At 71.6% G+C, this 56,889-nt stretch carries 46 protein-coding genes and 1 riboswitch; of the genes, 22 read left to right on the top strand and 24 right to left on the bottom strand.

Going from position 1 to position 56,889, the window contains the following annotated elements:
• Positions 1–133: 133 nt before the first annotated feature.
• On the bottom strand, positions 134–2,263 hold the full coding sequence (locus tag ACIBBD_RS19875) for an alpha-1,4-glucan--maltose-1-phosphate maltosyltransferase (RefSeq protein WP_399420745.1): 2,130 nt from the start codon (positions 2,261–2,263) through the stop codon (positions 134–136).
• Between the two features lie 275 nt (positions 2,264–2,538).
• On the bottom strand, positions 2,539–3,756 hold the full coding sequence (locus tag ACIBBD_RS19870) for a S8 family peptidase (protein WP_399420743.1): 1,218 nt from the start codon (positions 3,754–3,756) through the stop codon (positions 2,539–2,541).
• Between the two features lie 346 nt (positions 3,757–4,102).
• Between ACIBBD_RS19870 and ACIBBD_RS19865 the strand changes: the two genes are divergently transcribed.
• The gene (locus tag ACIBBD_RS19865; protein WP_399420742.1) at positions 4,103–6,727 is read left to right on the top strand and encodes a glycosyltransferase family 1 protein; all 2,625 of its coding nucleotides are present in this window, start codon (positions 4,103–4,105) and stop codon (positions 6,725–6,727) included.
• Positions 6,728–6,999: 272 nt separating this feature from the next.
• Positions 7,000–9,060, top strand: coding sequence for a restriction endonuclease (locus tag ACIBBD_RS19860; RefSeq protein ID WP_399420741.1), 2,061 nt, complete (start codon positions 7,000–7,002; stop codon positions 9,058–9,060).
• Positions 9,061–9,099: 39 nt separating this feature from the next.
• Here ACIBBD_RS19860 and ACIBBD_RS19855 read toward each other — a convergent pair whose 3' ends face one another.
• The 13 genes from ACIBBD_RS19855 to ACIBBD_RS19795 form a co-directional block, all read right to left on the bottom strand.
• Complete coding sequence (locus ACIBBD_RS19855) at positions 9,100–12,675, bottom strand: trypsin-like peptidase domain-containing protein (RefSeq protein WP_399420740.1); 3,576 nt, start codon at positions 12,673–12,675, stop codon at positions 9,100–9,102.
• Positions 12,672–13,013, bottom strand: coding sequence for a trypco2 family protein (locus ACIBBD_RS19850; protein ID WP_399420739.1), 342 nt, complete (start codon positions 13,011–13,013; stop codon positions 12,672–12,674). The genes ACIBBD_RS19855 and ACIBBD_RS19850 overlap by 4 nt, the downstream gene beginning before the upstream one ends.
• A 108-nt stretch (positions 13,014–13,121) precedes the next feature.
• Positions 13,122–13,643: a DUF1990 family protein gene (locus ACIBBD_RS19845; RefSeq protein WP_399420738.1), complete on the bottom strand. Its 522-nt coding sequence runs from the start codon at positions 13,641–13,643 to the stop codon at positions 13,122–13,124.
• A 73-nt stretch (positions 13,644–13,716) separates the two neighbouring features.
• Positions 13,717–15,378 carry a M4 family metallopeptidase gene (locus ACIBBD_RS19840; RefSeq protein ID WP_399420737.1) on the bottom strand — a complete coding sequence of 554 codons (1,662 nt, stop codon included), beginning with the start codon at positions 15,376–15,378 and terminating at the stop codon, positions 13,717–13,719.
• A 313-nt stretch (positions 15,379–15,691) separates the two neighbouring features.
• The gene (locus ACIBBD_RS19835; protein WP_399420736.1) at positions 15,692–17,737 is read right to left on the bottom strand and encodes a M4 family metallopeptidase; all 2,046 of its coding nucleotides are present in this window, start codon (positions 17,735–17,737) and stop codon (positions 15,692–15,694) included.
• Positions 17,738–18,174: 437 nt separating this feature from the next.
• Entirely contained in the window at positions 18,175–20,031 is a 1,857-nt protein-coding gene (locus ACIBBD_RS19830; protein WP_399420735.1) for an ABC transporter ATP-binding protein, read from the bottom strand.
• Positions 20,028–21,869, bottom strand: a complete 1,842-nt coding sequence (locus ACIBBD_RS19825; protein ID WP_399420734.1) for an ABC transporter ATP-binding protein — start codon at positions 21,867–21,869, stop codon at positions 20,028–20,030. Before ACIBBD_RS19825 ends, ACIBBD_RS19830 begins: the two co-directional genes overlap by 4 nt.
• A gap of 234 nt (positions 21,870–22,103) precedes the next feature.
• A complete protein-coding gene (locus ACIBBD_RS19820; RefSeq protein WP_399420733.1) occupies positions 22,104–23,516 on the bottom strand; it encodes a sulfatase in 1,413 nt (470 codons plus the stop codon).
• 89 nt (positions 23,517–23,605) lie between these two features.
• Positions 23,606–23,701, bottom strand: a complete 96-nt coding sequence (locus ACIBBD_RS19815; RefSeq protein ID WP_399420732.1) for a putative leader peptide — start codon at positions 23,699–23,701, stop codon at positions 23,606–23,608.
• 142 nt (positions 23,702–23,843) lie between these two features.
• A complete protein-coding gene (locus tag ACIBBD_RS19810) occupies positions 23,844–24,347 on the bottom strand; it encodes an ATP-binding protein (protein ID WP_399420731.1) in 504 nt (167 codons plus the stop codon).
• Positions 24,348–24,670: 323 nt separating this feature from the next.
• Entirely contained in the window at positions 24,671–25,438 is a 768-nt protein-coding gene (locus ACIBBD_RS19805; RefSeq protein WP_399420730.1) for an enoyl-CoA hydratase/isomerase family protein, read from the bottom strand.
• Positions 25,439–25,597: 159 nt separating this feature from the next.
• The gene (locus tag ACIBBD_RS19800; RefSeq protein ID WP_399420729.1) at positions 25,598–26,845 is read right to left on the bottom strand and encodes an Ig-like domain-containing protein; all 1,248 of its coding nucleotides are present in this window, start codon (positions 26,843–26,845) and stop codon (positions 25,598–25,600) included.
• A gap of 144 nt (positions 26,846–26,989) precedes the next feature.
• Positions 26,990–28,234 (bottom strand): Ig-like domain-containing protein, encoded by a 1,245-nt coding sequence (locus ACIBBD_RS19795; protein WP_399420728.1) that lies wholly within the window; start codon positions 28,232–28,234, stop codon positions 26,990–26,992.
• A gap of 152 nt (positions 28,235–28,386) precedes the next feature.
• On the opposite strand from ACIBBD_RS19795, the gene glgX reads away from it, so the two are divergent.
• Positions 28,387–30,621, top strand: a complete 2,235-nt coding sequence (gene glgX, locus ACIBBD_RS19790) for a glycogen debranching protein GlgX (protein ID WP_399420727.1) — start codon at positions 28,387–28,389, stop codon at positions 30,619–30,621.
• On the opposite strand, the gene ACIBBD_RS19785 is transcribed toward glgX, so the two are convergent.
• Positions 30,551–31,117: a hypothetical protein gene (locus ACIBBD_RS19785; protein WP_399420726.1), complete on the bottom strand. Its 567-nt coding sequence runs from the start codon at positions 31,115–31,117 to the stop codon at positions 30,551–30,553. The genes glgX and ACIBBD_RS19785 overlap by 71 nt on opposite strands.
• Before the next feature lie 102 nt (positions 31,118–31,219).
• Here ACIBBD_RS19785 and ACIBBD_RS19780 point away from each other — a divergent pair, with 102 nt between their 5' ends.
• From ACIBBD_RS19780 to ACIBBD_RS19770, 3 genes are all read left to right on the top strand, one after another.
• Positions 31,220–32,032, top strand: a complete 813-nt coding sequence (locus tag ACIBBD_RS19780) for a polysaccharide deacetylase family protein (RefSeq protein ID WP_399420725.1) — start codon at positions 31,220–31,222, stop codon at positions 32,030–32,032.
• Positions 32,032–33,225 (top strand): YncE family protein, encoded by a 1,194-nt coding sequence (locus ACIBBD_RS19775; RefSeq protein WP_399420724.1) that lies wholly within the window; start codon positions 32,032–32,034, stop codon positions 33,223–33,225. The genes ACIBBD_RS19780 and ACIBBD_RS19775 overlap by 1 nt, the downstream gene beginning before the upstream one ends.
• 117 nt (positions 33,226–33,342) lie before the next feature.
• On the top strand, positions 33,343–33,966 hold the full coding sequence (locus ACIBBD_RS19770) for an ADP-ribosyltransferase (protein ID WP_399420723.1): 624 nt from the start codon (positions 33,343–33,345) through the stop codon (positions 33,964–33,966).
• A gap of 6 nt (positions 33,967–33,972) precedes the next feature.
• Here ACIBBD_RS19770 and ACIBBD_RS19765 read toward each other — a convergent pair whose 3' ends face one another.
• Entirely contained in the window at positions 33,973–34,608 is a 636-nt protein-coding gene (locus tag ACIBBD_RS19765) for a GNAT family N-acetyltransferase (protein ID WP_399420722.1), read from the bottom strand.
• Between the two features lie 46 nt (positions 34,609–34,654).
• On the opposite strand from ACIBBD_RS19765, the gene ACIBBD_RS19760 reads away from it, so the two are divergent.
• The 3 genes from ACIBBD_RS19760 to ACIBBD_RS19750 all read left to right on the top strand — a co-directional run bounded on the left by ACIBBD_RS19760 (position 34,655) and on the right by ACIBBD_RS19750 (position 36,812).
• A complete protein-coding gene (locus ACIBBD_RS19760) occupies positions 34,655–35,566 on the top strand; it encodes a MerR family transcriptional regulator (RefSeq protein ID WP_399420721.1) in 912 nt (303 codons plus the stop codon).
• Between the two features lie 58 nt (positions 35,567–35,624).
• On the top strand, positions 35,625–35,837 hold the full coding sequence (locus tag ACIBBD_RS19755; RefSeq protein ID WP_399420755.1) for an EF-hand domain-containing protein: 213 nt from the start codon (positions 35,625–35,627) through the stop codon (positions 35,835–35,837).
• A 312-nt stretch (positions 35,838–36,149) separates the two neighbouring features.
• Complete coding sequence (locus tag ACIBBD_RS19750) at positions 36,150–36,812, top strand: NADPH-dependent F420 reductase (protein ID WP_399420720.1); 663 nt, start codon at positions 36,150–36,152, stop codon at positions 36,810–36,812.
• A gap of 95 nt (positions 36,813–36,907) precedes the next feature.
• Here the strand turns inward: ACIBBD_RS19750 and ACIBBD_RS19745 are convergent, their stop codons facing one another.
• The 5 genes from ACIBBD_RS19745 to gcvT all read right to left on the bottom strand — a co-directional run bounded on the left by ACIBBD_RS19745 (position 36,908) and on the right by gcvT (position 41,903).
• The gene (locus ACIBBD_RS19745) at positions 36,908–37,429 is read right to left on the bottom strand and encodes an MOSC domain-containing protein (RefSeq protein ID WP_399420719.1); all 522 of its coding nucleotides are present in this window, start codon (positions 37,427–37,429) and stop codon (positions 36,908–36,910) included.
• Between the two features lie 140 nt (positions 37,430–37,569).
• Positions 37,570–38,937, bottom strand: a complete 1,368-nt coding sequence (locus tag ACIBBD_RS19740; protein ID WP_399420718.1) for an L-serine ammonia-lyase — start codon at positions 38,935–38,937, stop codon at positions 37,570–37,572.
• Between the two features lie 59 nt (positions 38,938–38,996).
• Entirely contained in the window at positions 38,997–40,262 is a 1,266-nt protein-coding gene (gene glyA / locus ACIBBD_RS19735; protein ID WP_399420717.1) for a serine hydroxymethyltransferase, read from the bottom strand.
• Positions 40,263–40,276: 14 nt separating this feature from the next.
• Entirely contained in the window at positions 40,277–40,654 is a 378-nt protein-coding gene (gene gcvH / locus ACIBBD_RS19730; RefSeq protein WP_365460164.1) for a glycine cleavage system protein GcvH, read from the bottom strand.
• 121 nt (positions 40,655–40,775) lie between these two features.
• The gene (gcvT, locus tag ACIBBD_RS19725; RefSeq protein WP_399420716.1) at positions 40,776–41,903 is read right to left on the bottom strand and encodes a glycine cleavage system aminomethyltransferase GcvT; all 1,128 of its coding nucleotides are present in this window, start codon (positions 41,901–41,903) and stop codon (positions 40,776–40,778) included.
• Between the two features lie 189 nt (positions 41,904–42,092).
• A riboswitch (glycine riboswitch) is annotated at positions 42,093–42,200 on the bottom strand.
• Positions 42,201–42,376: 176 nt separating this feature from the next.
• Here gcvT and ACIBBD_RS19720 point away from each other — a divergent pair.
• The 9 genes from ACIBBD_RS19720 to ACIBBD_RS19680 all read left to right on the top strand — a co-directional run bounded on the left by ACIBBD_RS19720 (position 42,377) and on the right by ACIBBD_RS19680 (position 52,654).
• Positions 42,377–43,054, top strand: coding sequence for an AAA family ATPase (locus ACIBBD_RS19720; protein ID WP_399420715.1), 678 nt, complete (start codon positions 42,377–42,379; stop codon positions 43,052–43,054).
• Between the two features lie 241 nt (positions 43,055–43,295).
• Complete coding sequence (locus ACIBBD_RS19715; protein ID WP_399420714.1) at positions 43,296–44,105, top strand: enhanced serine sensitivity protein SseB; 810 nt, start codon at positions 43,296–43,298, stop codon at positions 44,103–44,105.
• A 219-nt stretch (positions 44,106–44,324) separates the two neighbouring features.
• Positions 44,325–45,122: an enhanced serine sensitivity protein SseB C-terminal domain-containing protein gene (locus ACIBBD_RS19710; protein WP_399420713.1), complete on the top strand. Its 798-nt coding sequence runs from the start codon at positions 44,325–44,327 to the stop codon at positions 45,120–45,122.
• Positions 45,123–45,456: 334 nt separating this feature from the next.
• A complete protein-coding gene (locus ACIBBD_RS19705; RefSeq protein WP_399420712.1) occupies positions 45,457–46,464 on the top strand; it encodes an ABC transporter permease in 1,008 nt (335 codons plus the stop codon).
• A 67-nt stretch (positions 46,465–46,531) separates the two neighbouring features.
• A complete protein-coding gene (locus ACIBBD_RS19700; RefSeq protein WP_399420710.1) occupies positions 46,532–48,328 on the top strand; it encodes an ABC transporter substrate-binding protein in 1,797 nt (598 codons plus the stop codon).
• Positions 48,329–48,471: 143 nt separating this feature from the next.
• A complete protein-coding gene (locus ACIBBD_RS19695) occupies positions 48,472–49,470 on the top strand; it encodes an ABC transporter permease (RefSeq protein ID WP_399420709.1) in 999 nt (332 codons plus the stop codon).
• Positions 49,467–50,564, top strand: coding sequence for an ABC transporter ATP-binding protein (locus ACIBBD_RS19690; RefSeq protein WP_399420708.1), 1,098 nt, complete (start codon positions 49,467–49,469; stop codon positions 50,562–50,564). Before ACIBBD_RS19695 ends, ACIBBD_RS19690 begins: the two co-directional genes overlap by 4 nt.
• Entirely contained in the window at positions 50,561–51,934 is a 1,374-nt protein-coding gene (locus tag ACIBBD_RS19685; protein WP_399420707.1) for a dipeptide ABC transporter ATP-binding protein, read from the top strand. The genes ACIBBD_RS19690 and ACIBBD_RS19685 overlap by 4 nt, the downstream gene beginning before the upstream one ends.
• Positions 51,935–51,997: 63 nt before the next feature.
• Complete coding sequence (locus ACIBBD_RS19680) at positions 51,998–52,654, top strand: trimeric intracellular cation channel family protein (RefSeq protein ID WP_399420706.1); 657 nt, start codon at positions 51,998–52,000, stop codon at positions 52,652–52,654.
• Here ACIBBD_RS19680 and ACIBBD_RS19675 read toward each other — a convergent pair.
• A complete protein-coding gene (locus ACIBBD_RS19675) occupies positions 52,563–53,792 on the bottom strand; it encodes an alpha/beta hydrolase (RefSeq protein ID WP_399420705.1) in 1,230 nt (409 codons plus the stop codon). The two genes, ACIBBD_RS19680 and ACIBBD_RS19675, sit on opposite strands and share 92 nt — an antisense overlap.
• 144 nt (positions 53,793–53,936) lie before the next feature.
• Here ACIBBD_RS19675 and ACIBBD_RS19670 point away from each other — a divergent pair, with 144 nt between their 5' ends.
• Positions 53,937–54,788, top strand: a complete 852-nt coding sequence (locus tag ACIBBD_RS19670) for a thioesterase family protein (protein WP_399420704.1) — start codon at positions 53,937–53,939, stop codon at positions 54,786–54,788.
• Positions 54,789–55,004: 216 nt separating this feature from the next.
• A complete protein-coding gene (locus ACIBBD_RS19665; RefSeq protein ID WP_399420703.1) occupies positions 55,005–55,364 on the top strand; it encodes a hypothetical protein in 360 nt (119 codons plus the stop codon).
• Between the two features lie 90 nt (positions 55,365–55,454).
• On the opposite strand, the gene ACIBBD_RS19660 is transcribed toward ACIBBD_RS19665, so the two are convergent.
• Positions 55,455–56,099, bottom strand: coding sequence for a TetR family transcriptional regulator (locus tag ACIBBD_RS19660; RefSeq protein WP_399420702.1), 645 nt, complete (start codon positions 56,097–56,099; stop codon positions 55,455–55,457).
• 122 nt (positions 56,100–56,221) lie between these two features.
• Between ACIBBD_RS19660 and ACIBBD_RS19655 the strand changes: the two genes are divergently transcribed.
• A complete protein-coding gene (locus ACIBBD_RS19655; RefSeq protein WP_399420701.1) occupies positions 56,222–56,389 on the top strand; it encodes a hypothetical protein in 168 nt (55 codons plus the stop codon).
• 21 nt (positions 56,390–56,410) lie between these two features.
• Positions 56,411–56,677: a DUF4190 domain-containing protein gene (locus ACIBBD_RS19650; RefSeq protein ID WP_399420700.1), complete on the top strand. Its 267-nt coding sequence runs from the start codon at positions 56,411–56,413 to the stop codon at positions 56,675–56,677.
• The last annotated feature ends 212 nt before the right edge of the window (positions 56,678–56,889 follow it).

The following is a 56,889-nucleotide window of genomic DNA, read 5'->3' as shown; positions in this document are numbered from 1 at the left end:
CCGACGCCGTCGCCGTTGCTGTCCTGGAAGGAGCGGACGAGGACCTCGTAGAAGACCGCGCGCTTGAACCAGTCGGGGTCGCGGTCTTTCGCGGGGGTGTCCTCGAAGGTGTCCGGAACGGGCTCGTTGACGATCATCGTGTGGGTGACCCTCCGATCTGCGGGTTGGACGGTCGCAGGACGGTGAAGACGTGCGCGGGCCGAGTGCCCGGTTCGAGACGCACGTAATTGGCCCTGCCCCAGTAATAGGTCTCGCCGGTGAGCAGATCGCGCACCGGCACCGACTCGTGCCAGTCCAGGCCGAGTTGCGGCATGTCCAACGAGACCGTCGCCTCCTGGGTGTGGTGGGGGTCGAGGTTGACGACCACCAGAACCGTGTTCGAACCGCTCCGCTTCGAGTAGGCGATCACCGCTTCCTGGTCGGCGTGGTGGAAGTGCAGGTCGCGCAGTTGGCGCAGGGCCGGGTTCGCCCGCCGGATCTCGTTGAGGCGGGTGATGAGTGGGGCGATGGTGCGGCCCTCGCGCTCGGCGGCCTCCCAGTCGCGGGGCCTGAGCTGGTACTTCTCCGAGTCGAGGTACTCCTCGCTGCCCTCGCGCACCGGGGTGTTCTCGCACAGCTCGTAGCCACTGTAGACGCCCCAGGCCGGCGACAGGGTCGCCGCCAGCACGGCCCGCGCCTCGAAGGCCGGACGGCCGCCGTGCTGGAGGTAGGCGTGCAGGATGTCCGGCGTGTTGGCGAAGAAGTTGGGCCGCATGTAGGAGGCCGCCTCCCCCGACAGTTCGGTGAGGTACTCCGTCAGCTCCTCCTTGCTGTTGCGCCAGGTGAAGTAGGTGTACGACTGCTGGAAGCCGATCTGGGCGAGGGTGTGCATCATCGCGGGCCGGGTGAAGGCCTCGGCGAGGAAGATGACGTCGGGGTCGGTGCGGTTGATGTCCGCGATGACCCGCTCCCAGAAGACCACCGGCTTGGTGTGCGGGTTGTCCACCCGGAAGATCCGCACGCCGTACGACATCCAGTGCCGCAGGACGCGCAGGGTCTCGGCGACCAGGCCGTCCATGTCCGCGTCGAAGGCGATCGGGTAGATGTCCTGGTACTTCTTCGGCGGGTTCTCCGCGTAGGCGATGGTGCCGTCCGGGCGGTGATGGAACCACTCGGGGTGCTTCTGCACCCAGGGGTGGTCGGGGGAGCACTGCAGCGCGAAGTCGAGCGCGATCTCCAGTCCCAGCTCACTCGCCTGCCCGACGAACCAGGCGAAGTCCTCCAGCGTGCCCAACTCCGGGTGCACGGCGTCGTGGCCGCCCTCCGGCGAGCCGATCGCCCACGGCACGCCGACGTCGTCGGGACCGGGGGTGAGAGTGTTGTTGCGGCCCTTGCGGAACGTCGTCCCGATCGGATGGATCGGCGGCAGGTAGACCACGTCGAAGCCCATCGCGGCGATCGCGGGCAGCCGCCGGGCGGCGGTCCGGAAGGTCCCGTGCGGACGCTCCGGGGTTCCCTCCGAGCGCGGGAAGAACTCGTACCAGGAGCCGAACAGGGCGCGTTCCCGTTCGACCAGCAGCGGCAGGGGGTCGGACGCGGTGACCAGTTCCCGCAGGGGATGGCGGGCGAGGACCTCGTCCACCTCCGGGGTCAGCGCCCCGGCGAGACGGGAGGCGGCCGGGCGGTCCTCGTCGCGCAGGGCGTCGGCCGCGGCGAGCAGGATGTCCCGTGCCCGCTCCTCGTCGCCGGGCACCCCGGCGGCCGCCCGCTCGTGGAGGCGGGCGCCCTCCTCCAGGACGAGGCCGGTGTCGATCCCCGCCGGGATCTTGATCCGGGCGTGGTGGCGCCAGGTGGTGACCGGGTCGCTCCAGGCCTCCACGGTGTACGTCCAGCGGCCCGGCGCGTCCGGGGTGACCTCGGCGCCCCAGCGGTCGGTGCCGGGGGCCAGTTCACGCATCGGCGTCCATGGGCCGGGGCGGCCCTCGGGGTCGCGCAGGACGACGTTGGCGGCGACGGCGTCGTGCCCCTCGCGGAACACGGTCGCCGAGATCTCGAACGTCTCCCCGGTGACCGCCTTGGCGGGCCGACGCCCGTGCTGGACGACCGGGCGGACATCGAGGACGGGTATGCGTCCCACGGCGGGCACGTCACCCGAGGAGGATCGCTCCGGGGCCGGCGGTCCGGCGTCGGCGGGGCGCACGGAGGTCTCTGCGGGCGCTGTGGGCGCTTCGGCGCGGGACGTACGGGGTGTCGGGGGTGCTGACGAGTGGTGCGTGGCGGGCATGACCGCTCCTGTCCGCATCAACGTAGGTGGGCGGATGGATGTGGGGAGGTGGGTCCTGCGGTGGGGGGTGCCGGATGTGCCCGGGCGGGCCCGGGGTCGTACTCGTGCCCGGACGTGCCGGGGTTGTGCTCGGGTCGTACGGGGTCTCGTACCGGAGGAGCCTTCCCACCCTATTCGGGTGAGCAATCCGGCACTTTGTTAACTACTCGCGCGTATGTCTACGTACAAGTCCGGCCCCGTTCGCGGGGAACGGGGCCGGTGACGGCAGCCCGCCGCTACGACCGCGGGACGCGCAGGAGTTCGTCCGGTGAACCGGCCCCCCGGCCGGACACCTTGCCGTTCGACGCCCCCGCGACCAGGGCCCGCTCCACCTGCGCGGGCGTGGCCGTCGGGTGGCCGGCCAGATACAGCGCGGCCGCGCCCGCCGCGTGCGGCGCCGCCATCGACGTCCCGGAGTAGGCCGCCCGTCCGGTGTCGCTCGTGTGCGACGCGGACGTGACCGACACGCCCGGGGCGAACAGGTCGAGCGCCGAACCGAGGTTGGAGAAGGACGCCCGGGCGTCCCTGCGGTCGGTCGCGCCCACGGTGACGGCCTCGCGCACACCGGCGGGGGAGTGCAGGGCCGCCGCGTGACCGGCGTTGCCCGCGGCGACGGTGTAGGTGACGCCGGAGCGGATCGATGCGCGGACGGCGGCGTCCAGTTGCGCGTTGTACGGGCCGCCCAGGCTGAGGTTGGCGACCGCCGGCCGGTGCGCGTGCCGGGTGACCCAGTCGATGCCCGCGATGACCCGGGCGGTGGTGCTCGCGCCGGCGTTGTCGAGCACGCGCACGGCCACCACCTGGGCCTTCTTCGCGACACCGAGGCTCGTGCCCGCGGCCGTCGCGGCGACGTGGGTGCCGTGGCCGTTGCCGTCGGACGCGGTGCGGTCGCCGCCGACGAAGTCCCAGCCGTAGGAGGCCCGGCCGCCGAAGTCCCGGTGCGTGATCCGGATCCCGGTGTCGATGACGTACACCGTCACACCGGCCCCCGCGGACTTCGGCGCGGTGTAGCTGCCGTTCAGGGGCAGGGACGGCTGGTCGACGCGGTCCAGTCCCCAGGACGGCGGGCTCTTCTGGGTCGTCCGTCCGTGTGACGTCGCGTCGAGCGTCACCCGGGTGTCCTGCACGACCGAGGAGACGCGCGGATCGGCCGCCAGGCGCCGGGCCTGTCCCTCGCTCGCCTCGACGGCGAAGCCGTTCAGGACCGTGCCGTAGGTATGGCTGATACTCGCCCCGTACCGCTCGGCGATACCGCCCCCGGCCGCCGGGGCTCTCACCCCCTCCTCGAGCGTCACGAGGTAGCTGCCGCGGACGGCGCCGGGTGCTCCGTCGCCGCGTATCGTCCCCTCCGGTGCGGCGTGCGCGGGCAGGGTGACGGCCGAAAGCGCCACGGTCGCCAGGACCGCGATCAGCCCCCCCGCCCGGCGCAGACGCCTGCTTCGCGTCCGTGCCATGGCTCGAGTTCCCCTCCTCGACTCGGCGTACGGCGGCGCGTGCCGGGTACGCACTGGGCAGCCTCTCGTGTGGGGCGAAGCGCCACAAGGTGGCCTGTGGGGGCGGAATCGGCCACAAGGGGGCGAGTTCTGGGCGGGGTGAGCGGATCGGGCCCGTCGCGCGAGGACGGCGGGGGCCCGCGCAACGCGCCCGTCCGACGCGGGACCACAAGCCCCGCCCGGCGCCGGAAACGGGCGTTTCGGGGTGGCCGGCCCTCAGCGACGGCCGCACCGACGCCGGTACCGTCATAACCGACGTGGACGCACACAGCCGTGTGTCTCTTCCTTACGCACGCCGAGGTGGAATGTGAAGGCGATCCGTCGATTCACCGTCCGACCCCTCCTCCCCGAACCCCTCCGGCCGCTCAGCGACCTGGCCCGCAACCTGCGCTGGTCCTGGCACGCGGAAACCCGTGACCTCTTCCAGTCCGTCGACCCCGAACGCTGGGCCTCCTCGGGCGGCGACCCGGTACGGCTCCTCGGCAGCGTGCGTCCCGCGCGTCTCGCCGAACTGGCCGAGGACCGCCGCTTCCTGCGCCGGCTGACCGCGGCCGCCGACGACCTGCACGACTACGTGACCGGCGACCGCTGGTACCAGACGCAGGACCCGTCCGACGAACTCCCCGCCGCCATCGCCTACTTCTCACCCGAGTTCGGCATCACGGCCGCCCTGCCCCAGTACTCCGGCGGCCTCGGCATCCTGGCCGGCGACCACCTGAAGGCGGCCAGCGACCTGGGGGTCCCGCTGATCGGGGTGGGCCTGCTGTACCGGCACGGCTACTTCCGCCAGACCCTCTCCCGGGACGGCTGGCAGCAGGAGCACTACCCCGTCCTCGACCCCAACGAGCTCCCGCTCACCCTGCTGAAGGAGGACGACGGCACCCCCGCCCAGGTCTCCCTCGCCCTGCCCGGCGGCCGCCGGCTGCGCGCCCGCGTCTGGCTGGCCCAGGTGGGCCGGGTCCCCCTCCTCCTGCTCGACTCGGACGTCGAGGAGAACGACCTCGGCGAACGCGGGGTGACCGACCGGCTCTACGGCGGCGGCAGCGAGCACCGGCTGCTGCAGGAGATGCTGCTCGGCATAGGAGGTGTCCGGGCGGTACGGACGTACTGCCGCCTCACCGGCCACGCCCCGCCGGAGGTGTTCCACACCAACGAGGGGCACGCCGGTTTCCTCGGCCTCGAGCGGATCGCCGAACTCTGCGACGAGGGGCTCGACTTCGACTCCGGTCTGGAGGCGGTCCGGGCCGGCACGGTCTTCACCACGCACACCCCCGTCCCGGCCGGCATCGACCGCTTCGACCGCGAGCTGGTCGCCCGGCACTTCGGCCCCGACGCCGAACTCCCGCGCATGGACGTCGGCCGCATCCTCAACCTGGGCATGGAGACCTACCCGGGCGGCGAACCCAACCTGTTCAACATGGCGGTGATGGGCCTGCGCCTGGCGCAGCGCGCCAACGGCGTCTCCCTGCTGCACGGTCACGTCAGCCGCGAGATGTTCGCCGGCCTGTGGCCCGGGTTCGACGCCGACGAGGTGCCGATCACCTCCGTGACCAACGGCGTCCACGCCCCGACCTGGGTCGCTCCCGAGGTCCTGCGGCTGGGCGCCCGCCAGATCGGCGCCCAGCGCACCGAGGACGCGCTGAGCGTCGGGGGCTCCGACCGCTGGGACTCCGTCGCCGACATCCCCGACCAGGACATCTGGGACCTCCGCCGCGACCTGCGCGAACAGCTCGTCCTGGAGGTACGCGGCCGGCTGCGCGCCTCCTGGCGGCAGCGCGGCGCGGGCACGGCGGAACTCGGCTGGATCGACGGCGTCCTCGACCCGGACGTCCTCACGATCGGATTCGCGCGCCGCGTCCCGTCGTACAAACGCCTCACCCTCATGCTGCGCGACCGCGACCGTCTGATGGACCTGCTCCTGCACCCGGAACGGCCCATCCAGATCGTGGTCGCCGGCAAGGCGCATCCGGCGGACGACGGCGGAAAACGCCTGGTCCAGGAACTGGTCCGCTTCGCGGACGACCCGAGGGTCCGCCACCGCATCGTCTTCCTCCCCGACTACGGCATGGCGATGGCGCAGAAGCTCTACCCCGGCTGCGACATCTGGCTGAACAACCCCCTGCGCCCCCTGGAGGCCTGCGGCACGAGCGGCATGAAGGCGGCCCTGAACGGCTGCCTCAACCTCTCCGTCCTGGACGGCTGGTGGGACGAGTGGTTCCAGCCCGACTTCGGCTGGGCGATCCCGACGGCGGACGGCACCGGCACGGACCCCGACCGCCGTGACGCCATCGAGGCGGCGGCGCTGTACGACCTGCTGGAACAGCGGATCACCCCCCGCTTCTACGAACGCGGCCAGCACGGTCTGCCCGACCGCTGGATCGAGATGGTCCGCCAGACCCTCACCCTGCTCGGCCCGAAGGTCCTGGCCGGCCGCATGGTCCGCGAGTACGTCGAACGGCTCTACACCCCCGCCGCCCATGCCCACCGCGCGCTCGACCCCGACTCGGCACGCGACCTCGCCCTCTGGAAGGCGAGGGTGCGTTCGGCCTGGCACGCCGTCACCGTCGACCACGTCGAGACCTCCGCGGCCACCCCGACCGCCGAACTCGGCACCACCGTCGCCCTGCGCGTGCGCCTGACCCTCGGCGACCTCACCCCCGACGACGTCGAGGTCCAGGCCGTCTCCGGCCGCGTCGACACGGAGGACCGCATCACCGACGCCTCGACGGTCCCCCTGAAACCGGTCGGCGGCCCCGACCTGGAGGGCCGCTGGGTCTACGAGGGGCCCCTGTCCCTCGACCGCACGGGCCCCTACGGCTACACGGTCCGCATCCTCCCCCACCACCGCCTGCTGGCAACGGGCGCGGAACTGGGCCTGGTGGCGGGACCGTCGGAGGAACTGATCGAGGGGGCGGGCGTGCTGATGCGCTGACGGACACTTCGTCGCCGGGGACGGGGGCGGCCCCGGCGACGCGCGGACGCCCTGGTGGCGGTCTCGTGCGAGCCGTCACCGGGGCGGTCACCACCGGCCCGGCCCTGGCTACCGGCCGGTCACTTGACCTGCGGTAATGACCTCGCCGGCTTGCCTTCGACGAGTGGATGTGCGGGACGGTGATTGCTCGGTAGAGTCGTTCCGCTACAACTGGTTGCGGGGACAACCAGTTGCTTTTCGGCTGCCAACGTCCTGGGGAGGGCCTGCAGCACATGAGTCGACGCTCTACTGGTTTTGTTGGCGTGTGGGCCGAGGTGCAGCGGCAGCAACAGCGCCAGATGGAAGCCGAAGCCAGACGGCGGAGACTAGAGGCTCAGCAAGCGCGGGCCTACCAGCGGAGAGCCGCCCAGAGCCGTCGCGAGTACAGGCAGGCCGAGGCGCTGCGTCGCACGGAGGAGCTGGACGCGCAGGTCGCGTCGCTGCAAGGTCTTCTGGCCTCAGGTTGCCGGGCCCCGGCCTTCCGGTCTTCCTCGCTCATGCGACCCGAGGACATCGAGCCCTTCGCGCCGGGACCGTTGGCGCAGCCCGTGCCCATGCCGGACTTCAACCAGTACCAAGCGCAGAGCGGCTGGACTGCCAGTCGCCGGGCCCAGGCCCAGGCCGAAGCCCGCGCGCGCTTCGAGCGGGACTGGCACGCCGCCCAGGCGGCGGAGGCGCACAGGCAGCAACAGCTGGCGTCGTACCAGCGGCAGTATCAGGCGTGGGCAGACGCTCAGCTGGCTGAGGTGCGTGCGCACAACGCCGGCGTCGTCGCGGTGGCCGAAGGAGTACGGCGCCGCGATCCCGATGCGATGGTGGAGTACTTCTCCGCCGCTCTCTACGCCTCAACGGCGTGGCCCGAGGGGTTTCCCCGGCAGGTCGCGGCAGCCTATGACGTCGCCGCCCGGCAGTTGGTGCTGGACTGGGAACTGCCCGGCTACAGCATCGTCCCCGAGGTCAAGTCCGTCCGGTACATGTCCGCGACCGACCAGGACAAGGAGACGCCCCGCCCGGTGGGCCAGCGTCGTGCGCTGTACCGGGAGGTTCTCGCGCAGTGCATGCTGCTTGTTCTGCACGAGCTCTTCGCCGCGGACGAACTGGGTGCGCTCGAGTCGGTGGCTCTGAACGGGTTCGTGGACGGACACGACCCCACGACGGGTCGGCCCGGCCACATCTTCCTCGCGACCGTCATGGCGTCGCGCTCTTCGTTCCGCGACCTGCACCTGGCCCAGGTGGACGCCGGCAGTTGTCTGGCCGACGCACTGCGAGGACAGCTTTCGGCCCGACCCGACCAACTCACACCCGTACGGCCGGGCCGGCGGCCGCGGGAAGTCGGAAACCGCGTAGTCGCCCATGGCGGCGATGAGGAACCGGACCTGTACGGCATGGACCCGATCGCCTTCGAGAACCTCGTCGCCGATCTCTTCCGGGCCATGGGCATGCAGGCGGTGACGACCCAGCGCTCGAACGACGGCGGCGTGGACGTCGACGCACTGGATCCGACGCCGATCCGAGGCGGCAAGATCGTCGTGCAGGTGAAGCGCTACCGGAACACGGTGCCGCCCACCGCTGTGCGCGACCTGTACGGGACAGTGCAGGACGCGGGCGCCAACAAGGGTGTCCTCGTGACGACGTCAGGGTTCGGCCCTGGCTCTCACACCTTCGCCAACGGCAAACCGCTCGAACTCATCTCGGGCAGTGCACTCGTCGACCTGCTGCACCGGCATGGACTGCGTGGACGGCTCGGCGAGGGTGCCAGGCCCGCCGCAGCACAGCCGGCGTCCTCGGGGCCGGACACGCGGCTGCCCGACGACTACAACGTCCTGGGCATGTCGTGGACCGGAAGCGTGGCCCTGGACGTGTGTGCTCTCGTCTGCCGTGGCAACCGTGTTCTCAGTGACGATCACTTCGTCTTCTTCAACAACCCGCAGACCCCCGACGGTTCCGTGCGCGCTGTTCCCGCCACCGCGCCCGACAAGGCGGCGATCTGTGTCTCCTTCGACGGGTTGCCGGATGAGGCCGACCGTTTCGTGCTCGTGGCCGCCATCGACCCGGAGGTCAATCCGGACAGTGACCTCTCCGGATTCACGGACGCCAGCGTCCGCCTGCTCGACCCGGGGCTGACCGAGCTGGGACGACTCGAAGTCTCCGATGGCCGGACGCGCGAAACGGCCCTGGTGCTCGGCTCCTTCCGCAGGCGGGCGAACGGGGACTGGGACTTCGTCCTGGGCGGCAAGGGCTACACGGGAGGTCTGGAGGAACTCGTCCAGGATTTCGGCATCGAGGTGGAGTAGGTCCAGCGGGGGGAAGGCCAGCCGGAAAGCCGAGAGGGTTCACGGGTGGGGTTCCCGCCGGTGGTCGGCCGGGGCGTTCTCGTCGTCCTGGTGGGGGTGGTCCGCCTGTGGGGTGAAGCGCAGTAGCCCGGCCAGTTCCGCCAGCGCGCTCTGTCCCGAGTCCGCCAGGAGCTTCTCCAGATCGGGAGGGACGAGGCTGGTCCGGATGACGTCGTCGTTCATGAGGACCTTGCGGAAGGCCCGCTGGTCGAGCTCGCGCACGTCCGGAACCGGTACCGCGGCGACCTCGGGGACCACCAGCCGGAGCCCGAAGCGGGGTCGCGCGGCGTCGGGTGTCCCGTCCTGCTTCCGGAGGCGGGGCAGCCGCATCTTGATCCTGGTCCCGGCCGCCTGCTCCAGCCGGGCCAGGAGGCGGGGCCAGCGGGTGAGGCGCAGGCGCTCGCGCTCCTCGCGGTGACGGCGCGCGGCGGCCAGCGTGTCCGCCTCGACGCTGAGCTCCCTCCATGCCTCCGCGCCCGCCCCGGCACTCACCGCGTGGTCGGCGATCTCGCGCAGCAGCACCTCCGTCACCCGCGCGAACTCCGGCCGCTCGGCCGTCAGCCGGCGGTAGAGGAGCGCCGCCGTGACGGCGACCCGCAGGGCTTGGGCATGGCGTCCCGTCCGGCCGAGCAGCGTGGCGCGGGTGCGCAGCACACGGGCCAGGGTCGGACGGTAGATGGTGGGCTGGTCCTCCATCAGCTGGAGCGTCACGCGCAGGCACTCGTCGATGACCAGGCAGGCCTCCTGGACCTGGTCGACCTCGCCCAGTTCGAGTGCCTGGTTGTGCAGGGACTCCACCAGGTTCGGCAGATGGGCGTCCGGATGGACCTGGGCGAGTCTGCGCCGGATCAGCACCGCCCGGGTGACCGCGTGGACGGCCGGGGGCCCCGGGGACAGGCGGTTCGCGCGGTTGTGCAGCGCGCCGGCCAGCAGGGCCAGATGGTGCCGGGTGGGGCGGTCGTGCACCAGGTCCTCCAGGATGCCGACGGCTTCCTCGCTCGCGGTGAGCGCCTCGTACGCCATGCCCCGCTCGGCCAGGACCACGGACAGGTGGTTGAGCGCCTGCCCGAGCCGGGCCCGGTGCGGTACGGTCCCGGCCGGTGTCCGCGGCCCCGGCTCGTCCGCGACCAGCCGCCGGTTGACCCGCACCGCCTCGGCGCAGTCGGCCAGCGCCTCCTGGTAGCGGCCCAGTTCGGACAGCGCGGCCCAGCGCACGCCCAGCGAGTCGGCCAGCAGCGGGAGGTGGGCGGCCGGATCGCTGCGGGCCAGCCCGCGGTAGAGCCGTACCGCCCGGCCGCTCGACTCCACGACCTCGCTCCAGCGGCGTACGGAACTCAGCCGGACGGCGAGGTTGTGCTCGGCGCGCGCCAGGTCGGCGCGCACGGCCGCCGGCGCCAGGGTGCCGCCCGCGAGCCGGGTCCGGCGGCGGTGCGTGCGGGCCAGCCGCTGGGCGATGCCCAGGGCCTGTTCGCCGAGGAGCCGGCTGCGGTCGGGGACCGCCGAGTGCAGCGTCTCCAGCAGGTCGACCGGCAGATCACGGCGCTCGGCCAGCCGGCGCAGGGCGTCCAGCAGGAAACCGGGGTTCTCGGACCGCCCGGCGACCACCGCGGCGGGCACGGCGAGCGCGGTCGGATGGGAGACGATCAGCCGCTCCACCCGCCTGGCGAGGTCGGGACAGGGGCAGGTGGGCTGGGCCGCGGCCCGGGCCAGCACGGTCAGCGCCCGCTCGGCCTCCCGCGCCCGCAGTCTCGGCAGCAGCCCGCCCAGCAGCCGGTCGTTGTCCCGGGCGCGCAGCGCCACGTGGTACTCGCCGAGCAGGTCGGGCTCCAGCGCACCCCAGTACGACCCCTCGGCGGGCGGGTACAGCTCGTGCAGCCACTCCACGGCCGCGGTGGCCCGGTCCTGCCCGAGGCCGGGCAGCAGGGACAGCAGCTCGGCCGCGCGGTCGGGATCGGCGGCCCGGGTCAGGGTGGCCACCGCCACCGCGTCGGCCAGGACGTCCTGGGCGAGACCGTCCAGCGGGCGCAGCGAGGCGGCGGTGCGCTTCCAGTACCGGCGTTCGTGGCCGAGCAGCTCCGCCTGGACGTCGGGCTCGCGGCCGGTGCGGGCGCCGCGCCGGTCACGCGGCGGCGTCCGGTCGGCCCCGGCCCGCGCGTCGGCCGCCGTCAGCAGGTCCAGCAGGGCCCGCATCTGCAGGTTCAGGGCGGAGCCGTTCGCACCATGGGCCGGCGGCCGGTCGAGGACCTCCAGGGCGACGGCGCTCCAGTCGACGCCGTCGTACTCCGCCGCCTCCCCCAGCGTCGGCAGCGCGCGGGCCAGCGCCCGCACCGCCTTGCGGTACATACGGTTGCGGGTGGCGGGGGTGGTGGCGACATCGTGCAGTTCCACGGTGCGGGCGCCGCTGAGCACTCCGGCGCTGTGCCGGGTGGCACCCGGCAACTGCTCCCACCACTCGCCCGCGCTGCGGGCGATGAGCACGATCCGCACCGGATGGTGGCCGCCCCGCGCCTTGAGGGTCTCCAGTACGTTGCCGACCAGCTCGGGGCTGGTCTCGGCGTAGTCCATGACGAGCAGCATCCGGTGGTCGACCGCGGTCAGCGACTGCAGGCCGCTGAGCAGGTCGGCCCGTTCGGTCTCGGACTCGCGCAGCTGCGCGGTCACCCAGCCGTGCGTCGCCATCCGCACCGACAGCTCCCGCGCGAACCGTGACTTGCCCTGCCCGCCGAGGCCGGTGATGAGCCGGGTGGCGAGGCCCCCGCCGTGGGCGCACCACTCCTGGAACTCGCGCAGCTCCCGTTCCCGGCCGGTGAAGGGGACGGCCTCGGCCTGCGGGCGCAGCAGCTCCGACGGCAGCCGCGGGGTACGGCTGGGGACGGCCGGCTCGCACAGCGCTTCCAACTCCACGGCCTCGGCCACGGGGACCTGCCCGAGCTCGCGGCGCAACAGGGACCGCAGGCCAGGGTCGCGCAGCAGCCGGTGAGCCGGCACGGCCTCGAGTTTGCCGTGGTTCCAGTGCGCCAGATCGACGGAGACGACACCGCACAGCAGCTGTCCGCTCCACACGGCCGCTCCCGACATCCCGCTCCACGGAGACGTGCCGAGCGCCGCCGGTGCCCGGTCGACGGAGAGTTCCCAGTGCCCGCCGAGCATGCCGTCACCCGGGCTGACGGTGCCCGAGACCTGAGCCGTCTCCATGCCGTCCGGCCGGCGCGCGCCCTGCACCCGGGCGAAGCCCAGCGCGTGGGCGTCCTGGCCCGCCCGCAGGGTGACGAACCGGCCGAACCGGACGGGGGAATCGGCGATGCGGCTGGGCCAGTGGTCCGTCGTGACGCGGAGCACGGCCGCGTCCAGCCCGGTCGGCCGTCCGTCCCAGACGACGTCGGCGGGGACGGGCCGGGCGGTCGTGAGCAGTTGCGCCTGGACACGGGTCCCGTCGGCCGACAGGTCCGTTCCCGGCGGCCGCAACGCGTGACCGGCCGTCAGCACGAGCCCGGGCGCGATGACACAGCCCGAACCGAGGCGCGGCGGTGCGCCCTCGACCGTCGTCCGTACCGCGACCAGCCGGCTTCTGTTCATGCCGGGTCGGGCGGCACGAACAGGGAGGTGCCGTCGGGAGCGGTCTCTCCGGCGTCCCGGGAGATCTGCACCGACGTGCCGTCGGCGTGTTTCGGGGTGAGGGTCAGGGAGACCTTGTGGGTGCGGGTTCGGCCGGCCTTCCCGTCGGCGTCGGCGGAGACGACCCAGGCCTTGAAGCCGGTCCGCACGGTCACGTCCCGGCGCAGTTCCACGGTGAACTCCATCCCGATGGGGCCCACTTCGAAGCGCAGGTCGCTCTGTGCGGCGGCCGCGGAGGCGCGCAGCAGTTCGTCGCGGACGAGTTGCACGGCGGCGGCGAGTTCCAGTTCCTCGGGCATGCGTCCCCCCGTACGGCGTGCGGCGGCACGCCATGGTCGTGGAGGGTCAGACTGCCAGAGGGGCGGGCGCGCGGGCCAACGGTTCGGCGGGGACCGTACCGGAAGGAGTCAGTCCTCGGCGGCGCCCCCGCACAACCCGCGCAGTACCACCCCGCACCGGCGCGCGTACGCCTGCTGCAGTCCCCGCGTCGCCGGGCCGCCCGCCCTCGCGTACCACTTCGCCGCCCGGCTGAACGCCGACACCGTCAGCCAGACCGTGCCGTCGCCGGTGCGGTCCACGACGAAGGACTCCTCGCCGCACTCGGGGTGGCCGGGAAGCGTGCCGTACGCCCAGCCCGCCCGTCTCGGTTCCTCCACCGTCCAGACCACCCGGCAGGGGGCCCTGATGAGGCCGGCCAGGGTGATGGTGACCTGCGCCTCGGGGGCCGCCCGTTCGGCGCTCGCGTCGACGCCGACCCCCATCGCGCGGTGCATCTCCCAGGTCATGACCGCCTCCGCGGCGCGGCGGAACAGCGGTTCGCCCTCGCCCAGGCGCGCACGCACGTGCAGGGGACGGAAGCCGGGCGGGCAGAAGCCGGGCCGGTCGCGGGTCGCGCCGACGTCGGCGTAGGTGAAGTCCTCCGAAGACATGGTGCCCAAGCGTAGGGCGGCACCCGGGGATGCCTTCGTCCCGGGTGCCGCCCGTCCTCCGTCGGCAGGGGCGTTAGCTGACGTTGACCGCCGACCAGGCCGCCGCCACCGCCTTGTACTCGGTGCTGGTCGAGCCGTACAGGGCCGACGCCGCGCTCAGGGTCGCCGTACGGGCGCCCGCGTAGTTCGTGGTCGACGTCATGTAGCTGGTGAGCGCCTTGTACCAGATCTGGACCGCCTTGGCGCGGCCGATGCCGGTGACCGTGGAGCCGTTGTAGGTGGGGGAGTTGTAGGTCACCCCGTTGATGGTCTTGCTGCCGCTGCCCTCGCTCAGCAGGTAGAAGAAGTGGTTCGCCGGGCCGGACGAGTAGTGCACGTCCAGGTTCTTCAGCGTCGACGACCAGTAGTTGGCCGAGGAGCCGTCCTTGCTCGGCTGGTCCATGTAGCGCAGCGGGGTGCCGTTGCCGCGGATGTCGATCTTCTCGCCGATGAGGTAGTCACCGGTGTCGGAGGAGTTCGCCGCGTAGAACTCGACCGCCGTGCCGAAGATGTCGGAGGTGGCCTCGTTCAGGCCGCCCGACTCGCCGGAGTAGTTGAGTCCGGCCGTGTTCGAGGTGACGCCGTGGGTCATCTCGTGGCCGGCCACGTCCAGCGAGGTCAGCGGCTTGACGTTGCCGGAGCCGTCGCCGTACGTCATGCAGAAGCAGCTGTCCGACCAGAAGGCGTTGACGTACGCGTTGCCGTAGTGGACGCGGGAGTACGCGGCGACGCCGTTGTTCTTGATGCCGTTGCGGCCGAAGGTGTTCTTGTAGAAGTCCCAGGTCGTCTGGGCGCCGTAGGCCGCGTCCACCGCCGCCGTCTGGTCCGTCGACGAGCTGGAGGCCACGCCGGTGCCCCAGGTGTCGTCGGCGTCGGTGAACAGGGTGCCGGTGCCGGAGGTGCCGCGGGCCAGGTTGTACGTCTTGTGGCCGCCGCGCGAGGTGTCGTACAGCTGGTACGTCGAGCCCGAGAGGTACGTGCCGAGCGTCACCGTGCCCGAGTACAGGCTCTTGCCGGCGCCGGTCTCGATGCCCTGGTACTCGTACAGCTTCTTGCCGGTGGCCGCGTCGGTGATGACGTGCAGCTCGTTCGGGGTGCCGTCCTCCTGGAGGCCGCCGACGACCGTCTCGTAGGCCAGGGTCGGCTTGCTGCCGTTGCCCGCCCAGATCACCTTGCGGGGCGCCTGCGAGGCCTCGGTGTCCTCCGAGCCCGCGGCCTTCGCCAGCGACAGCGCCTGGCTCTCGGCCTTCGCCGCGGCCACGGCCGGGCTCAGCGACGCGACCTTGATCGTGGCGTTCGTCGCCTTGGTGACGCCCTGCCGGGCGCCCGTCGCCGACTCGTGGACGACCAGGTCGCCGCCGAGGACGGGCAGGCCCGCGTAGGTGCGCTCGTAGCGGGTGTGGAGCGTGCCGTCGGCGTCCTTGACGACGTCGCGGACGACCAGCTTCTCCTGGGCGCCCAGGCCTATCTCCTGCGCGGTCGCGGCGGCGTCGGCCTGCTGGTCCTGGATCAGGGCGGTGCGGGCGGCCGGGGCGAGCGCGGTCGGGACGGCGAGGGGCTTGGCCGCGGTGGCGTCCGCCGGGGTCTGCGCGGCGGCGGAACCGGAGGTCAGTCCGGTGGTGAGCAGGGCTCCGGCCGCGACGGCGGTGGCGACGGCCAGAGTGGTGCGCTGGTGACGCGCGTAGAGGGGGGTCACACAAGCTCCTTGGGTGTGGGGGAGCCCGGACGGCGTGGGGAGGCCGACCGGTACTGCTGTGAAGTTGTGCGGCGGGTGACAGGAAGAGTGACATCAACGTCGCGTACATGTCAGGACCCCCCGGTGATGTTGGCTCAAAATCAACCGGGCGGTGAACATTGCGGCAACGTAAAGGGAGTTGACCTCGGTAAAGGGCCAACAGGCGCAAGGTAAGCGCCTGGCAAAAGGAGGACGCCGCCCCGGGGAGTCGAACCACCGGAGCGGCGCCCTGCATGTGGGGGGTCGGCCTCCTGGGAGGCCGCCTGGCCGCGGCCTACGGGAAGGTCAGCTTCCAGCTGTTGATGTAGCCGGTGTCGACGGCCGCGTTGTCCTGGACCCGCAGCTGCCAGACGCCGTTGGCGACCTCGGAGGAGGCGTTCACGGTGTAGGTGGTGTTGAGGTTGTCCGTGCTCCCGCCGGTGCCGTACGCCTTCAGCGTGTACGCCGTGCCGTCGGGGGCCACCAGCTGCACCTGGAGGTCGCCGATGTAGGTGTGGACGATGTCGACCGCCACCGCGAGGTTCGACGGCGCGTTGCCGGTCCGCCCGGAGACGGTGATCGACGACGTGACCGCCGCGCCCCTGTCCGGAATCGCCACGTCGGCGGTGTTCTCGAAGGACGTGCCGCCACCGCCGCCGTCACCCGGACGCGAGCCGACCGCGACGCCCGCCCAGGCGTGGGCCACCGCCGCGTACTCGGGGGAGGTGGTGCCGTACAGCTCACCGGCCGCCGCGAGGGTGCCGGTGCGGGCGCCCGCGTAGTTGGTGGTCGAGGTGAACTTCGTGGTCAGCGCGCGGAACCAGATCTTCTCCGCCTTGTCGCGGCCGATGCCGGTGACCGGGAGGCCGTCCGCGGTGGGCGAGTTGTAGGTGACACCGTTGATGGTCTTGGTGCCGCTGCCCTCGGAGAGGAGGTAGAAGAAGTGGTTCGCCGGCCCGGACGAGTAGTGCACGTCGATCGAGCCGATGCCCGAGTACCAGCTGTCCTTCGACGAGCCGTCCTTGCTCGGCTTGTCCATGTAGCGCAGCGGGGTGCCGTCCCCGTTGATGTTGATCTCCTCGCCGATGAGGTAGTCACCGACGTCGGAGGAGTTGTTGGCGTAGAACTCGACGGTCGAGCCGAAGATGTCGGAGGTCGCCTCGTTCAGGCCGCCGGACTCGCCGCTGTAGTTGAGGCCGGCCGTGTTGGAGGTGAGCCCGTGGGTCATCTCGTGGGCGGCCACGTCGATCGAGGTCAGCGGGTTGGCGTTGCCGGAGCCGTCGCCGTACGTCATGCAGAAGCAGCTGTCCGACCAGAACGCGTTGACGTAGTTGTTGCCGTAGTGCACGCGCGAGTACGCGCCGACGCCGTCGCCGCGGATGCCGGAGCGCCCGTGCACGTTCTTGTAGTAGTCCCAGGTCAGCGCGGCGCCGTAGTGGGCGTCGGCGGCGGCCGACTCCAGGTTCGACGGGCTGCCGTTGCCCCAGACGTCGTCGGCGCCGGAGAAGAGGGTGCCGGTGCCGGAGGTGCCGCGGTTGAGGTTGTAGGTCTTGTGGCCGCCGCGCGCGCCGTCGGTGAGGTTGTACGTCGACCCGGACTGCGTGGTGGTGAGCGGGACCTGACCGCTGTACACCGTGTTGCCGGTGCCGGTCTCGACCGCCTCCCACTCGTACAGCTTCGCGCCCGTCGTGGCATCCGTGATGACGTGCAGTTCCTGCGGGGTCCCGTCGTGCTGGAACCCGCCCACGACCGTCTCGTACGCCACCGTCGGCGTGCCGTTCGCGGCCCAGATCACCTTGCGGGGCTCGCGGTTGACGTCCGGGCTCTTGGCCTTCTCCGCCCGCGCCGCGGCCAGCGCCTGTGCCTCGGCCTCGGCGGCGGGCAGTCCGGCGGTGGTGGTGGCCGGCGCGATGGCGGCCCGGGTGGCCTTGACGACGGACTCCGTCACCCCGGCCGGCGTGCTCTCGACGACCAGGTCGCCGCCGAGCACCGGCAGCCCCGCGTAGGTGCGCTCGTAGCGGGTGTGGACCGTGCCGTCGGCGTCCTTGACGACGTCCCGGACGACGAGCGCCTCCTTGGCGCCCAGGCCCAGTTCCCTTGCGGTCCGCGCCTTGTCGGCGTCGGCCTCGCGTATCAGCGCGGCGCGCTGGGCGGGGGAGAGCCGGACCGACTCCGAGCCCGGGATCACCTGACCGGCCGCCCGCGGTGCCTTCTCCGGGGCGGCCGTCGCGGCGCCGGACTGCACGGCGGCGGCGATGAGCGCGGAGACGCCGACGAGGGCGGCGGCCGCGGCTCTGCGGTGCGGGGTGTGGGAGGTGCGTCTGGAAGAACTGCTGTTCAACGCTGACTCCTTCTGCGCGGCCGCGGGTCCCGCGGCCAGGGGAGACCGGACGACGGGTGAGCCGTCCGGGCACGACAAAGGGCGGTACGCAGAACGGGGTGGAGCTGTGGGGTTGCTGTGAACCAGCAGTGGGAAGAGTGGCAGCCGACAGCGCTATCTGTCAGGGGCGCGTCAGAAAGTTGGCCGGAAACGGTCCGTTGTCCGGGAGTTCATGTTCGATATACGAACCAGAAAGGCGCGCCGACGGCCCGGCGGGCGCGGCGGCGTGCCGGACGGTGGCTCCAAGGGCGCCCGGGCGCGTCGGACGGTGGCGTCGAGGGCGCCCCGCCCTGCCGGACGACGGTTCGGGGGCACCCCTCCCCGCCGGACGGCGGTCCGGGGGAGCCGGGCGCGCCGGACGGTGGTCCAGGCGCGCCCCGGTCCGCCGCCCGGCGGGATCAGGCCAGGCTGTCCCGCCAGGCCTGGTGCAGGTCCGCGAACCGGCCCGTCCCCGCGATCAGCTCGGCCGGAGTGCCGTCCTCGACGATCCGCCCGTGTTCCATGACGAGCACCCGGTCGGCGATCTCCACCGTCGACAGCCGGTGCGCGATCACCACCGCCGTACGCCCCTTCAGCACCGTCGCCATCGCCGCCTGCACGGCCCGCTCGCCCGGGACGTCCAGGGAGCTGGTCGCCTCGTCGAGGATCAGCACCGCCGGATCGGCGAGCAACGCCCGTGCGAAGGCCACGAGTTGGCGCTGTCCGGCGGAGATGCGGCCACCCCGCTTGCGGACGTCCGTGTCGTAGCCGTCGGGCAGGGCGCCGATGAACTCGTGCGCGCCGATCGCCTTCGCCGCCCGCTCGATCTCCTCCCGGCTCGCGTCGGGCCGCCCGATGGCGATGTTCTCGGCGACCGTGCCGGAGAACAGGAACGCCTCCTGCGTCACCATCACCACCCCGCGCCGCAGTTCCGGCATCGCGAGGTCGCGCAGGTCGACGCCGTCGAGGAGGACCCGGCCGGCCGTGGGGTCGTAGAAGCGGGCGAGGAGCTTGGCCAGCGTGGACTTGCCGGCACCCGTGGAGCCGACCACCGCGACCGTCTGTCCGGCCGGCAGGGTGAGGTCGAAGCGGGGCAGCACCTCACCGCCGGTGCGGTAGCCGAACCCGACCCCGTCGAACACGACCTCGCGGCCCGGGAGCCCGCTGTGCCGGGCCGGCAGCTCCCTGGGCGCCGACGGCTCCGGCACGGACGGCGTCTGGGCCAGCAGGCCCGCGATCTTCTCCAGCGAGGCCGCCGCCGACTGGTAGGAGTTCAGGAACATGGCCAGCCGGTCGATGGGGTCGTACAGCCGCCGCAGGTACAGCACCGCCGCCGCCAGCACACCCAGCTCCAGCGAGCCGCCCGCCACCCGGTACGCGCCCCACAGCACGAGCAGCGCGACGGCCGTGTTGGCGACCAGGCGCGAGCCGACGACGTACCGGGCCATCTCCAGGAGCGCGTCGCCGTTGGTCCGCTCGTGCCGCCGGTTCAGCACCCGGAAGTCGGCCTCGTTGACGGCCTCGCGGCGGAAGGCGCGCACCGGACGGATGCCGTTCATCGTCTCCACGAACTTCACGATCACGGCCGCGATCGCGGTGGACCGCGCCCGGAACACCTCTCCCGCGCGCCGCTGGTAGATCCGGACGAGGACGCAGAGCGGCGCGAAGGAGGCCACCGCGACGGCGCCCAGTCCCAGGTCCAGCCAGAGCAGCATCGCCGAGATGTAGAGGAAGGACAGGATGACGGTGACCAGTTCCTGGAGCCCCTCGCTGAGCAGTTCGCGCAGGGACTCGACGTCCGTCGTGGAGCGGGAGATGAGCCGGCCCGAGGTGTAGCGCTCGTGGAAGTCGATGCTCAGCGCCTGCGCGTGCCGGAAGATCCGGCCGCGCAGGTCCAGCAACGCGTCCTGGTTGACCCGGGCGGAGGCGATCAGGAAGGCGTACTGCAGCCCGCCGGAGGCCACCGCGCACAGCAGGTACCCGACGGCCACGGTGACGAGCGGGCCGTTGTCGTCGGCGCGGAACGCCGGTACGGCGCGGTCGATGGCGTAGGCCACCAGCAGCGGGCCCGCCTGCACGGCCGCCTGCTGGAGCAGCAGCAGGAGCGTGGTGAGGGCGACGCGCGCCTTCATCGGGGCGAGCAGCGAGCGCAGCAGCGCGGCCGTGGCGCCCGGCGGGGTGGGCAGGACGTCCCGGTCGAAGGGATCGCCGGTGTCCTGCGCGTGCGGCCGGTCCTCCTCGTGGGCGGCGGGGGAGGAGGTGGTGGAGGTGGTCATCGGCGGTCGGCCTCCTGTTCCCCGACGTGTTCCGCGGCGTGATCCCCGACGTGTTCCATGGGGTGATCCCCGACGTGTTCCCCGGACATGAGGTGCGCGTACTCGGCGTTGCTGCGCAGGAGCTCGTGGTGGGTGCCCACGGCGGTGATCCGGCCGTCCGACAGCAGGGCGACACGGTCGGCGAGCAGCACGGTGGAGGGGCGGTGGGCCACGATCAGCGCGGTGGTGTCGGCGAGGACCTGCCGCAGCGCCGCCTCCACGGCGGCCTCCGTGTGGACGTCCAGCGCGGACAGCGGGTCGTCCAGGACGAGGAACCGGGGCTGTCCCACGACGGCCCGCGCGAGCGCGATCCGCTGCCGCTGCCCGCCGGAGAGACTGAGCCCCTGCTCCCCGACCTGGGTCTCGGTCCCCTGCGGCAGCGCGTGCACGAACTCGGCCTGCGCGACCGCCAGCGCCCGCTCCAGCTCGGCCGTCCCGGCGCCGTCCCCGGCCCCCATGAGCACGTTCTCCCCGACGCTCGCGGAGAAGAGGGTGGGTTCCTCGAAGGCGACGGCCACCTTCGCCCGCAGCTCCTCGCGGGACATCGCGGTGATGTCCTCCCCGTCGAGCGTGATCCGCCCGGAGGTCACCTCGTGCAGCCGGGGGACCAGGGCGGTGAGGGTGGTCTTGCCGCTCCCGGTGGCCCCGACCAGCGCCATGGACTCACCGGGGCGGATGTGGAGGTCGACGTGGTCGAGGGTGGGCGGGGAGTCGGGTGCGGCGTCGGGATACCGGAAGACGACGCCGTCGAAGCGCAGGCCGCCGTCGGCCGGGCGGGACGGACCGGCCGTGGCGATCGTCGTCGACTCCGGCTCCGCGTCCATCACCTCGAAGTACCGCTCGGTCGCCGTCGCCGCCTCCTGACTCATCGCCAGCAGGAACCCGATGGAGTCCACCGGCCACCGCAGCGCCAGAGCCGTGGACAGGAAGGCGACCAGGGTCCCCGCGGACAGCTCCCCGTCCGCCACCTGTACGGCCCCCAGCACCAGCGCCGCCCCGATGGCCACCTCGGGCAGGGTGACGATGACCGCCCAGATCGTCGCCAGCAGCCGGGCCTTGCGCAGCTCGGTCCCGCGCAGCGTCCCCGACAGCTCGCGGAAGGCCCGCGCCTGGCTGCGGTGCCGCCCGAACCCCTTGATGATCCGGATGCCGAGCACGCTCTCCTCGACGACCGTCGTCAGGTCCCCCACCTGGTCCTGCGCGAGCCGCGCCACCCGCGCGTACCGGCTCTCGAAGACCACGCACATGACGATCACGGGCACGGCCGGCCCCAGGATCACCAGCCCCAGCGTCCAGTCCTGGAGCAGCATGATGATCACGCCGACGAGGATGGTCGCCCCGTTGACCAGCAGGAAGGTCAGCGGGAAGGCGAGGAACATGCGCAGCAGCATCAGATCGGTGGTGGCCCGGGACAGCAACTGCCCCGAGGCCCAGCGGTCGTGGAAGGCGACCGGCAGCCGCTGCAGATGCCGGTACAGATCCGCCCGCATCTCCGCCTCGACGTGCGACAGCGGCCGCGCCACCAGCCACCGGCGCAGCCCGAACAGCACCGACTCGGCGAGGCCCAGCAACAGCAGGTACAGCGCACCCAGCCAGACCCCGGCCGGGTCCCGGTCGGCGACCGGCCCGTCCACCATCCACTTCAGGACGAGCGGGATCACCAGCCCCGTACAGGAGGCCACGACCGCGACGAAGGCGGCGGTGAACAGCCGCACCCGCACCGGCCGCACATACGGCCACAGGCGGAGCAGCGTCCGTACCGCCGAGCGGTCCTCGGTGGTTGCACGTGTCGTCGACATCACCGGCGAGCCTACGGACCGCCACCGACATCGCCCACCGAGTTTCGGCCGGGCCGGACGCGGCCCTTGCTCCTACGACCTGCGCGTTCGGGCCCGTGAGTGGCACGGGCCGGGGCACGGTCGTACGCCGACATCATCCGATCGGCCGATCCCCCTTCGGACGTCACCGCCGCCGCGCCGGGACCGCGCCGCCGGCAGCCTGCGACGGCGTACGACCGCGCGGTCCCGGACCGGTCAGGAGGCGGGGTACGGCAGCAGCCCGCCCGCGATCCGCTCCCAGGCGGCCCTGAGCTCGGCGAGCAGCTCCGGCCGGTCCGGCGCGAGATCGGCCTGCTCACGCTGGTCGTCCGCGAGGTTGTACAGGTGGTCGGTCCCGGTTGCGTCCCGGTAGTACTTCCAGTCCCCGCGCCGCAGCGCCCGGTTGGTCCGCACCCGCCAGAACAGGTCCCGCTCCGGCGGCTGTTCACCGCGCAGCAGGTATCCGGCGAGGCTGGTGCCGTCCAGCGGGTAGGCCGGTTCGGGACGGGCGCCGCCCAGTTCCAGCAGGGTCGCCGTCCAGTCGGGGGAGAAGTTCGGCTCGCGGCTGACCTGGTGGCCGTCGATCCGGGCCGGCCAGCGCAGGATGGCGGGCACCCGGATGCCGCCCTCCAGCAGCACGAACTTGGCGCCGCTGAGGGGCCAGTTGTAGGAGTAGCGCTCGCCTCCGTTGTCGCTGGCGAACAGCACCAGCGTGTTCTCCTCCTGTCCGGAGCGGCGCAGCGCGGCCAGGACCTCGCCGACGGCGGCGTCCAGGCTCTCCACCATCTGGGCGTACTTCGCGACCGAGCCGCCGTCGTAGTGGTTGAGCGCTCTGCCGACCTCCGTCTGGTTCTTCGCCGCCCGGATCTTCGCGGCGATCTCGGCGCCGGTGGCGGCGTCGTCCTCCGCGAGCCACGGCCAGTGCGGGGTGGTGAAGTTGAGGTTGAGCAGCCAGGGCCGGTCGTGGTCCCGGCCGACGTACTCCACGGCCCGCTCGGTCAGCACGGTCGTGTAGTACCGCAGGTCCTTGTACTCGGCGTCACCTTCGTAGAGGTCGTAGGTGCCGAGCTGACCCAGCTTGGAGAAGTACTCCAGGACTCCGCCGAAGTTGCCGAAGAACTCGTCCCAGCCGGACTTCGTGGGGCTGTGGTCGGGCAGCCAGCCGCAGTGCCACTTCCCGATCAGCGCGGTCGCGTAGCCCGCCTTCTTCAGCAGCGAGGCGAGGGTGGGGTGGTTCGGGTCCAGCCCCTGCGACCGGTTGGCGATGGGCTCGGCCAGTCCGCCCGGCGTACGGCCCGGATAGCGGCCGGTGTACAGGCTGAACCGGGTCGGGGAGCAGGTCGCCGACCCGGAGTAGGCGTCGGTGAAGCGCACTCCCTGCCGGGCGAGCCGGTCCAGGTTCGGCGTGTCGATGTGCGGCGCGCCGTACGACGACAGATCGGCCCAGCCCAGGTCGTCACCCAGGATGACCAGGAAGTTGGGGCGCCGTCCTGATCCGGCGGAGCCGGGGCGGGCCCGGAACGGGCGCTCGGCGGTGGTGGCTTCGGCGGTGCCGGTCGTACCGGCGACCGCGGTCACGGCACCGCCGCCGACCAGTCCACCGAACGCACGACGGGATATTTCGGGCATACGGGACCTCGCAATCGGCGTACCCCGCCCAGAGGGCACGCGAAGAGAAAGGGAGAAGGGGGGCGGGGGGAGCGGGAGGGGGCTACGGCTCAGCGACAGATGGCGCTGGACTGCCGGCACAGGTCGACGTGACGCCGCTCCACGAGCGCGACGTACGCGCGGCGGTGGTCAGCGGGAGCCCTCATGATCACGCACGCTGCCAGCCGCGCGCCCGTGCCGTCAAGGCACCGTCCACGGACCGGAAGGCCCGTCGGCCCCGGCCGCCCGGCCCGGCCTTCCGGCGCGCACCCCGCGCCTCGCCGAACGCCGCGCCGCCCTGAACCGCTGTCAGCGGTCCGCCACCCGCATCTCGAACCATGTCGTCTTCCCTCGCGGCAGCAGATCGACCCCCCACCGGTCGGCCAGCTTGTCGACGAGGAACAGGCCCCGGCCGCTGACGTCCATCTCCTGCACCGGCATCAGACAGGGCAGCCCGCGGGAGGGGTCGCGGACCTCGACGCGGATCCAGCCGCGGCGGCGGCGCATGCGGAGGCCGAAGACACGGGCGCCGGTGTGGCGGACGGCGTTGCCGACGAGTTCCGAGACGAGGAGGACGGCGTCCTCGGTCATCTTGGGGGTGAGCTGCCACTGGCGGAGAACGACGACCTGGGTGAGCCGGCGGGCGGTGGCGGCGGACTCCGGCCGGGACGGGAGGGGAACCTCGGCCTCCGTCGGGTTGCCGAACAGCTCCAGCGCCTTGAGTGCCCGCTCGTCCTCGACCGCAGGTGACCAGCGTGCCGCGGCCACCCGCGCGTGCCCCCGCGGCTGTTCGAAACCCTCCAGCCCCGCCATGCCCCCATCATGGCCGCCCGGGGACTGCTCCGTGGTGGTTCCGGGGGAATACGCCCCCCGGAAGCGTCCATTCCGCACGATCGGGCCGGCATGTGCCGACGGCGGTTCGGAACCTGGGAAAGCCCTGCTGACCTGCGGTGACGACGCGTCCGGAGGTGATCGACGGATTCCCTCGACAAGGCAGGCTCAAGGCCGCCTTAAGGTTCCTGTAAACCGTCCCATCGAGGGACCCGGACGAGACGTTCCGTCAAGGGCAGGTGGACCGGGAAGGATTCCGGGAGAGGAGTCTCACAGACACCGGCCGCGGACGGTGTCGAGCGACTTCACAGGAACTTCGCCTTGCCCGGCCCTTCCTCCACGAAGCTGCGCATGCCGATCTCGCGGTCGGCGGTCGCGAACAGGCCCGCGAACCAGTTCCGCTCCACCGCGAGACCGGTGTCGATGTCCGTTTCCAGACCGGTGTCGATCGACTCCTTCGCCGCGCGCAGCGCGATCGCCGGGCCCTGCGCCAGCTTCGCCGCCCACGCGTGCGCCTGCGCGTACACCTCGTCGGCCGGGACCACCCGGTCCACCAGACCCAGCGTCAGCGCCTCGTCCGCCTTCACCATCCGGCCCGTGAAGATGAGGTCCTTCGCCTTGGACGGACCGATCAGCCGGGACAGGCGCTGGGTGCCGCCCGCGCCGGGGATCAGGCCGAGCAGGATCTCGGGCTGGCCCAGCTTCGCGTTCTCCGCGGCGATCCGGAAGTCCGCGCACAGCGCCAGCTCGCAGCCGCCGCCCAGCGCGTACCCCGTCACGGCCGCGACCACCGGCTTGGGGATGCGGGCCACCGCCGTGAAGGAGTCCTGCAGGGCGCGGGCGCGCAGGACCATCGCCGTGTGGTCCATGGCCTGCATCTCCTTGATGTCCGCGCCCGCCGCGAACACCTTCTCGCCGCCGTAGACCACCACGGCGCGGACGTCGTCGCGCCGGCCCGCCTCCTCGGCCAGTTCCTTCAGCCGGTCCTGGGTGGCGACGTCCAGCGCGTTCATGGGCGGGCGGTCCAGCCGCAGTGTGCCGACGCCCTCGGAGACTTCGAGATTCACGGTCATGCCAGCAGGTTAACGGTGACTAACGGCAACTGTGCGGGTGCGGTGGCTCACATCCGGCCGGGGGTCCGGGGGGTGTCCCCCGGGTGGGTCGGCACGGTGGCCGACGACAACGGGCCCGGTGCCGTCCGTGACAGCACCGGGCCCGTCGGCGGGCGGGACCTACTTCGTCCACTCCGCCCACGAGAGGTTCCAGCCGTTGAGGCCGTTGGCCGGGTCGACCGTCGGGTCGGTGGAGTTCTTCACGACCACCACGTCGCCGATCATCGAGTGGTTGAAGAACCACGCGGCCGGCACACCGCTGTCGTAGCCGCCGCGCACGTCCCGCAGGCCGATGCAGCCGTGGCTGGCGTTGTAGTTGCCGAAGGCGTCGCCGCCCCAGTAGTTGCCGTGCACGAAGGTGCCGGAGTTGGTCAGGCGCATGGCGTGCGGCACGTCCTTGATGTCGTACTCGCCGTCGTAGCCGACCGTGTCGCCGTTCATGCGGGTCACCGTGAACTTCTCGCTGATGACCATCTGGCCGTTCCAGGTGGCGTAGCCGGGCTTGCCGGTGGTGACCGGGATGGTCTTGACGACCTTGCCCTCCTGCATGACCTTCATCGTGTGCTTCTTGGCGTCCACGACGGACACCTGGTTGCGGCCGATGGTGAAGGAGACGGTCTTGGACTGCTTGCCGTAGACGCCCTTGCGGCCCTCGACGCCGTCGAGGTTCAGCTGGACCGTCACCTTGGTGCCGGCCTTCCAGTACTGCTCGGGGCGGAAGTCGAGGCGGTCGTTGCCGAACCAGTGGCCCTGGACGTCGACGGCCGGCTCGGTCTTGATCCGGATGGCCTTCTCGACGTCGTCCGGCTGGGTGATGCCGCGCGTGAAGCGGATCGAGAACGGCATGCCGACGCCGACCGTCGAGCCGTCCTCCGGCGTGAAGTGGCCGACGAAGGTGTTCTCCGGCGTCAGCGTCGTGAAGCTCGCGTCCTCCGCGGCCGTACGGCCCTCGGAGTCCTTCGCGACCGCGTGCACCTGGTAGGTGGTGGCGGCCGCCAGGTGGGTGCTGGGCGTCCAGCCGGCACCGTCCGCGGAGATGGTGCCGGGGACCGCCGTGCCCTCGGTGTCCTTGACGACGACCTCGGTCAGCTTGCCCTTGGCGGCCGTGACCTTGAGGGCGCCGCTGGTGTCGACGGACTTCGCGCCGTTCTCGGGGGCGATGGTGACGACCGCCTCCGACTGCCCGCTCGGCGCGGTGGCCGAGCCGGAGTCCTTGTTGCCCTCGCCGTTCGCCGAGCCGGAGTCCGAGCCTCCGCCGCCGCAGGCCGTGACGGCCAGCAGCAGCCCTCCGACGATGAGTGCCAACCGCTTGTTGCGGCCGCGTGAGCGTCCGCCAACCGACGCCCCCGATATCGGTCGCACGTTCAATTCTGTTCTCCCCTCCCCCGGGCCGGTCCGGCCCGCACGCAGACGTGTCGCCCACGCTGCGCGCATATTAACCACAAGGTCAGCGGCGCTGGTGACCCCCAAATGTCACCGTTCAGTCCCAACTTCGACCTTGGGTGGAAGGGGTCAGTTCACCGCGCTGCCTTCCGTCCACTCCTCCCAGTCCATGTTCCAGCCTCCGAGCCCGTTGTCGGGAGCCACTTGCTTGTCCTTGCTGTTGACGACCTCGATGACGTCCCCGATGAGACTGCGGTCGAAGAACCAGCCGGCGGGCGTCTCCGAGCTCCCGCCCCTGACGTCCCTGAGGCCCACGCACCCGTGGCTGATGTTGCGCCGCCCGAAGACGTCCGCCGAGGCCCAGTAGCTGCCGTGCAGGAAGGTGCCCGAGTCGGTCAGCCGCATGGCGTGCGGCACGTCCGGGACGTCGTACTCGGCCTTGCCGTTCTTCTTCGTGAAGCCGACCGTGGCGCCGTTCATCCGGGTCAGCTCGTGCATTTCGGTGACCACCATCTTCCCGTTGTACGTCGTCGTCTTGGGGGCCCCGGCGGTGATGGGCACGGTGGCGATCAGGTCGCCGTCGCGCCGCACCTTCATCGTGTGCCGGGCGGCGTCGACGACGGAGACCTGGTGGCGGCCGATGGTGAACGAGAACGTCTTGTACTGGAGCCCGAAGACGCCGGGCGCTCCCTCGACGTCCCGGAAACGCAGGGCGACGGTGACCTCGGTGCCGGGCCGCCAGTAGTCCCGGGGACGGAAGTCGAGGCGGTTGTTGCCGAACCAGTGCGGCCGGATCTCGACGGCCGGCCTGGCCGTGACCTCGACCGCGCGCTCGACGGCGGCACGGTTCTCGATCTCCCGGTTGAACTCCAGGGAGACGATCATGCCGGTGCCGACGGTGGAACGGTCCTCTGGCTTGACGTACCCGATGAAGCGCTCCTCGGGGACGTGCGTGGTGAACGTGGTGTGGCGGGCCGAGCGGCGGCCGTCGCCGTCGCGGGCCACCGCGTCGATCGTGTAGCGGGCTGCGAGCGCGAGCCGGTCCACGTCCGGGCGCCAGGTCCGCCCGTCCGCGGAGATCCGGCCCGGCACCTCGGTCTCCTGCGCGTCCTGCGCCTTGACGACCTTCACCGACTCCAGACGCCCGTCGGGCACCCGCACCCGGAGCCCCTGCCCGGGGCGCACCTCCTTGCTGCCGTCCGCTGGTGTGACGCGGATGACGTCCTCGGCCGCCGGTGGTTTCCCGAGCACCCGGTCGAGCCCTCCGGCGCCGTCCCCGGTACAGCCGGTGGCCCCGGCCAGCAGTCCTGCCCATGTCATTACGGTGGCCAACACGGCCCCCGCGCGCCGCGCGCGCCGTTGTTCGTGCCTCACACGGTGTCCAACGACGGGCCCCGCTCCGGGGAAACGTGAGTGCGAGGCACGGTCTGGGCAGAACAGGGGGGAGGACGACGCTACGGGGCCCGCGGCCGGGATGCCGTACACCCTGGCCCGCGTCGTGCCATGAGCCGCGGGAGGCGGGAACGGTGTCCAGCGCAGCCGAGCAGGAGGTGGTGGAGGAGGGGCGTACTGCCGCCTCCGCCGTCGTGAACGGGGCACGGCGCAGGACGCCCGGCGTGCCCGTGTGGCCGGGCGCGCCGATGCCGCTGGGCGCCCGCTTCCGGGTCGGCCCGGACGGCGTCGCGGGCACCAACTTCGCGCTCTGGGCGGGCGGCGCGGAGGCGGTCGAGCTGTGCCTCTTCGACGAGCGGGGCCGCGAGACGCGCGCCCGGCTCACCGAGCTGACCCACGAGATCTGGCACGGCTTCGTCCCCGGCGTGATGCCCGGGCAGCGTTACGGCTACCGGGTGCACGGCCGCTGGGACCCGTGGACCGGCGGCCGCTGGAACCCGGCGAAGCTGCTCCTGGACCCGTACGCCCGTGCGGTGGACGGCGAGTTCACCCTGCCGCCGGAGGTGTACGGGCACGTCCGGGACTGGCCCCAGCAGCAGGTCGCGGACACCGTGCGCGACGAACGGGACTCCGCGCCGTTCGTCCCCAAGGGCGTCGTCGTCCACGACGACGACGACTGGGCCGACGACCGCCGGCCGAAGACCCCGTGGGCGGACTCGGTGATCTACGAGCTGCACGTGCGCGGCTTCACCCGGCGGCACCCCGGGATCCCCGAGGAACTGCGGGGCACGTACGCCGGGCTCGCGCACCCCGCGGCCATCGAGCACCTGGTGAAACTGGGCGTCACGGCGGTGGAGCTGCTGCCGGTGCACCAGTTCGCCCACGAGGACCACCTGCTGCGCAGGGGACTGCGCAACTACTGGGGCTACAACTCCATCGGCTACTTCGCCCCGCACGCCGCGTACGCCTCCTCCGGGACGACCGGACAGCAGGTCGGCGAGTTCAAACGGATGGTGCGCGCGCTGCACGCGGCCGGCATCGAGGTCATCCTCGACGTCGTCTACAACCACACGGCGGAGGCGGGTGAGCTGGGGCCCACGCTGTCACTGAAGGGCATCGACAACCGCGGCTACTACCGGCTCCAGCCGGACGCGCGCAGGTACGCCGACTACACGGGCTGCGGCAACACGCTGCACGTGGTCCAGCCGCACGTGCTCCGGCTGATCACCGACTCCCTGCGCTACTGGGTGACGGAGATGGGCGTGGACGGCTTCCGCTTCGACCTGGCGGCCGCGCTGGCCCGCTCCATGCACGACGTGGACATGCTCTCCCCGTTCCTCGCCGTCATCGCGCAGGACCCGGTCCTGCGGCGGGTGAAACTGATCGCGGAGCCGTGGGACGTCGGCTCGGGCGGCTACCAGGTGGGCGCCTTCCCGCCGCTGTGGACGGAGTGGAACGACCGCTACCGCAACGCCGTACGGGACTACTGGCGGCACGCGCTGCCGGACGTACGGGAGATGGGGTACCGCCTGTCGGGGTCGAGCGACCTGTACGCGTGGGGAGGGCGGCGGCCGTACGCGTCGGTCAACTTCATCACCGCGCACGACGGTTTCACCCTGCGCGACCTCGTCTCGTACGAGCGCAAGCACAACGAGGCCAACGGCGAGGGCAACCGGGACGGCACGGACGACAACCGTTCCTGGAACTGCGGGGTGGAGGGGGAGACGGACGACGAGCGGGTACGGGCGCTGCGACGGCGTCAGCTGCGGAACCTGATGACGACGCTGCTGCTGTCGACGGGCGTGCCGATGCTGGTCGCCGGTGACGAGCTGGGCCGGACCCAGCGGGGGAACAACAACGCGTACTGCCAGGACAGCGAGATCAGCTGGGTGGACTGGGGCCTGCTGGAGGAGCCCGGCTGGAAGGCGCTGTTCGACCTGACCTCCCGTCTGATAGCGCTGCGCCACCGGCACCCGGTGCTGCGCCGGCGGGCGTTCTTCTCCGGGCGGGCGCACTCGGCGGACGGGCTGCGGGACCTGGCCTGGTTCACGGCGCGGGGGACGGAGATGACGGAGGGGGACTGGTACGCCCCCGCGGCCACGCTGGGCATGTACCTGTCCGGTCGGGACATTCCCGGCCGGGACGCGCGGGGTGCGCCGATCACCGACGACAGCTTCCTCGCCGTCCTGCACGCGGGGGACCGCCCGGTGAGCTTCGTCCTGCCGGGGCCGCCGTGGGCGCAGCGGTACGAGGTGATCGTCGACACCTCGAGGGAGGAGCAGGCGGAGGAACCGGGGGTCACGCACCGGGCGGGGGGCGCCGTGACGGTGCCGGCGCGGGCGGTCCTGCTGCTGCGGGTGGTGGGCTGAGGGGCCCGGGAAGCGCGGGGCGGTCCCGTCCGCCGGGCCCTCGTCGGGCCGGCGGCGTCTGCCTGGCGGCGCTCCACCGCTCCACCAGCACCCGCACCTTCGCCTCGAACCGCGGGTCCAGGAGCGACATCGGCGCCCGCAGCACCGTACGCCGCCCGTCCACCGTCCGGACGACCACCTGACCCACCCCGAGACACCGCCGGACCTCCAGCCCCTGGATGTGCGCCCACGGAATCCGCCGGTGCCGCTCGCCCACCAGCACCAGCGCGTCCGGCGTCACCGTCACGCCGTACCGGCGCTGCAGGAGCGTGAGGACGACGACGGCGAACAGGGCCGCGGACCCCAGCTGCCCCAGCTCTCCCGGCGGCAGCGGGTCACCCTCGACGGCGAGGACGACGTTCAGGAACAGCGCGGCGCCCAGGAGACCGACGAGGCCGGGGAGGGCACACCGACCCACCCCCAGCCGGTACGAGACCACCGCATCCGAGGAGTTCACCGGGCTCACCGTCCGAGGCAGGGGACCACAGCTTCTCATCCCTCGACGCCCCTCCCCGCGCCAACGGGTGAATGACCTGTTTTGCCGCGTCCTGCCCCTTAAATGGTGCGGGTGACTTCGACCGACCGCCGTGCCGCGCTACGGGCGGGTGCCGGGATCGTCGCGGGGAGCGCGTTCACGGCCGCGTGCACCCCGGCCGGTCCTCCCTCCGGTACCGTCGCCCACCACCCCCCTGCCTCCCCCGCCCCGACGGCCTCCACCCCGTCCCGCCCGGCCCCCACCCGGCCGGCCCCCGCCCCCCGCGCCCATCCCCACCACCCCGCCCAGATCACCCACGGCCCCCGTGACCGCCCCCGCGTCGCCCTCACCTTCCACGGCCAGGGCGACCCCGCCACCGCCCGTGCCCTCCTCGACGAGGCCGAGCGGCACGGCGCCCGGGTCACCGTGCTGGCCGTCGGCACCTGGCTCGAGGAGCACCCCGGGCTGGCCCGCCGCGTCCTCGACGGTGGTCACGACCTCGGCAACCACACCCACCGCCACCTCGACATCAACGCCCTGCCCGAGGCGGAGGCGGAGCGGGAGATCGTCGCGTGCGCGGACCGGCTGCGCAGGCTCACCGGATCCATCGGCACCTGGTTCCGCCCCTCCCGCGCCGCCCGCGCCTCCCCGGCCGTCGAGGCCCTCGCCCGCAGGGCCGGCTACCCGCACGTCCTGTCCTACGACGTCGACTCCCTCGACTTCACGTCCCCCGGCGGTCCCGCCGTCGCCCGCACGGTCCTCGACGGGATCCGCCACGGGTCCGTCGTGAGCCTGCACTTCGGGTACGCGGACACGGTCGCCGCGCTCCCCGCCGTCCTGGCCGAACTCCACCGCCGCGGTCTGCGCGCGGTCACCACCACGGAGCTGCTCAGTTGATGCGCCACACCCCGCACCGCACCCTCGTGAAAAGCGCCCTGCTCGCCGGCGCCGCCCTCTGCGTCCTCGCCGCCTGCGGCACCGGGACCGGCGACGGGGCGGCCGGCACCGCGAAGCCCACCAGGGCCGCGGTCCCGGCCCCGGTGAAGAAGCCGGCCGTCCAGGGCCTGCCCGGCATGCCCCCCGTCCTCGACCCCAAGGACGTCTACGCGGCCGACCGCCCGAACCGGCTCTCCCCGGTGGTCAAGGACTTCCCGTCCCGGGTCTACGTCCCCAACACAGAGTCCGACACCGTCTCCGTCATCGACCCGAAGACGTACGAGGTGATCGAGACCATCCGGGTCGGCCGCCAGCCCCAGCACGTGGTGCCGTCCTGGGACCTGAAGACCCTGTGGGTCAACAACAACCGCGGCCACACCCTCACCCCCATCGACCCGAAGACCGGCAGGGCGGGCAAGGAGGTCGAGGTGCACGACCCGTACAACCTCTACTTCACGCCCAACGGCAAGTACGCCGTCGTCATGGCCTCACTCGACCGCGAACTGGTCTTCCGCGACCCGCACACCATGAAGCGGGTCAAGACCGAGCCGGTCACCTGCTACGGCGTCAACCACGCCGACTTCTCCCTCGACGGCAGGTACTTCATCGTCTCCTGCGAGTTCAGCGGCGAACTCCTCAAGGTCGACACCGAGAAGATGAAGGTCGTCGGCCAGCAGAAGCTCCCCTTCGAGGGCGCGATGCCGCAGGACGTGAAGATCTCGCCGGACGGGAAGCGGTTCTACATCGCGGACATGACGGCCCACGGCATGTGGGTCCTGGACGGCGACAAGTTCACCGAGCCCACCCTCCTGCGCACCGGCAAGGGCTGCCACGGCCTCTACGTCGGCCGTGACTCCCGCGAGATGTACGTCTCCAACCGGGGCGAGGGCACCGTCTCCGTCTTCGACTTCGCGCAGAACAAGCTCACCAGGAAGTGGCACCTGCCCGACGGCGGCAGCCCCGACATGGGCGGCGTCTCGGCGGACGGCAAGGTCCTGTGGCTGTCCGGGCGGTACGACGACGAGGTGTACGCCATCGACACCCGCACCGGCACCCAGCTCGCCCGCATCCCGGTCGGCAGCGGCCCGCACGGCCTCGCCGTCTACCCGCAGCCGGGCCGCTACTCGCTCGGCCACACCGGCATCTTCCGCTGACCTCCCGCGGATCTCCCCCCACTCCGCCGCGATCCCCTGCGACGAGGGGTCGGTTGACACGCCACCCACGGGTGATGATCCGCAACCCGCCGCCACGGAACCGGCATCGTGCCCCGCATGATCATCTCTCGTCCGCGGCGGCGGGCCACCGCCGCCGCGCTCTCACTCGCCGCCGTCCTCGCCACCTCCGCGGCCACCGTCCCGGAGACCCCGGCCGCGGCGAAGTCCTTCGCGAAGGCCCCGGCCAAGGCGGCCCCGGCCTGCCCCCAGTTCGACGACAAGCTCAAGGCCGCCGCCAACCGCGACGTCGACCTCGACCGGATCACCCCGGACCCGGTCTGGCGCACCACCTGCGGCACCCTCTACCGCAGCGACGGCCGCGGCCCGGAGATCGTCTTCGAGCAGGGCTTCCACCCCCGGGACGTCGTCAACGGGCAGTACGACATCGAGAAGTACGTCCTGGTCAACCAGCCCTCCCCGTACGTGTCCACGACGTACGACCACGACCTGTACAAGACGTGGTGGAAGGCCGGCTACAACTACTACATCGACGCCCCCGGCGGCATCGACGTCAACAAGACCATCGGCGACACCCACAGGTGGGCCGACCAGGTCGAGGTCGCCTTCCCCGGCGGGATCGACCGGAAGTACGTCATCGGCGTCTGTCCGGTGAACAAGACGACCAAGGTCGAGATCATGAGCGGCTGCCGGAGCAACCCGCACTACGAGGCCTGGCACTGAGCCGGCTCAACGGCGGGCGATGAGCACCGCCTCCGCACCGACCGGACGGTAACCGGCCGCCTGGAACGCCCGCGCGCTGCGGGCGTTCCCCGGCGTGACCTGCGCCCACAGCGGCTCGCTGACGAGATGGCGGGCGGCGGTCACCAGCGACCGCCCCAGCCCCCGGTGCCGTACCTCCTCGTCCACCTCGACCGACACCTCCAGCCGGCCGGCGATCCCGCGCCCCAGCACCAGCACCCCGCCCTCCACCGTCCACACGCGGACGTCGTCACGCCGCCGGCGGGCGTAGACGGCGCGGGGATGCCCGGCGTCCTCGATCTGCCTCAGCGCGAGCGGCGGCCCGCCCGGCAGCGGGGAGCCCACCAGGACCGCGTCGACGGTCTCGCAGGTGCGGCCCGTGCGCTCCATGAAGGCCGCCAGGAACCGCGGGTTCATGGTCGCGGCCAGCCGGTCGCACTCCACCGCCGCCAGCGTCTCGTGCACCCACCGCGGGTCCTCGTCGGTGAAGACGACGGAGTGCGCCGTGAAGGACAGCACCCCGGCGTCCCGGGCGGAGTGCTGCGGCACGACGGTCGTACCGCCGTCCGCCGGCGGGAAGACGCCCCGCGCCGCCGCGTCGAGAATGTCCCGCAACGTCTCCACATCGCTCCTTGAGTCTCCACCCACTGGAAGGCCCAGACTCACACACATGATCGACGACGGCAGCGGACTTCTCACCATCGGCGAGCTGGCCCGGGCCACCGGACTGACCGTGCGCACCATCCGCTACTGGTCCGACGAGGGCGTCCTGACCCCGGTCACCCGTTCCGCGGGCGGCTACCGCCTCTACGACGCCGAGTCCGCCGCCCGCCTGGAGCTGATCCGCACCCTGCGGGAGCTGGGCCTGGGCCTGGACTCCGTCCGCGAGGTGCTCGCCGGGAAGCGGAGGGTGGCCGAGGTCGCGGCCGCGCACGTGGCGGCGCTCGACGCGCAGATCCGCTCGCTGAAGGTGACGAGGGCCGTGCTGTCGTCGGTCGCCCGACGAGGTTCGAGCGCCGAGGAGATGACCCTGATGAACAGACTGGCCCGGCTCTCCGCCGCCGAGAGGCAGCGGATCATGGAGGAGTTCGTGGCGGAGACCCTGCACGGACTGGACACCGTCGACCCGGACATCCGGGACAGGATGCGGCGCACGGCGATCGGCCTCTCGGAGGATCCGACACCCGAGCAGGTCGACGCCTGGGTGGAGCTGGCCGAGATGCTCCAGGACCCGCTGTTCCGGGCCCAGATGCGCCGGGCCGTCGAGTTCAACGCCGCCGACCGGGAGCCCGGAGCGCCGCGCGGGCAGTCCCAGTGGTTCGCCAAGCGGCTGGTGGAACGGGTGGCTCCGGCGCGGGAGCGCGGTGTCGGGCCGGAGGCGCCGGAGGCCGAGGAGGTGCTGCGCGAGCTGTTCGGTGACGCCGATCCGGCCGCCGTACTCGCCCGCATGACGGCGGGCTTCGACGAGCGGGTGGCCCGCTACCGCGAACTGCTCGCCCTCGTGAACCGGCAGCCCGCGCCCCCGCACGCCGAGGACTTCGCCTGGGTGGTCGCTGCGCTCCGCGCTCGCGCGGACCGTTAATCTGACCTGCGGCACTACGCCGGAAGACATGGCAGAAGCGACACAAAGGGGCGGACCGGTGGCGGACATCGAAGAAGCGCGCAAGCAGTTCCAGCGGATCGACACGAACGGTGACGGCCTCATCACCGCGGCCGAGTTCAAGACCGCCCTGGCCCAGGCAGGCGACTGGAACGTCACCGAGTCGGTCGCCGAGGTCATCATCAAGAGCCGTGACCTCGACGGCGACAAGGTCCTCTCGTTCGACGAGTTCTGGGCGTACCTGAGCAAGTGACGCGCGGGGGAAGGGGGGTGCCCGGGGGGTGCCCCCCTTCCTCATGCGGTGCCCGTGGTGGGGCCGCGCCGGCCCTGGGACAGGGTGGGGAGTGCCTCGTGGATCTTGCCTGGGGGCGTCCGGTCGGCCCGGGCGTCGGACCAACGGGCGGTGGCGCGGACCAACGGGCGGTGGCGCGAAATGGACGGGCGGCTCACCACGGCGGGCGGCGGCACGGAATAGCGGGCGACCGCGACGGGTTCACACCCCCAGATGTATGCACATGCATGCGTGGCGGTCGGCGCGCATGCCCGTCACCCTGGAGGGTCCGTCATGAAGATCGGCATCATCGGCGCCGGCAACATCGGAGGCAACCTCACCCGGCGGCTCACCGCCCTCGGGCACGAGGTCTCCGTCGCCAACTCGCGGGGCCCGCACACGCTGACGGACCTCGCCGAGGAGACGGGGGCGACCCCCGTCGAGGTGGGGGAGGCGGCCCGCGACGCGGAGATCGTCGTCGTCACGATCCCCGTCAAGGCGGTCCCGGACCTCCCCGCCGGCTTGCTGCACGGCGCCGCCGAGGGCGTGGCCGTCATCGACACCGGCAACTACTACCCCCAGCAGCGCGACGGCCGGATCGCCGCGATCGAGGACGAGGGCCTCACCGAGAGCCGCTGGACCGAACGCCAGATCGGTCACCCCGTGATCAAGGCCTTCAACGGCACCTACGCCCAGGACATCCTGGACCGCCCCCGCCCCGCCGGCGACCCCGACCGCCTGGCCCTGCCCGTGGCCGGCGACGACGAGGCGGCGAAGGCGAAGGTCCGCGCCCTCATCGACGAACTCGGCTTCGACACGGTCGACGCGGGCGGCCTCGACGATTCCTGGCGCCAGCAGCCCGACACCCCCGTCTACGGCCTGCGCGCCGGCGTCGCCGAGGTCACCAAGGCCCTGGCGGAGGCGAGCCCGGAACGCAAGCCGGAGTTCCGCGGCTAGCAAGGAGCGGCGTCCGGCGCGTGCTCCCGGTGTGCCGGGCGCCGCGACGGGGCGAACGTCGCCCGTGGTGGCGTTCGCGGGGGAGACCGCCCGGCTCAGACGATCTCCAGGGGAAGGTGCGGCCCGTCCGGCAGCTCGACGACGACCGGGTCCCCGGGCCGCACCACGCCTCCGTTCAGGACGACGCTCATCACACCGGCCCTGAAGACGGACCGGCCGCCGGCGTCCTTCCCCACGACCTCCTTCAGCAGCCCCTTGCGGAACCGGTCGATCTGCGCACACGGATTCCGCAGCCCGGTCACCTCGACGACGGCCTCCGCCCCCAGCCGCAGCCGCGCCCCGGCCGGCAGCCCCAGCAGATCCACCCCCCGGGTGGTCACGTTCTCGCCCAGCTCCCCGGCCGCCACCTGGAACCCGGCCTCCCGCACCTGCGCGAACAACTCCTCGTGCAGGAGGTGCACCTGCCGCAGGTTCGGCTGCGAGGGATCCTTGCGCATCCGGAACCGGTGCTTCACGGTCGCCCCGCCGTGCACGTCCCCCTCCACCCCGAACCCGGCGATCAGCGTGACGCTGTCGCGGTTGGGCTTGGTGAACGAGTAGCGGCCGTTGCTGCTCACGGCGGCGACGGTCCCGGCGGCTTCACCGGTCCCACCCACCGCACCGGCTCCCTCGGTTCCGACGGTTCCGGCAGTCCCACCGGTCTCACCCATGTCGGTAGCTCCCCTCTTCGCGCACGTCCGGCACGGCCCGGCGGAGTTCAGCACTCGATGATGTTGACCGCAAGACCCCCGCGCGCCGTCTCCTTGTACTTGACCGACATGTCGGCGCCCGTCTCCTTCATCGTCTTGATGACCTTGTCCAGGGACACCTTGTGCGAGCCGTCACCGCGCATCGCCATCCGGGCCGCCGTGACCGCCTTCACCGCGGCCATGCCGTTGCGTTCGATGCAGGGGATCTGGACGAGGCCGCCGACCGGGTCGCAGGTGAGGCCGAGGTTGTGCTCCATGCCGATCTCGGCCGCGTTCTCGACCTGCTCGGGGGAGCCGCCGAGAACCTCGGCCAGCGCGCCCGCCGCCATCGAGCAGGCCGAGCCGACCTCGCCCTGGCAGCCGACCTCCGCGCCGGAGATGGAGGCGTTCTCCTTGAAGAGCATGCCGATGGCGCCGGCCGCGAGGAGGAAGCGGACGACACCGTCCTCGTCCGCGCCCGGGACGAAGTCGACGTAGTAGTGGAGGACGGCGGGGATGATCCCGGCCGCGCCGTTCGTGGGGGCGGTCACCACCCGGCCGCCGGCCGCGTTCTCCTCGTTCACCGCCATCGCGTAGAGCGTGATCCACTCCATGGCGTGGGCCAGCGGGTCGCCCTCGGCACGCAGCTGCCGCGCCGTGACCGCGGCGCGGCGGCGCACCCGCAGGCCGCCCGGCAGGATGCCCTCGCGGGACATGCCGCGCGCCACGCACGACCGCATCACCCGCCAGATCTCCAGCAGGCCCTCGCGGATCTCCTCCTCGGTCCGCCAGGCCCGCTCGTTCTCCAGCATCAGCGAGGAGATCGACAGGCCCGTCTCCTTCGTCAGGCGCAGCAGCTCGTCGCCCGTGCGGAAGGGGTACTTCAGGACGGTGTCGTCGAGCTTGATGCGGTCCGCGCCGACCGCGTCCTCGTCGACGACGAATCCGCCGCCCACCGAGTAGTACGTCTTCGTCAGGAGCTCCGTGCCCTGCTCGTCGTAGGCCCACAGCGTCATGCCGTTCGCGTGGTACGGGAGGGTCTCACGGCGGTGCAGGACCATGTCCGCGTCGAAGTCGAAGGGGATCTCGTGCTCGCCGAGGAGCCGCAGCCGGCCCGCCGTCCTGATCGCCTCGACCCGCTCGTCGGCCGTCTCCACGTCCACCGTGCGCGGTGAGTCGCCCTCCAGGCCGAGCAGCACCGCCTTGGGGGTGCCGTGGCCGTGTCCGGTGGCGCCGAGCGAGCCGTACAGCTCGGACCTCAGGGAGGCGACGGAGCCCAGCAGGCCCTCGTTGCGCAGCCGCCGTGCGAACATGCGCGCCGCGCGCATCGGGCCGACCGTGTGGGAGCTGGACGGGCCGATGCCGATCGAGAACAGGTCGAAGACCGAGATGGCCACGGTGACTCCTCAATACGGGGGTGGTGGGGGCACCCGGTCCGGGTGCCCCCACCGGGGACTTACTTGTTCAGACCGGGGTACAGCGGGTGCTTGTCCGCCAGGGCCGCGACCCGCGCCTTCAGGGACTCGGCGTCGTAGGACGGCTTGAGCGCCTCGGCGATCACGTCCGCGACCTCGGCGAAGTCCGCCGCGGTGAAGCCGCGGGTGGCCAGGGCGGGCGTGCCGATGCGCAGGCCCGAGGTGACCATCGGCGGGCGCGGGTCGTTCGGGACCGCGTTGCGGTTGACCGTGATGCCGACCTCGTGGAGGCGGTCCTCGGCCTGCTGACCGTCCAGCTCGGACGCGCGCAGGTCGACCAGGATCAGGTGCACGTCCGTACCGCCGGAGAGGACGTTGATCCCGGCCTCGCGGGCGTCCGGGGCCGTCAGCCGCTCGGCGAGGATCCTCGCGCCCTCGACCGTACGGCGCTGGCGCTCCTTGAACTCCTCGCTCGCCGCGACCTTGAAGGAGACCGCCTTCGCCGCGATCACGTGCTCCAGGGGACCGCCCTGGAAGCCCGGGAAGACGGACGAGTTCAGCTTCTTCGCGAACTCCTTCTTCGCGAGGATGATGCCACCGCGGGGGCCGCCCAGCGTCTTGTGGGTGGTGGAGGTGACGACGTCCGCGTACTCGACGGGGTTCGGGTGCAGGCCGGCCGCGACCAGACCGGCGAAGTGCGCCATGTCCACCCACAGGTACGCCTCGACCTCGTCGGCGATCCGGCGGAACTCGGCGAAGTCCAGCTGCCGCGGGTACGCCGACCAGCCCGCGATGATCACCTTCGGGCGGTGCTCCTTGGCGAGCCGCTCGACCTCGGCCATGTCGACCAGGCCGGTCTCGGCGTCCACGTGGTAGGCGACCACGCTGAACTGCTTGCCGGAGAAGTTCAGCCGCATCCCGTGGGTCAGGTGACCGCCGTGCGCCAGGTCCAGGCCGAGGATGGTGTCACCCGGCTGGGCCATCGCGAAGAGCGCGGCCTGGTTGGCGGAGGCGCCCGAGTGCGGCTGGACGTTGGCGTACTCGGCGCCGAACAGCTCCTTGATCCGGTCGATCGCGATCTGCTCGGCGACGTCGACGTGCTCGCAGCCGCCGTAGTAGCGGCGGCCCGGGTAGCCCTCGGCGTACTTGTTGGTCAGGACCGAGCCCTGCGCCTCCATGACCGCGAGCGGAGCGAAGTTCTCCGAGGCGATCATCTCGAGCGTGGACTGCTGGCGGCGCAGCTCGGCGTCGACCGCCGCGGCGACCTCCGGGTCGAGCTCGTGCAGGGGCGTGTTCAGGACAGACATGCGTCTACGACTCCTCAGCCGGCGGTGTAGGCGGTGTACTCGTCGGCGGAGAGCAGCTCCTCCTGCTCGCCCGTGACGCGCACCTTGAACAGCCACCCGCCCTCGAAGGGGGCGGAGTTCACCAGGGACGGGTCGTCGGCGACGTCCTGGTTGACCTCGACGACCTCACCGTCGACCGGCGAGTACAGCTCGCTGACGGACTTGGTCGACTCCAGCTCGCCGCAGGACTCACCCGCGGTCACCGTGTCGCCGACCTCGGGGAGCTGGACGAAGACCACGTCGCCGAGCGCGTTGGCCGCGTGCTCGGTGATGCCGACCGTCGACACGCCGTCCTCGGCGGCCGACAGCCACTCGTGCTCCTTGCTGTAGCGCAGCTGCTGGGGGTTGCTCATGGCCTGAATTCTCCTGTACGCGGGTGAGTGCTGGTGAATGGGGGACTGCTGGAAACGCACGTGAACAGCGGAAATGTGCGCAGGGTCACGCGCGGGTGCCTTTTCGGCCTGCCGTCAGTCTCTACTTCTGGCGCTTGTAGAACGGCAGCGCCACAACCTCGTACGGCTCGTGGCTGCCGCGGATGTCCACACCGACGCCCGGCGTGCCCGGCGCCGCGTGGGCGGCGTCGACGTACGCCATCGCGATCGGCTTGCCCAGCGTGGGGGAGGGGGCGCCGGAGGTGACCTCGCCGACCACCTCGCCGCCCGCGACGACGGTGTACCCGGCACGCGGGACGCGGCGGCCCTCGGCGACCAGGCCGACGAGGACGCGCGGCGGGTTCGTCTCCGCGCGCGAGGCCGCCTCGGCGAGCGCCTCACGGCCCACGAAGTCGCCCTCCTTCTCGAACTTCACCACCCGGCCCAGCCCGGCGTCGAAGGGCGTCAGCGCGGTCGACAGCTCGTGCCCGTACAGCGGCATGCCCGCCTCCAGGCGCAGCGTGTCCCGGCAGGACAGGCCGCAGGGGACCAGACCGGCGCCCTCGCCCGCCTTGGTCAGGGCCTGCCACAGCTCCACCGCGTGCTCCGGCCGCACGAACAGCTCGAAGCCGTCCTCGCCGGTGTAGCCGGTGCGCGCGATCAGCGCGGGGACGCCGGCGACGGTGCCGGGCAGACCGGCGTAGTACTTCAGACCGTCGAGGTCGGCGTCGGTGAGCGACTTCAGGATGCCCGGGGACTCGGGACCCTGCACGGCGATCAGCGCGTAGGCGTCCCGGTCGTCGCGCACCTCGGCGTCGAAGCCGGCGGAACGCTCCACGAGCGCGTCCAGCACGACCTGGGCGTTGGAGGCGTTGGCGACGACCATGAACTCGGTGTCGGCGAGCCGGTAGACGATCAGGTCGTCGAGGATGCCGCCGTCGGCCCGGCAGATCATGGTGTAGCGGGCGCGGCCCGGCTTCACGGCGCTGATGTGGCCCACCAGGGCGTGGTCGAGGAGGGCCGCGGCCTGCGGGCCGGTGACGGTGATCTCACCCATGTGCGACAGGTCGAACAGCCCGGCGCGGGTGCGTACGGCGTGGTGCTCGTCGCGCTCGGAGCCGTAGCGCAGGGGCATGTCCCAGCCGGCGAAGTCGGTCATCGTCGCGCCGAGCGCGCGGTGGACGGCGTCGAGCGCGGTACGGCGCTGCTGAATGGGTTCTGTACTGCTCATCGGGCGTTCGTCTCCCAAGGCGACGGGATCCCCCGCGCGAGCGAAAAGCCGAGCGTGGGGGAGGGCGAGGACGTTCCTCCCCATCTGTCATCGGAACCTGAGAGGTTCGCCATGATCACGGATTGCTCATGGCTTGCACCTTGGGTGGAGCCGTCCCCGGACAGGGGCCGGCCCGCTTTTCAGATGTGCCTCGCCCGCGCGGTAACTGGGGCCTGAGAGATTCAAGGGAGGGACTTGCTCCTTCGGCGCCCCGGTGAAGCTGGCAGCTTCTGCCGGGAACTCTCCCGCGCGGATTCAAACGGCCGGTATGCAGTTGGCGCCGCCATCATCGCACGCCCCGCCCGATCGCGGCAGGCCGCATCTGTAACCGGCTTGTGGCGGTTCGCGCACGAAAACGGAAGACACCGCTTATTACCTTCTCTTTACGCTCGATGGGGAGAAGACTTGTCTGACCCCAGGGGAGGACGAACACGGTGAACAGGACCACGGCTTACGCGACGACCTCGGCGGTCGCGCTCTCCGCGCTGCCCGCGCAGCCGGAGGCCTCGGCCCGGGAGGCGTGCGGTTCCCCGTGCGCGCCCGTCGTCCGCGACCTGCGCGACCGTGCCGGCCACAGCCCGCACGGCCTGCTGTTCGGCCCCCGTGACCTGGTCGTGGTCACGGGTCTGCCCGGCAGCGGCAAGTCCACGCTGATGAAGCGCACGGTCACGGGCCTGCGCGTCGACTCCCAGGACACCCGTGACCGCTGGGACGCCCGTATGCCGCGCTTCCTGCCGTACGCGCTCTACCGCCCCCTCGTCCGCCTCGCGCACTACGCCGGCCTGCGCCGTGCCCTGCGCTCCGGCGAGGGAGTCGTCGTGCACGACTGCGGTACGCAGGCCTGGGTGCGCGACTGGCTGGCCCGCGAGGCCCGCCGCCGGGGCGGCACCCTGCACCTGCTGCTGCTCGACGTCACCCCCGGCACGGCCCTGGAGGGCCAGCGCGAACGCGGCCGGGGCGTCTCCCGCTACGCCTTCGTGCGCCACCGCCACGCCGCCTCCCGCCTCCTGCGCTCGGTCGAGAGGGGCCGTCTCCCGGCCGGCTGCACCTCGGCGATCCTCCTCGACCGCCCCGCCGCGGACGCCCTCCGCCGCATCGCCTTCACGGGCTGAGTTCTTGGCGTGGACGGACCGGCTCCGGGGGCGGCGGCCCCCGTACCCGACCCGTGCGGCGGCCGGCGTCACGGGCTGAGCCCGGCGTGGACGGACCGGCTCCGGGGGCTGCGGGCCCCCGTGTCACCCGTACGGCGGGTCGGCCGGGCGCGGGTGTGCGGATTCGCGGACCGCGGGGATGCTCCCGTGGCACCCGCTAGCCTTTCAGCCACAGCAGTGGTTCCCAGCAGGCGGTAGGCAGATGGATTTCCCCCCGGCGGACTTCCCGGCGGACTTCTCCGCGGACTTCCCGGCACAGGCGCACCCCCATCCGCACGGCGGATGGCCCGGCAACGAGCTGGAGGAGGTGCTCTCGGCCTCCCTCGGCGTGCCGGGGGCCGGCGGGCGGATCCTGGAGGTGCTCGGCCGCAGCTTCGTGTGGGTCCCGCTGCCCAGCGGCGGCGGCCCGCACAGCGGCCCCCTCGACCTGCCCACGCTGGAGCTCGACGGCCAGGCCTACGTGCCCGTCTTCAGCTCCGAGGAGCAGTTCCGCCAGGTCGCCGGCGCGCACATGTCGTACACGATCGCCCCGGCCGTGGAGTTCGCGCGCGGGCTGCCGCCGCAGGTGGGCATCGCGGTGAACCCGGACGGCGTGGTCGGCGTCCCGCTGCCCCCGCAGGCCGTGGCCGAGCTGTGCCGCGCGGGCCGCACCCCGCTGGACGGCCCCGCGAGCGGCGGCCGCGTCCGCCTCTTCGAACCCGACTGGCAGATCGACCCGGTCGACTTCCTCTCCGCTGCCTCGGCCGAGTTCGAGGCGACCGGCGTCGTCCTCACCGCCCGGCGCTGCCTCGCCGCGATCGAGACGGCCGACCCGGTCATGTTCGTCGGCGTCGAGCTCTCCCAGTGGGAGGGGGACCTGCGGGCCCTGCCCCTGGAGGCGCTGGGCAGGGCCCTGGGCAAGGTCGCCGTGGCGTGGCCGGTCAACCTGGTCCTCCTGGACGTGACGGAGGACCCGGTCGGCAGGTGGCTGAAGGAGCGGGTCCGCCCCTTCTACACGCGGGCCCTTGCGTGACCGGGCGCACCCGGGTCCGTCGGTGACCGGGACCCCGGGCGACGGACGTCAGGGGAGCGGGGCCGTGCCGGTGCGCGGCTCCGCCGCGCGGGGGTGATCGACCACGACGGACCAGCATCCCCCGACAACGAACAACCCGCCCCTCGGTGGGCGCCCGTTGTCGGCGGAGCCACCTAAGCTGGTCTCCAACGCGGGCAACTAATCGAAGGGGCGGTACAGGTGAGCGCCAGCGGCATCGCGGCCGGGCAGGTCGAGCACATGCTGCGCCAGGTCACGCCCGGGCGCTACGACGCCTACGAGGCGCTCCTGCGCGCGCTCGCGACCCCGACCACCGGCCAGGTCTGGATGCTGCTGTGGCAGGGCCAGGCAGGCTCCCCGGACGCCCAGTACGGCGGCATGGAGGTGGAGGGCCACGGCTACGCCCCCTGTGTCACCTCCGCCCAGGAGCTCTCGGCCAGCGGCTGGAACAGGTCGTACGAGGTGGTCGACGGCCTGGACGTGGCGCGCACGCTCTACCCGGACCACTACGGCCTCTGGCTGAACCCGCACGCCCCGGGCGGCGGTGTCGGCATCCCCTGGCTCGACTTGCGCCGGATCGCCACGGGCCTGGACCGGCAGCCGGCCGGACCGCTGCGACTGTCCGAACCCGCCATCGAGATTCCGCAGTTCTACGCCCTCCTCGCGCAGAACGCCCACCGCACCCCCGCACTGCGGTCGTTGCGCCGTGCCTGGGTGCAGCCCGCCCTGGGCGCGCCGTACCTCGCCCTCGGGCTCGACGTGTACGACACCTCCCCGCCGGCCGTGGACGCGGTGCGGGCGATGATGCAGCAGTCGATCGGCGCGATCCCCGAAGGGCTGCCGGTGTCGACGGTCGCCATGAGCGACGACTACGACCCGGTCGTGCTGTGGATGCGCGCCCACGCCCGTCCGTTCTACGACCGCGAGGCCCACGCCCCCGCCGCCCCGGCCCAGGCCCCCGCCGCGGGATACGGCTACCCGCCGGCCGGCCGCTACTGACCTTCCGTTCCCCGTCCCGGCGCGTCCCGGTCCCGAGACGGCCGGGACGGGACGGCGCTTCTCCGCGCGTAGATGTGGGGTGTTTGTCCATGTTCCGCGAGATTTGCCCCAACTTGTCGCCGTCCGGCGGCCGTTACCCGCCGTCCGGATAACGGAACCCCACTGACCGCATCACGTTTACGCATCCTTTCACTGCCAAGTCTGGCAACAGATCGCCAAAGCGTTGAAGACTCCCGCACCAGGGGTGCTTCGCCCCTGTGTACGACGGACTGATCACGCCGCTACAGCGGCAAGTGCGGGCCGGCTACCGCCGGTTGAGAGGGGTCCCTGCCAGATGACGGCACCATTGCACGAGCCGACCGCGGAAGCGGCCCCGAGCGCGGCCGATGAAGCGGCGGTCGCCACCGCCGGCGCGAAGGCCGTACAGGGTCGTTCCCTGGGCCGGATCGCCTGGGAGCGCCTGAAGCGGGACAAGCTCGCCCTCACGGGCGGCGTCGTCGTGCTCGTGCTCATCGTGATCGCCCTGCTCGCCCCGGTCATCACCAGCCTGGTCGGACAGGACCCGAACGAGTATCACGAGGACCTGATCGACCCGCTGTTCGGCACGCCCACGGGTTCCCTGGGCGGCATCAGCGGCGAGCACCTGCTGGGCGTCGAGCCGGTCAACGGCCGCGACATCTTCGCCCGCATCCTCTACGGATCCCGGATCTCGCTGCTGGTCGGCTTCCTGTCGGCCGTGGTCGCGGTGATCCTCGGCACCGTCCTGGGCGTCCTGGCCGGCTTCTTCGGCGGCTGGGTCGACTCCCTCATCAGCCGCGTGATGGACGGTCTGCTGGCCTTCCCGCAGCTGCTCTTCATCATCGCGCTGGTCTCCGTCATGCCGAACGAGATGCTGGGACTGACCGGCACGGGTGTGCGCGTCTTCGTGATGATCCTGGTCATCGGCTTCTTCGGCTGGCCCTACATCGGACGCGTGGTGCGCGGCCAGACGCTGTCGCTGCGCGAGCGCGAGTACGTCGAGGCCGCGCGGTCGCTGGGCGCGGGCCGGCTGTACATCCTGTTCAAGGAACTGCTGCCCAACCTCGTCGCCCCGATCATCGTGTACACGACGATGATGATCCCCACCAACATCCTCACCGAGGCGGCACTCAGCTTCCTGGGCGTGGGCGTCAAGCCGCCCACGGCCTCCTGGGGGCAGATGCTTTCGAGCGCGCTCGATTACTACGACTCGGACCCCATGTACATGGTGGTCCCGGGCGTGGCGATCTTCATCACCGTTCTTGCCTTCAACCTCTTCGGCGACGGCGTGCGTGACGCGCTGGACCCGAAGGGCTCCCGCTGAACTGCCGTACCCCAAGCCTCCCGTGGCTCTCACGGGGTCTCTCATCAAATCCGGAGGATCCGAGATCGTGACTACCCAACGCACCTCAGGGCGGCGCAAGCAGGCCATGGCCGCTGCCGCCGTGGTCGCGGCGCTGCTGACCACGGCGGCGTGCGGCGGCGGTGGAGATGACGGCGACGGCGGCTCGAAGACCGGCGCCGCCGGCTTCGACGCCGCGAACCAGAAGGCCGCCCAGGCCTCCCTGGTCAAGAAGGGCGGCGAGCTGAAGTTCGGTGGCGCCCAGGACGCCGACTCGTGGGACACCACGCGCGGCTACTACGGCTTCATGTGGGACTTCGCCCGCTACTACAGCCGCCAGCTCGTCACGAACAAGCCGGAGCCCGGCAAGGCCGGCGCCGAGCTGACCCCCGACCTCGCCACGGGTCTCGCCAAGATCACCGACGACGGCAAGACCTACACGTACACCCTGCGTGACGGCATCACCTGGGAGGACGGCAAGCCGATCACCTCCAAGGACATCAAGTACGGCATCGAGCGCGTGTGGGCGCAGGACGTGCTGTCCGGCGGTCCGACGTACCTCAAGGAGGTGCTGGACCCCGAGGGCACGTACAAGGGCCCGTACAAGGACACCTCCGCGGACAAGCTCGGTCTGAAGGCCATCGAGACGCCCGACGACAAGACCATCATCTTCAAGCTGCCGAAGGCCAACTCGGACTTCGAGGAGATGCTGGGCCTGATCTCGGCCTCGCCGGTCCGCCAGGACAAGGACACCAAGTCCAAGTACGGCCTGAGGCCGTTCTCCTCCGGCCCGTACAAGTTCCAGTCGTACAACCCGGGCAAGGACCTGACCCTGGTCCGCAACGACCAGTGGAAGCAGGCCTCGGACCCGATCCGCAAGGCCTACCCGGACAAGATCACGATCAAGTTCTTCTCGAACGCCAACGAGCTGGACCAGCGTCTGATCAACGGTGACCTGGACCTGGACATCAACCAGACCGGCATGTCGCCGCAGGGCCGCACCACCGCCCTGAAGCAGCACAAGGGCAACCTGGACAACCCGGTCTCCGGCTACATCCGGTACGCGGTCTTCCCGCAGAGCGTCGCGCCGTTCAACAACATCGAGTGCCGCAAGGCCGTCATCCTCGGCGCCGACCACGTCTCGCTGCAGACCGCGCGCGGCGGCCCGGTCGCCGGTGGCGACATCGGCACCAACATGCTGCCGCCGCAGGTTCCCGGCTCCGAGGGCCAGAAGTACGACCCGTACGAGCTCGCCGGCGCCAACAAGAACGGCAACGTCGCCAAGGCCAAGGAAGCGCTGAAGGCCTGCGGCCAGCCGAACGGCTTCAAGACCACCATCGCGGTCCGCAACAACAAGCCCGCCGAGGTGGCCACCGCCCAGTCCCTGCAGGCGTCGCTGAAGAAGATCGGCATCACCGCCGAGATCGACCAGTACGACGGCTCGCAGACCTCCAGCATCATCGGCAGCCCCTCGAACGTGAAGAAGAAGGGCTACGGCATCATCATCATGGGCTGGGGCGCGGACTTCCCGTCCGTCCAGGGCTACGGCCTGCCGCTGTGGAACAGCAAGTACATCCTCGAGAGCGGCAACAACAACTACGCCCTGATCAACGACAAGACGATCGACGGCCTCTTCGACTCCTACGTCAACACGCTGGACGACGCGGGCAAGGAGAAGATCGCGACCCAGATCAACCACAAGGTGATGGAGGGCGCGTACTACCTGCCCTTCGTCTTCGAGCGGTTCCTCAACTGGCGTTCCAGCCGCCTGGCGAACGTCTACACGTCCGACGGCTACAGCGGCATGTACGACTTCGTCAACCTCGGTCTGAAGTCCACCAGCTGATAACCGGTACACCCGCCGTACGGCACGAAAGGCAGGTGAAGGCCGGCGCGGCGTGACCGCGGGCCACCTGGAGGTACCTCCCACGTCCATAAGACAGTGGGGGAGACCGTAGGTGGCCCGCGGTCCGCAGCGGGCCGAGAGCTGTGCTCGCTTATCTCATCAGGCGGCTGTTCGCCGCCGCAGTGATGCTCGTGGTCATCATCATGGTGGTCTTCGGCATCTTCTTCCTCGTCCCCAAGTGGGCAGGCGTCGACGTCGCCCTGAGCTTCGTGGGCAAGCAGGCCGACCCCGCCGCCGTCGAGGGCGTGCGGCAGAAGCTGGGACTGAGCGACCCGATCTACACCCAGGTCTGGGAGTTCTTCAAGGGCATCTTCGCGGGTCGCACCTACGTGGGCGGCGGTGACTCGGTGCACTGCGCCGCGCCGTGCTTCGGCTACTCCTTCCGCAGCGAGCAGGCCGTCTGGCCGGTGCTCACCGACCGCTTCCCGGTGACCCTGGGTCTCGCGCTCGGTGCCGCCGTGCTCTGGCTGATCTTCGGTGTCGCGGCGGGTGTGCTCTCCGCGCTCAAGCGGGGCACCATCTGGGACCGCGGCGCGATGGTCGTCGCCCTCGCGGGTGTCTCCCTCCCCATCTACTTCACCGGCATGCTCAGCCTGGCGATCTTCGTCTTCGGACTGAACTGGTTCGACGGGCAGTACGTGCCGCTGGAGGACAGCATCGGCGGCTGGTTCGGCGGCATGATCCTCCCCTGGATCACGCTGGCGTTCCTGTACGCCGCGATGTACGCCCGGATCACCCGCGCCACCATGCTGGAGATCCTCGGCGAGGACTACATCCGCACCGCCCGCGCCAAGGGCCTGCGTGAGCAGACCGTCATCGGCAAGCACGCCATGCGCTCCACGATGACGCCCGTCCTCACCATGCTCGGCATGGACCTCGGTGCCCTCATCGGCGGCGCGATCCTGACGGAGACCACGTTCAGCCTGCCCGGCCTCGGCCAGGCCGTGCTCAACGCCATCAAGAACCAGGACCTCCCGATCATCCTGGGCGTCACTCTGATCACCTCCGTCGCGGTGCTCGTCGCCAACCTCGTGGTGGACGTCCTGTACGCCGTGATCGACCCCCGAGTGAGGCTCTCATGACGGAACTCAGCAAGACCGGAGCCGCCGTGGGCGAGCCCACGGGCACCTCGCCCGCGCCGACCTCCTTTCTCGAAGTGCGCGACCTGAAGGTGCACTTCCCGACCGACGACGGCCTGGTCAAGTCCGTCGACGGGCTCAGCTTCCAGCTGGAGAAGGGCAGGACCCTCGGCATCGTCGGCGAGTCCGGATCCGGCAAGTCGGTGACCTCGCTGGGGATCATGGGCCTGCACACCGCGGGCCAGTACGGCCGGCGCAAGGCGCGGATCTCCGGCGAGATCTGGCTGGACGGCACCGAGCTGCTGTCCTCCGACCCGGACCACGTGCGCAAGCTGCGCGGCCGCAAGATGGCGATGATCTTCCAGGACCCGCTGTCGGCGCTGCACCCGTACTACACGATCGGCCAGCAGATCGTGGAGGCTTACCGCATCCACCACGACGTCGACAAGAAGACCGCCCGGCGGCGCGCGGTCGAGATGCTCGACCGGGTCGGCATCCCGCAGCCGGACAAGCGGGTGGACAACTACCCGCACGAGTTCTCCGGCGGTATGCGCCAGCGCGCCATGATCGCGATGTCGCTGGTGAACAACCCGGAGCTGCTCATCGCGGACGAGCCGACGACCGCCCTGGACGTGACCGTCCAGGCGCAGATCCTCGACCTCATCCGTGACCTGCAGAAGGAGTTCGGTTCCGCGGTCATCGTCATCACCCACGACCTGGGCGTCGTCGCCGAACTAGCCGACGACATCCTGGTGATGTACGGCGGCCGCTGTGTCGAGCGCGGTCCCGCCGACAAGGTGTTCTACGAGCCCCGGCACCCCTACACCTGGGGCCTGCTCGGCTCGATGCCGCGTCTGGACCGCGAGCAGCAGGACCGCCTGATCCCGGTCAAGGGCTCCCCGCCCTCCCTGATCAACGTCCCGTCCGGCTGTGCCTTCAACCCGCGCTGCCCGTACGCGGACATCCCGAAGGACGACGTCACCCGCACGGTCCGCCCCGAGCTGACCGAGGTCGGCAGCAAGCACTGGGCCGCCTGCCACATGACGCAGGAGCAGCGGGAGCGTATCTGGACCGAAGAGATTGCGCCGAAGCTGTGAGTGACGAGAAAGCGGTGACGATTCCCGCGCAGGCTGACGACCCCCGGCGTGCCGACGGCGAGGTGCTGCTGAAGGTCACCGGCCTGCAGAAGCACTTCCCGATCAAGCAGGGCCTGCTCCAGCGGCAGGTCGGCGCGGTGCACGCGGTCGACGGACTGGACTTCGAGGTCCGCTCCGGCGAGACGCTCGGCGTGGTGGGCGAGTCCGGCTGCGGCAAGTCCACGATGGGCCGGCTGATCACCCGGCTGCTCGAACCGACCGGCGGTAAGGTCGAGTTCCAGGGCAAGGACATCACGCACCTCGGCGTCGCGGGCATGCGCCCGCTCCGCCGCGACGTGCAGATGATCTTCCAGGACCCGTACTCGTCGCTGAACCCGCGCCACACCATCGGCACGATCATCGGCGCTCCCTTCAAGCTCCAGGGCGTCACGCCCGAGGGCGGCATCAAGAAGGAAGTGCAGCGGCTGCTGTCGGTCGTGGGCCTCAACCCCGAGCACTACAACCGCTATCCGCACGAGTTCTCCGGCGGTCAGCGCCAGCGCATCGGCATCGCCCGCGCGCTCGCGCTCAACCCGAAGCTGGTCGTGGCGGACGAGCCGGTGTCCGCGCTGGACGTGTCGATCCAGGCGCAGGTGGTGAACCTGCTGGACGACCTCCAGCAGGAACTCGGCCTCACGTACGTGATCATCGCGCACGACCTCTCCGTCGTCCGGCACGTCTCGGACCGGATCGCGGTGATGTACCTCGGCAAGATCGTGGAGCTGGCCGACCGCGACCTGCTCTACAGGACGCCGATGCACCCGTACACCAAGGCGCTGATGTCGGCGGTGCCGATCCCGGACCCGAAGCGGAAGAACGCCAAGAGCGAGCGCATCCTGCTCAAGGGCGACGTGCCCTCGCCGATCTCGCCGCCGAGCGGCTGCCGGTTCCACACCCGGTGCTGGAAGGCGACGGAGATCTGCCGGACGACCGAGCCGAAGCTGGTGGAGCTGCGGCCGGGGCAGCAGGTCGCCTGCCACCACCCGGAGAACTTCCAGGACCAGGCTCCGCAGGACACCGTCCTGCTGACCGCGGCGAAGGAGGCGGCGGAGCTGGTGGCCGACGAGGTGCTCGCGGAGTCGGCGGAGACGTCGGCGGCGGTGGCGGCGGAGGTCGAGGCCGCCAAGGAGCCCGAAGGAGCCGCCGCCCAGGAGTCCGGAGGCGCCACGGAGACCAAGGGCGCCACGGAGACCAAGGGCGCCACGGAATCGGAGGGCGCCGCGAAGTCCGAGGGCAGCGCGGAGTCCGAGGGCGACGCGGTGACCGAGGCGGCCACGGAGACAAAGGCCCCCAAGGAGACCCAGGTCACCAAGAACGCCGACAAGAAGTAAGTCAGACCGGGCCCCCGCCTTGCAATGTAAGGCGGGGGCTCCGTGCTGGGTGAGAATAGTAGGGTGCTCCAGCAACTCTTCAGCCCGTCCGTCCAGCACACCCTCGACCTGATCGGCATCTTCGTCTTCGCCATCTCCGGTGCGCTGCTGGCCGTCCGCAAGAACTTCGACGTCTTCGGCATCGCCGTTCTCGCCGAGGTCACCGCACTGGGCGGGGGGATCTTCCGCGACGTGATCATCGGGGCGGTGCCGCCCGCCGCCTTCACTGACCTGGGGTACTTCCTCACCCCGCTGCTCGCCGCTCTGCTCGTCGTCTTCCTGCACCCGCAGGTGGAGCGCATCCAGACCGGGGTGAACGTCTTCGACGCGGCCGGCCTCGGCCTGTTCTGCGTCACGGGCACGACGAAGGCGTACGACCACGGACTGGGCCTGACCGCGTCGGCCGCCCTGGGCCTGGCCACCGCGGTCGGCGGCGGAGTGCTGCGCGACGTCCTGGCCAACGAGGTGCCCTCGCTGCTGCGCTGGGACCGCGACCTCTACGCGGTCCCGGCGATGGTCGGCGCCGCGATGGTGGTGCTCTGCATCCGCTACGACGTCCTCACCCCGCTGGCCAGCGGCGCGGCCGCGGTCACGGCCTTCGTCCTGCGGCTGCTCGCGATGCGGTTCCACTGGCGAGCGCCGCGTGCGTGGAACCGCCGCTCGACGGTGCGCGAGGAGTAGCGCCCTTCAGCGTGCCGGTCCGCCCCGTCTGCGCGGTCAGCCAGCGGAACGCTGGCACCACCTGCGGCCGCCACAGCGCCATGGTGTGGCCGCCCGCGCTCTTCGGGACGGGGACGACGTGCACGGTCGTCGGCGCCTTCGCCTCCTGCTCCAGCGCCACGCCGGCCTCGTAGCCGTCGCCCGGCTGGCCCGAGACGTACAGGGCGACGGCCGGCGGCTCGGCGGCCTCGCGCAGCAGCACCCAGGGGTTGTTCCGCTCGCGCAGGGCGGGGCTCCGCGCGGCCAGGGAGGTGCGCTCCGCGATCGGGTCGTTGTAGCCGGACAGGCTCACCGCGGCCCGGTAGCGATCGGGGTGGGCGACGGCCAGCTTGGTCGCGCAGTGCGCCCCGGCCGAGTACCCGGCGACCGCCCAGCCCTGGGGCGCGGGCTCGGCCCGGAAGTTGTCCATGACCATCTTCGGCACGTCGATGCTCAGCCAGGAGTCGGCGTTGACGGTCCCGGGGATGTTCGCGCAGCCGGTGTCCACGCCGGGCAGCAGCATGGTGCGGGGCGCGACCATGATGAACGGCGCGACCTGGCCCGTGCGCATCAGCGGCAGCACCTGCTCGTGCGCGCGCAGCGCCCCGAACCAGGACTTCGCCGAGCCGGGGTAGCCCGGCAGCAGTTCGACGACGGGGAAGGTGCGGTGCCGGTAGGCCGGGTCGTCGTACTGCGGCGGCAGCCAGACGTAGACCTCGGCGTGCACGCCGGAGACGCGGCCCTCGAGCTGGGTGACGCGCACCCCGCCGGCCGCGTGCATGCCGGGGCCCTCGGCCTGGGTGAACTCCTGCCGGACCCTGGGCAGGCGCTCCAGCGCGATGCCGCCGGTGCCGTCGGCGCCCAGGTCGGCTGCCTGCCGCACATGGCTGCCGGTGCCGAGGAGGTCGTCCCAGTCGTCGTACAGGTTGTTGGAGTTGTTGACCAGGACGAAGACCAGGGCGACGGCGGTGCCCTGGGCGAACAGCAGCATCAGCATCCGGGCGGCGACCCGCAGGATCCGCGGTCCGCGCAGGCGCGACCACAGCAGCAGCGGCAGGGCGACGGCGGCGACGGACAGCGCGATCAGGGTGGAGAGGAACGGAGTCCCGGTGAGGCTCATGTCCCTGGAGAGGAGAAAACGGGGCCTGAGGTTTACGGACGAGTGCGGACACTTACCGGGAAATTGCCCGCCCTTCACCGGGTCGGTCTGCAGCGTTCACAAGGAAAGCTACCGCTTAGTAATTGTCTGTTGTACCGTTCAGGCATGCCTGAAGCAGCCACCGCCCCGGCCGCCGTCGGGGACAGCGAGTTCGATCGCGACACCGCCGTCACCCCGCGCGCACCCGGCGTCTACGACACCGACCTCTCGGCCGGCTGGACCATCTTCGGCGCCGTCAACGGCGGATACCTCCTCGCCGTCCTGGGCCGCGCCCTGGCGGACACCCTGCCGCACCGGGACCCGTTCACCGTCTCCGCGCACTACCTCAGCGCATCCCGTCCCGGTCCCGCGGTCGTCCGCACGGAGACGGTCCGCGCCGGCCGCACCCTCTCCACCGGCCAGGCCTCCCTCTTCCAGTACGACGGGGAGGGTCGCGAGGTGGAACGCATCCGCGTCCTCGCCTCCTACGGCGACCTCGACGCCCTTCCCGACGACGTCCGCACCTCCGCCGAGCCCCCGGCCATCCCGCCGATGAGCCAGTGCTTCGGACCCGAGGACGGGCCCGCCCCCGACGCCGACCAGCAGCCCATCGCCGAGCGGCTGATGCTCAAGCTCGACCCCTCGACCATCGGCTGGGCGCTCGGACAGCCCTCCGGCAAGGGGGAGATGCGGGCCTGGTTCGGCCTGGCGGACGGCCGCGACGCCGACCCGCTCTCGCTGCTGCTCGCCGTGGACGCCCTGCCGCCCACCGCCTTCGACCTCGGCATCGCCGGCTGGGTCCCGACGGTCGAACTCACCGTCCACGTCCGCCACCGCCCGGCTCCGGGCCCGGTGCGCGTGTCCATCACCACCCGCAACCTCGCCGGCGGCTTCCTGGAGGAGGACGCCGAGGTGTGGGACAGCGAGGACCGGCTGGTGGCGCAGTCGCGACAGCTCGCGCGGGTCCGGCTGGGCTGACGCCCCCGGGGTGGGCGGACGGGTGCCGCCCCTGTCACGGAGCTGCACCGGTGCGCCGACCCCCGCGCCCAGTGAACTCGCAGGCTGCAGCGCCTTCTTGAGGGAGCTTTGCCCGATTGACAGGCGGGGAACAGGGAGGCCTCAAGGAAGTCCCAGACGCGGTTGGTTGAGTGCCCGCGTCTCAGGACTTCCTCATCCTCCTCGGAGTTGGTTCTCATGAAGCGTGTGCTCGTGTCGGCCCGTCTCGCCCCCGCCGTGGCCCTGGTGGCGCTCTCGCCCCTCGCCCTCGCGGCCTGCGGCTCGGGCGACTCCTCGTCCACGAACAGCGGCACCTTTGAGCAGCAGGCGTGCCGCGCGCCGTCCGGGATGCCGAGCGGCGCACCGTCGGGCGCCCCCTCCGAGGCACCCTCAGGGGCTCCGTCGGGTACGCCGACCGGAACACCCACCGCTACGCCGACGGGCGTCCCGAGCGGTGCTCCCTCGGGCATGCCGGGCGGCGGGCCCGGCGGCGGCCCGGGCGGCGGCTGCGGCGGGCCGGGTGGCGGTCAGGGGCGGCAGGCCCAGCAGCAGGGTTGACGACGCACCCCGCGATCCCGCGCAGGGGGCGGCTCACTCGACCGGCGAGTGGGCCGCCCTCCCGCGTGTGCCCGGACGGACCGGTCCGGCTCAGTCGAGCCAGTGGTGGCGGCCGATGCTGATGAGTCGCATCTGACGGGTCGCGAGCCGGGTGACGCGCTCGCGTTCCTCGGTGGAGACCTCGCCGCCCTCCGCCGCCTCCTGGGCCTCCAGGAACAGCGAGGCCGTGACGAGCATCTGGTCGACGTAGAGATGCGAAAGCATCAGCAGGTCGTCGTCGCTCCAGTCCTTCGCCTCCCGGTCCTTGACCAGCTCGGCCTTCACCTCCTCGGCGAACCGGGCCAGTTGGTCCCGGATCGCCGCTCGGACCGGCTGAACCCCGCCATGTCGCTCGCGGGCGATAAAACGGACATGTGCGGGGTACGCGTCCACATGACGGGCGATCAACTCGACAGCGCGCGCGATGCGTTCGTCGCTGGAGCCGGCGGCGGTGACGGTGGTCCTGATCATCGGATGCAGGCCGCCCAGCGCCTCCTCGACCAGGGCCACGCCGAGGTCCGCCGTGGAGCGGAAGTGCCGGTAGAAGGCGGTCGGGGCGACCCCGACGGCGCGGGTGACCTCGCGCAGGCCCAGACTGCTCAGGCTCTGCTCCTCCAGCAGCCCCAACGCCGCATCCAGGAGCGCCTGCCGGGTCTTCTGCTTCTGGGCCTGCCGGATACCGAGGGTGTGACTCATGTCATCCAGTTAACAACTGTTCTCCGTAATTGCAAAGCCATGGAGCGCGCTAGACTGGGAAGTCAGTGAACAAGTGTAACTACAACTGTTCACCGAAATGTCACGGAGGGGGATTCGATCCCATGCTGTTCCTCGTCGCCGCACTCCTGCTGCTCGGCGTCGTCATGGGCACCGTCGCCCACGCGCCGCTCGGTTTCAGCCTCGCCGCCGCCGTCGTGATCGCCGCCTGGCTCGGCATCTTCGCGCTCCGCGAGCGCCACGGCCGCCGTCGCCACACCTCGACCCACTGACCGGAAGGAGCGCTCACGACCATGCACCTCACCGCACCGGCCACGCGCCGCACGGGCATCCGGGACACCGACGGCATGGCCGTCGCATCCTTCGTCCTCGGCCTTGTCGGCCTCCTCGTCCTCAACGTCTTCCTCGGTCCCACCGCCATCGTCCTGGCCACGGTGGCCCTGTGGCGCGGCACGAAGCGCCGGGGCCGCGCCCTGCTCGGCCTGACCCTGGGCGTCGCCGACCTGGTGGTGCTGGTGGCCTTCATGCAGGCGGACTCGACGATCTCGTGGAGCTTCTGACCGGGCGAACGGCCTCCGAGGCCGCCGGTTCCCGCCCGTAGAGGCCGCCGCCGGTCACCGCCGGTACCGGTCGTGGTCCGCCAGGGCAGACCTGCCCCGGGCGGTCGTTCCGCCGGTGTGAGCACCGGCGCCCCCATCGACATCCGGGGCGGCCCGGGCGAGGTCGCGGCCCCGGGGCACGGCCCACGGTGACTCTCCCCGAGGCCCGCTCA

The sequence above is a fragment of the Streptomyces sp. NPDC051315 genome (genome assembly GCF_044455165.1).
Classification (GTDB): domain Bacteria; phylum Actinomycetota; class Actinomycetes; order Streptomycetales; family Streptomycetaceae; genus Streptomyces.
The sequence above is the reverse complement of the archived record's forward strand: the minus strand, read 5'-3'. Positions and strand labels throughout refer to the sequence as shown.

What these genes read in the sequence shown, in the direction of transcription:
- ACIBBD_RS19820 (WP_399420733.1), bottom strand. Translation starts at nt 23,516, where the DNA reads ATGCCCGAAATATCCCGTCGTGCGTTCGGTGGACTGGTCGGCGGCGGT.
- gcvH (WP_365460164.1), bottom strand. Translation starts at nt 40,654, where the DNA reads ATGAGCAACCCCCAGCAGCTGCGCTACAGCAAGGAGCACGAGTGGCTG.
- ACIBBD_RS19665 (WP_399420703.1), top strand. Translation starts at nt 55,005, where the DNA reads ATGAAGCGTGTGCTCGTGTCGGCCCGTCTCGCCCCCGCCGTGGCCCTG.
- ACIBBD_RS19780 (WP_399420725.1), top strand. Translation starts at nt 31,220, where the DNA reads ATGGTGCGGGTGACTTCGACCGACCGCCGTGCCGCGCTACGGGCGGGT.
- ACIBBD_RS19870 (WP_399420743.1), bottom strand. Translation starts at nt 3,756, where the DNA reads ATGGCACGGACGCGAAGCAGGCGTCTGCGCCGGGCGGGGGGGCTGATC.
- ACIBBD_RS19805 (WP_399420730.1), bottom strand. Translation starts at nt 25,438, where the DNA reads ATGACCGTGAATCTCGAAGTCTCCGAGGGCGTCGGCACACTGCGGCTG.
- ACIBBD_RS19670 (WP_399420704.1), top strand. Translation starts at nt 53,937, where the DNA reads ATGCCTGAAGCAGCCACCGCCCCGGCCGCCGTCGGGGACAGCGAGTTC.
- ACIBBD_RS19660 (WP_399420702.1), bottom strand. Translation starts at nt 56,099, where the DNA reads ATGAGTCACACCCTCGGTATCCGGCAGGCCCAGAAGCAGAAGACCCGG.
- ACIBBD_RS19855 (WP_399420740.1), bottom strand. Translation starts at nt 12,675, where the DNA reads ATGAACAGAAGCCGGCTGGTCGCGGTACGGACGACGGTCGAGGGCGCA.
- ACIBBD_RS19655 (WP_399420701.1), top strand. Translation starts at nt 56,222, where the DNA reads ATGCTGTTCCTCGTCGCCGCACTCCTGCTGCTCGGCGTCGTCATGGGC.
- ACIBBD_RS19860 (WP_399420741.1), top strand. Translation starts at nt 7,000, where the DNA reads ATGAGTCGACGCTCTACTGGTTTTGTTGGCGTGTGGGCCGAGGTGCAG.
- ACIBBD_RS19850 (WP_399420739.1), bottom strand. Translation starts at nt 13,013, where the DNA reads ATGCCCGAGGAACTGGAACTCGCCGCCGCCGTGCAACTCGTCCGCGAC.
- ACIBBD_RS19815 (WP_399420732.1), bottom strand. Translation starts at nt 23,701, where the DNA reads ATGAGGGCTCCCGCTGACCACCGCCGCGCGTACGTCGCGCTCGTGGAG.
- ACIBBD_RS19825 (WP_399420734.1), bottom strand. Translation starts at nt 21,869, where the DNA reads ATGTCGACGACACGTGCAACCACCGAGGACCGCTCGGCGGTACGGACG.
- glyA (WP_399420717.1), bottom strand. Translation starts at nt 40,262, where the DNA reads ATGTCTGTCCTGAACACGCCCCTGCACGAGCTCGACCCGGAGGTCGCC.
- ACIBBD_RS19675 (WP_399420705.1), bottom strand. Translation starts at nt 53,792, where the DNA reads ATGAGCCTCACCGGGACTCCGTTCCTCTCCACCCTGATCGCGCTGTCC.
- ACIBBD_RS19845 (WP_399420738.1), bottom strand. Translation starts at nt 13,643, where the DNA reads ATGTCTTCGGAGGACTTCACCTACGCCGACGTCGGCGCGACCCGCGAC.
- ACIBBD_RS19715 (WP_399420714.1), top strand. Translation starts at nt 43,296, where the DNA reads ATGGATTTCCCCCCGGCGGACTTCCCGGCGGACTTCTCCGCGGACTTC.
- gcvT (WP_399420716.1), bottom strand. Translation starts at nt 41,903, where the DNA reads ATGAGCAGTACAGAACCCATTCAGCAGCGCCGTACCGCGCTCGACGCC.
- ACIBBD_RS19760 (WP_399420721.1), top strand. Translation starts at nt 34,655, where the DNA reads ATGATCGACGACGGCAGCGGACTTCTCACCATCGGCGAGCTGGCCCGG.
- ACIBBD_RS19810 (WP_399420731.1), bottom strand. Translation starts at nt 24,347, where the DNA reads ATGGCGGGGCTGGAGGGTTTCGAACAGCCGCGGGGGCACGCGCGGGTG.
- ACIBBD_RS19750 (WP_399420720.1), top strand. Translation starts at nt 36,150, where the DNA reads ATGAAGATCGGCATCATCGGCGCCGGCAACATCGGAGGCAACCTCACC.
- ACIBBD_RS19690 (WP_399420708.1), top strand. Translation starts at nt 49,467, where the DNA reads ATGACGGAACTCAGCAAGACCGGAGCCGCCGTGGGCGAGCCCACGGGC.
- ACIBBD_RS19650 (WP_399420700.1), top strand. Translation starts at nt 56,411, where the DNA reads ATGCACCTCACCGCACCGGCCACGCGCCGCACGGGCATCCGGGACACC.
- ACIBBD_RS19875 (WP_399420745.1), bottom strand. Translation starts at nt 2,263, where the DNA reads ATGCCCGCCACGCACCACTCGTCAGCACCCCCGACACCCCGTACGTCC.
- ACIBBD_RS19775 (WP_399420724.1), top strand. Translation starts at nt 32,032, where the DNA reads ATGCGCCACACCCCGCACCGCACCCTCGTGAAAAGCGCCCTGCTCGCC.
- ACIBBD_RS19705 (WP_399420712.1), top strand. Translation starts at nt 45,457, where the DNA reads ATGACGGCACCATTGCACGAGCCGACCGCGGAAGCGGCCCCGAGCGCG.
- ACIBBD_RS19830 (WP_399420735.1), bottom strand. Translation starts at nt 20,031, where the DNA reads ATGACCACCTCCACCACCTCCTCCCCCGCCGCCCACGAGGAGGACCGG.
- ACIBBD_RS19770 (WP_399420723.1), top strand. Translation starts at nt 33,343, where the DNA reads ATGATCATCTCTCGTCCGCGGCGGCGGGCCACCGCCGCCGCGCTCTCA.